We start from the raw sequence: 53,284 nt of genomic DNA on the forward strand, positions 1-53,284 counted from the left end.
GGATTGATGTCCTACATCCCATAAAAATTTATCTTGCGGGCTATCAAATAATTTGTGCAGAGCAATTGTGAGTTCTACTACACCTAAATTAGGTGCAATATGTCCACCTGTTTGAGAGAGCTCTTCAATTAAAAACTTACGAATATCCTCACTCAATCCCTCTAGTTCACTGATAGACATATCTTTCAAAAAACTAGGGTTTTGAATTTGCGTTAGATCCACATGGATCACTCACTTTCATTTCATAATCTGTCAACATGTCAAATATTATAAAAAACATTTACACAAAACAAGAAATTCTCTTTTCTATTTTTCGTCTTGTCCCGCTATTAACCAGTCTATTGCGCCTTAATCCTATTATAAACCATACTTCTTTAGGCGATGAAAAAAATAGCCGCTAACACGAAGTGATAACGGCAATGTAATCTACATATATTTTTGCCAATAACAAGAAAAGAAAAACCTTTTCCTACATTTATATCATAAAATGATGAATGACTCAACAAATGAAAACGCTGTTATATTAGTTATTACGTTTTGCAATCAAATCGCAAATAGATAGTAAATATTCATCTTGTAATTGCAAGGAGCTAATCGCACCTTTTGCTTCTGCAATTGTTTCTTCTAAAATAGCCTTTGCTCTATCTACAGTAAACAACGTCGTATATGTGCTCTTTTCATTAGAAAGATCACTACCAATCGGTTTTCCAATCTCTTCTTCAGTTCCTTCGACATCTAAAATATCATCTCGAATTTGGAAAGCTAGACCGATATATTTGGCAAACGTAAGCAACTTTTCTTCTTGCTCTTCTGTCGCATCAGAAAGTATCGCACCCGCAAGTACAGCAAATTCAAGTAGTTTTCCGGTCTTATGTTTATGGATGTACTCCAATTCATCAATCGTAAGGCGTTTCCCTTCCGCTTCCATATCTGCCACTTGTCCGCCAACCATTCCTTCTGGTCCTGCTGCTTTTGCGAGTTCAAGTACAAGTCTTACTTTTTTTTCAGCAGAAATTTCTTTTTGCTCATATGCCATAATAACTTGAAAAGCGTATGTCAATAAGCCATCTCCTGCTAAAACTGCCATCGCTTCACCAAATACTTTGTGATTTGTGGGCTTTCCTCTTCTTAAATCATCATCATCCATACAAGGTAAATCATCATGAACTAACGAATATGTATGAATCATTTCAAGAGCACAAGCTGCACCTACTCCAAGATTTCTTTCTTTCCCAAACGCTTGTAATGTTGCAAACAAAAGTAACGGGCGGAGACGTTTTCCACCCGCTTCCAAAGAATATGCCATCGCTTCACGAAGTACATTTGGACATTGTAATCCATTTGCATAGCTTACAAGTTTTTCTTCTACGAAAGTTTTACTTTCTTTCAAAAAAGTATCAAAAGCAATCGTCACTATGCTTCATCTCCTAAAGCAGTAAACGGTTCAAGCTCTCCATCTTCCCCAAGAATAACTGCCATTTGTTCTTGTACATTCTTCAACTTCTCATCACAAAGCTTAGATAATTCCATACCTTCTTTAAAATAAGAAATCGCTTCTTCTAAAGGTACGTCACCTTGTTCTAGCTTAGAAACAAGATGCTCAAGTTGCGAAATTGCCTCTTCAAAGCTTAATTTATTTTCCATTATTCAATTCACGCTCCTCTATGCCTGATACGCTACAATCTAGTATTCCATCTTGTAATTGAACTGAAACAGCATCTCCAAGGCTTACATCTTTCACACTTTTTAACACTTGCTTCTCTTCATCATATACAAGCCCGTACCCTCTCATCATTACTTTAAGCGGACTTAACGCTTCAAGTTTTTGAGCAGCTCTTACAAAGGCAAATTCTTTCGTTTGAAGTAACGTTTGCATTTCACGTTGTAATTGCTTTTGCAACGTTTCCACAGCTACCTTCGTTTGCATAATTTTTTGAGATGGGTGGTGCTTCTCTAAATAAAATGAAAGTTGCTTTAACTGATTCACCTTTTTATCAATATAGCGCTCTTTCGCTAAAACAAGCTGTTCTAGCGCTCTATCTAATTGCTCTTCCTTTTGCTCATATACTTGTCTTGGATAACGGAACGCATACGATTTTTGCAACACTTGTAGTTTTTCTTCTTTTTTATGTACTAACTCTCTCATTGCTCTTTGCAATCTCAGAGTTCTTTGTAATACCTTTTCTTGTAACTCTATAATGTTAGGTGCTGCCAACTCAGCTGCTGCGGTCGGTGTTGGCGCGCGTAAATCTGCAACAAAATCTGCAATTGTAAAATCTGTTTCATGGCCTACTGCCGAAATAATAGGAATTTCACTCTTAAAGATTGCTCTTGCAACCATTTCCTCATTGAAAGCCCATAATTCCTCAATAGAACCTCCACCACGACCAACGATTAGTACATCTATCTCTCCCATTTCATTCGCTGTACGAATCGCTTGTACAATCGAGGGAGCCGCTGACTCCCCTTGTACAAGTACCGGAAATACAATAACATTCCCAATTGGATAACGACGTTTAATCGTTGTTATAATATCACGAATCGCTGCTCCTGTTGGCGACGTAATCACACCTATTGTTTTAGCGTAAGGAGGAATCGCTTTTTTATAAACTTGAGAAAAAAGTCCTTCCTCTTCTAAACGAACTTTTAACTGTTCGTACGCTAAATGTAAATTTCCGACTCCGTCAGGCTGCATGTCTTGAATATAAATTTGATAAGAACCACTCGCCTCGTAAACAGAGATTTTTCCTTTCACGAGTACCTTCATCCCATTTTCAGGTTTGAATTTAATATTACGATTATGGCCCGCAAACATAACCGCTGCGATTCTTGCATTTTCATCTTTCAATGTAAAATACATGTGGCCACGGCTATGATTTTTAAAGTTGGAAATTTCACCTTTTAACCAAACAGACTGCAAATGCGGATCATATTCTATTTTTGTTTTTATATAGCGTGTTAACGCTGTAACGGTTAAATATTGCTTCTCCATTTCTCTCTCCTCATAGCCGACTCAAATTATTTACAAACGACACCTGCACGTTTGGCAGATTCAACAGTATTATGAAGAAGCATTGTGATTGTCATTGGACCAACACCCTTTGGCACAGGTGTAATGTAACCCGCAACATCTAACACGTTGTCAAAGTCAACATCACCACAAAGTTTTCCTGTTTCTAAACGGTTAACACCAACGTCAATTACAACCGCCCCTTCTTTAATATAATCCGCTGTTATCATTTTAGGTCGTCCAACAGCTACGATTAAAATATCAGCTAACTTCGATAACTCTTTCATATTTTGCGTCTTAGAATGACAATATGTGACAGTGGCATTTTCATTTAAAAACAATTGCCCCACTGGTTTACCGACAATATTACTTCTTCCAATTACTACTACATGTTTTCCAGAAATATCAAGATTTGTTTCTTTTACTAATTCTACAATACCATGCGGTGTACATGGAAGGAATGTATCTTGTCCCGTCATCATACGTCCCACGCTGATTGGGTGAAATCCGTCTACATCCTTTTCTGGTGAAATTCTTTCAATGATAGCTTTTTCTTCAATATGTTTTGGTAAAGGTAATTGCACTAATATGCCATTAATACGGTCATCGCCATTTAAGCGATCGATTTCAGCAAGCAAACGTTCCTCAGTAATTGTTTCAGGAAGTTCAATTAGCTCTGAGTAAATCCCTACTTGTTCACAGCCTTTTTCTTTTCCTTTCACATAAGAACGAGATGCTGGATCTTCTCCAACTAAAATAACTGCTAATCCTGGTACAATACCTTGCTCTTTCAACTTCACAACTTCTTCTGTTAATTGTGCTCGTTTTTTCTCCGCAACTTCATTTCCTTTGATGATTACTGCTACCATTTTAAGATTCCCCCTTAAAGAATTTACAGTGTATCTTTTATATTAGATAAAACGCCGTTAATAAAACGACGAGATTCCTCATCCCCAAATGTTTTAGCAATTTCAATTGCTTCGTTAATTGTTACGTTGTGTGGAATTTCTTCCATGTATTTCATTTCATACACAGCTACACGTAAAATACTGCGATCAACAATACTAATACGCTCAAGCTTCCACTTTTTTAAATTTTGACGAATCGCTTCATCGATTGCTTCTTTATTTTCTACAAAACCTACTACAAGTGACTCTAGAAACTCATTTGTTTCTTCGCCTTCATCTAGCGTGTTTTCCACTGCTACTTTCGGTTCTAATTCACCTGTAATATCCATTTGGTATAATGCTTGCATTGCTCTTTCTCTAGCCGTCCTACGTTTCATTGTAACTCTCCTTTATGCTTCAAGTCTTTCCTTATACTTTGTTATATTATTATAATTTATAAGCCGTCAATTCACTTACTCTTACAGTTTTCATTGATTTTCCAACCTTATAATACAATGATAATAACACAATTTATCGTTTCACACACGGGTTACAAGGCTGAAAAATAATAAAAAGATTAACTTCAAGTTCCATATCTTATCACAATGTACGTTTTTTGGAAAAACGACACATTTTCTTGTTTATTTCTTATTTTTTGAAATAGTATAATAATTAGAGGGTTGTAATTTGTGAAGAAATGAAACGATAAAAAAGATGCCTATGTTACTAGGCACCTTTTCATTCTTACACTGGTTCGATTTCTGTTTTTTGTGTTTCGAATGTTACGCCAACGATGTGAACATTCACTTCTTTTGGCTCAAGTCCTGTCATTGTAAAGAGTGCTTGGCGAATATTGTCTTGAATCTTTTGTGCAACAACTGGAATTGCTACACCAAAATACATTACAACATAAAGGTCAACGATAATATCTTCGTTTGCTAATTCAACCTTTACACCTTTACCATGATTTTTCTTACCTAACTTCTCAACAACATCTGTAGCAAAATTACCGCGCATTGCCGCTACACCTTCTACTTCAGCAGCTGCAATACCTGCAATTACTTCAATTACTTCTGGTGCAATTTCTACTTTACCAAGAGTTGTATCTTGACCCATATCTAACATATGTTCAGCCATGAAAAAAACCTCCTTTAATGTATCACTGCGTCACAAGTTCATGCTCTTCCAAAAATTTCGTATTAAACTCACCTTTTACAAAATCAGGATGATCTAGCAATTGCAAATGGAACGGGATTGTTGTATGTACGCCTTCAATGACAAATTCACTAAGTGCGCGCTTCATTTTTGCAATTGCCTCTTCACGTGTTTTTCCGTGAACAATTAATTTAGCAACCATCGAATCATAGAAAGGTGGGATTGAATATCCCGGATATACAGCTGAATCGACGCGAATACCAAATCCTCCTGGTGGTAAGTACATTTCTACTTTACCTGGAGATGGCATAAATTTTTTGGCAGGGTTTTCCGCATTAATTCGACATTCAATTGCCCAACCATTAAATTGTACTTCTTCTTGCTGTAACGATAACTTTTCTCCTGAAGCAACAAGAATTTGTTCTTTAATTAAGTCCATTCCTGTTACCATTTCAGTAACCGGATGCTCAACCTGAATTCTCGTATTCATCTCCATGAAGTAAAAGGTTTTCGTTTTATATTCATAAATAAACTCAACCGTACCAGCACCTGTATAATCAACCGCTACCGCCGCTTTAACTGCCGCTTCACCCATCTGCTTGCGAATCTCTTCATCAAGTGCAGGTGATGGACTTTCTTCTAATAGTTTTTGCAAACGGCGCTGAATTGTACAATCACGCTCTCCTAAATGAATGGCATTTCCGTGTGTATCTGCCATTATTTGAATCTCAACATGGCGGAAATCTTCAACGTACTTTTCTAAGTATACACCAGGGTTCCCAAAAGCGGTACTAGCTTCTTGCTGTGTAATTTGAATTCCTTTTATAAGCTCTTCTTCATGGCGTGCAACACGAATACCTTTTCCACCGCCACCTGCAGTCGCTTTAATAATAACTGGATATCCAATTTGATTAGCAAGCTCAATCGCTTCTTCGGTATTTTTAATAATCCCTTGTGAACCTGGTACAATCGGAACCCCTGCTTCTTTCATTGTATCACGAGCAACGTCTTTTGTGCCCATCTTTGAAATAGCTTCTGGACTTGGACCGATAAAAATCAAGTTACATTCACGGCATAACTCTGCGAAATCTGCATTCTCTGCTAAAAATCCGTATCCCGGATGAATAGCATCGCAGCCTGTTAACTTCGCAACGCTAATAATGTTTGTCAAATTTAAATAGCTTTCTTTCGAAATCGTTGGTCCTACACAATACGCCTCGTCTGCAATCTGTACGTGAAGTGACTCTTTATCTGCTTCTGAATAAATTGCAACTGTTTCAATATCCATTTCTTTACAAGCACGAATAATTCGTACAGCAATTTCCCCACGATTGGCTATTAATACTTTTTTTATCATCACAAAGACTCCCTTATTACGCTTTTACAAGAAATAGCGGTTGTCCATATTCAACAAGCTGTCCGTTATTAACAAGAATTTCAACAATTTCGCCCTCTACATCAGCATCAATTTCGTTAAATAACTTCATAGCCTCGACAATACATACGATAGAATCTTTCGATACTCTATCCCCAACACTTACATATGGAGGTGTATCAGGCGAAGAAGAAGAATAGAATGTACCTACCATCGGTGATGTGATTTTATGTAGGTTTTCATTTTGAACAACCTTCTTCTCTTCTTGTTTTGGCACTTCTGCTTGCGCTGCTGCTACTGTCGTTTCAACTTCAACAGGCGCTACTGGTTGCATAGCTTGTTTTGATGCAGGTGCTTGCACAGCAACAACTTCATTACCACGCTTTTTCATTTTGATTGTTGTACCGTCTTTTTTGTATTCAAATTCATCAATATTAGAGCTATCAATTAATTTAATTAATTCACGAACTTCTTGAATTTTAAACATGTAAAATCCACTCCCATACTCTTGTTTGTCCCGTTTTTACAGATTCTCGTCACGAAAACTAGATTGACTGTAAAAATACGATGTACTCTATTAGAAAATATATTTCATTAACTAATAGAAATATTTACTATTTCCATCTTACGATAAATTTTTTAAACATTCCAATTTATATTTCTTTATAATAAATCGAAATTCCTGTAAAAATATTATTCCAATAAAAATTTAATACCTAGTAATAATACCAAGTTTCACATGAAATTGGCAAGACCACTTCTTAAAAAACATTCACTACTTTTGCAAAATGTTACAAAGCAAACATGCCATTCCCTCCTCACTCTTCACCACAACTATAGTCAATAACATATTTTTACCAAATATTATTTTTTTGTTTACACGCCGTTCATCATTCCTTCATATAAGAATAGTATGTTCAAAGTGTAGAAAATATATTGTGTTGAGGTGTGGAAATATGATATGGCTCATTCTCTTTTTACCTGCCGTAATCGTTTGGGCATGCGTTCTTTTCATCCACGTCAAATCCGGAAAAAGTAATCATCAGTACCATGAACCATTAATCTTTTACTCACAACGTGTTTCTCCATTCCGAGTTGAACATAGTAAAAATAATTACAAAGACGACATAGAAAAAAGCTATCGAAAATGATAGCTTTTTTCTATTCACACATTTACTTGCTTGCATACTCTATTTTACTATTTGCATACCCTTTGCTTAGTAAAAGATAATAATCCGCAGGGAAATCCCTACGGATTAAAGTTTCACTTATTTCGCTGGTGGATCAAATTTCACACCTACATCTTTTGATCCGCCTTCACTTCTTACAAGTTGAATAATTTTATTTGCTTCTTTCTGTGAATGTTTTGCCGCTTTAACCGTTACTCTAATATCAGTGCCATCAGCTCTTACAAGAGCATCTGGATATCCTCCTTGAGATTTAATTACTGTCTCAAGTAATTCTTGCTTCGTTTCCATTGTCGTAATGGCATCAAAATTTTCTTTCGCTTTATTCTTTTCTGTTGCTGAAGCTTTTGTTGAACTCATCACTTCTTGTAATTTTGCTTTTTGTTCACTACGCTGATCTTCCATTTGCATACGTAAAGCTGTGAAATTCTCATCACTTGATTGAACTGATACATTGCCCTCTTTTTTACTTGTTTCTTTTTTTGCATTTTCTTTTTTGTCTGTTTCTTTATTTGTTGTTTCCTTGCTTGTATTTTCTTTTTTCGGAGTTTCTTTAGGCGCTTCGTTTGTTACTGCTTTATCAGTACCTTGTTTTTCTTGTCCAATCTTTTCACCTGTTGCCGGCGATGCTGTATTCATTTTGTCAGGAGTTGTCACGTAATACACAGATAGTACAACAACTAAACTTAACATCGTTAATAACCAAACTGTTTGTTTTTTTAACACTTTATTTCCTCCCTATCAATTTTTCGGTGAAACTGAAACGCGATGGGCCGGTACATCTAGCAGCCTTATCACAGCTTCTTTTACCATTGCTTTAACTTGTATATTATCCACTCCCTTTGCTACGACAAGAACACCACGTACTTTCGGCTTCTCTGTTCGTAAAACAACAGGAGTTTCTTTATCCCCTTCACGTATAATGACAGTCTTTTCATCAAGAGACTCGTCCTCTACTTCTCTCTTACCGCCTGTTTTATCTGTTTCACCTGTTGTTTGTGAGCGTTTCACTGTATTTTTTTCTAAAATTTTTTCTTCAGATGAATCTAAATTCACTTTAATCGTTACGTCTTTTACTCCTGCTATTTCTTCTAAAGCAGTTTTTAATTCTTGTTCATACGCTTTTTCATATTTTTCTACATTTGACATATTATCATTATTTTTTTGTCCAAAAGTTGGTACATCTTTTTCCTGGTTTTGAGTTTTTTGTTCTTTAAATACAGGTACTTCTTCTTTTTTACTTGAAAAAAAACTACTAGAAAACATAAGCAAAATTCCAAGTATGAGTAGGACAAGTAAGAACTTAGGTGTTACCTTTCTTCCCTTCTCATTACTTTCTTTTTCATCTCCATTCAATAAGTTTCGAAAAAATGAGAACTTCGAATTTTTATCTTTATTGTCCATTTACTCTACCTGTCCTCCCTTCCATTTGAACTTGGATTTGTTTATTCTCTAGTTGCCACCTGCTTGAAAAGAAGTCTTTCATTTCTACATTCGTTTCCTCTACTTTTTTCGGTGGTTCTTTCGTGTTAATTTCAACTGGTTTTACTGTTTCGATTGCATCATTTTTACTACGTTCTTTTTCTTTTAACGTCACAACAACAGATTGAATATCTTTCGCTGACTTTACTTCCGCTGTGCTTTCCGCTGCGACTATTTGTATTTCAGAGACTGACATACCATACTGTTTCTCAAACTCTTTTCCTACTTCTTTTTTCATTTTGGTAGCCATCTCTTCTAAACTATATGCACGTGTTAGAGCTTGTATTTCTTTTTTCTTCGAATCTATTGAATTTTTTACAGATCCTTCTGCTACGTACTTTTCTTCATTAAAATTTGCAATTACTTCATTTACATCTGTCTGCAATAGTTTAAAAAGGGGTGTTAAAATTAATACGACTAACAAAAGACTTACAACGAATTTAACGTATTTTTGCAAATTCGAATTTGGAAGAATAAGATGAAGCATTGTCGCTAAGAGCAAAAAAACGATAATATTTCTGATCCACTCTGTAACAAATTGCATACTCTTCACCTCCTACCGCATCATAAGTGTAATATTCCCCGCAGCAATAATAATTGTAATACTTAAAAAGAACATAAATGATACGATAGCTAAGCAAGCAAATACGTAAATGATGCTTCGTCCAATAATGTCTAAGCATTGAATAATTGCTCCGCCGCCAACCGGTTGCAATACTGCTGCTGCGAATTTATAAATAAATGCGATACAGAAAATTTGAATCGCTGGAAAAGCAACAATTAAACATAAAATGACGAGCCCAATAATTCCGACTGTGTTTTTCAATAATCCTGATGCGCTAATAACAGTATCTGCCGCTTCTGTAAACATCCTTCCGACTACTGGAATGAAGTTCCCTGTTACAAATTTAGCAGTTTTCACAGCTATTCCATCAGCAACGGCTGTTGCTGTTCCTTGTACAGATAATACTCCTAAAAAAATCGTTAAGAAAATACCGATAATCCCAACGCTAACGTTTTGCAGAAGCTTGGACAATTTCGTCACTTTATATTGATCACTCATTGTACTTACAATACTTAATATCGTTGCCAGTAATAAAAGCGGTAGAACGATATAATTCATAAGAAGCCCGCTTGTATTCATTAAGAAAATGATAATCGGATGAAAGAAAGATACAGATACAACCCCGCCACCAGTCGCTATAAGCGCCAATAAAATTGGCAATAGCGCTAATATGAAATCTACCATTGTTTGTATCGTTTCTCTTGCATATGTCATAACGACATAAAAACTATTTAAAGCAAAAATAATAAGTACCATATATACAACAGCATCAGCAATTTTACTTACACTACTTTTTGAAAAAGCGGATTGCAGTGATTGCAACAATGCACTAAAGATTGTGAGCATAATGAGTGTGCCAAGCAGTTTTCCATTAGCTGCAAGCTCATGAAATAAATATTTTAATAACCCTATCATCCACTCTTTTAGAGAGAATTCTTTTTCTCCCTTTACAAACTCCATAAAACTCCCTTTTTGACTCTCTGGCAAATAGCCTCCATATTTTGTAACAAGCCCGTCCCAAAATTGCTTCACATCTTCAATTCCGAGCTTATCCAATTGTTGATCAACGACGTTTGTTTCTACAGGAGAAGCTTGTACAACAACCGGTAAAGAAAAGAAAAGGAAGCAAGCAAATAGCAGCTTAGCTCCAAACCTCCTCAACATTCACTCCCCCTTATCCCGTCGGTAAAAATCCGAGAATAGTTTCAATTACAACCGTCAAAATAGGAATTGCCATAACGAGAATTAAGATTTTCCCAGCAAGTTCAATTTTCGAAGCGATGGCACCTTGACCAGCATCTTTTGTAATTTGAGCTCCAAACTCGGCAATATAAGCAATTCCAATAATCTTTAGTAACGTTTCCACGTAGACGTTACTAACTTTCGCTTCACTCGCTACTCTCTCAATCATTTGTAAAATAGAATGAATTTGATCGATTAAAATTAGAAACATCACGCTACCTACGAACACAATAAATAAAGATGTAATACTAGATTTATGCTGGTTCAAAACAGCAGCTAAAAACGTAGCAACGAGGCCTAATCCGACAATTTGTATAATTTCGATTCGAACCGCCTCCTTTACTGGAAGAGAAAGACACTTTTAATCTTGTCGAATAGCGTATTAATTAAAAATGCAACATGAAATAAAATGACGACAAAACCGACAAGGATAACCCAATTTGCAATATCCTCACGCTTCAATTCTTTTAGTACAGTATGAATGAAAGCTAAAACAATGCCGATTCCGGCGATTTGAAATATTAATCCAACATCAATGGACATCGCCTTTCTCCCCCCTATAGCAGTAAAATTACAATTAGTAGCCCTGCTAGTACCCCTAAGCTCTTAATCATTTTTTCGTATTGCAGTTGTAAAGCTTTCGCTTCCTCTTCTTCTCTCTCCAAATGTGTAATACATAAGCGAATATGTTTTTGTTGTGATTCACGATCATGTTGCCCGAGCGTTTCACCAAATTGCTGCAGTATTTCATACTCGGTTTGTTGAAAAGCCGTCAACTTCCAATTCTCTTTCAAACTATCTATCCAAGCTTCCCTTACCGTTTGTTCTCCACTTTCTAGTTTTTTAGCGAAACTTTGAAATATCCAATTTAATGGCTTTGGCATTTGTTTAACTAATCGCTCGGCAGCCTCAGATAAAGGTGTGTGTCCATACATAATTTCTGCCTCTAATGATTGAAGTGCTGATTTTAATAACCTAAGTTGCCTCGGCCTCTCACTGTATCTTTTAGCGTACGAAAACCCGAAAAAGGTGCTGACCGCAACGATTAACACTGCACCAAATATTTTCACCATACGCCCTCAGCCTTTCTATTTGATAACACTGGTTTTCCATATTTATCTTTCACCTGCATAACCGTTCCTGGACCCCTCGCTTTTGACAACTCCACAAACCTATCAAATATACCAAGCTCTAGCACTGCCTTGAGCGATGGACGTCTCACAACATCCTCATAGGAAAATCCGTGTGCGCTTATAAAAAGCTGAACACCTGCATGCACTGCCTCCATAATTGCTTCACTATCTTCTTTACGGCCAATTTCATCTACGATCAAAATATCAGGACTCATAGAACGAATCATCATCATCATTCCTTCTGCCTTTGGACATGCGTCTAACACATCGACTCGGGTACCAAAATCATATTGCGGGATTCCTTTCACACAGCCAGCAATTTCTGAACGTTCATCAACGATCCCCACTTTACAGGAAGGAATTTCCGAAGCACTTACCCCTTGACTCATGCAACGTGCTACATCTCTTAAAAGTGTCGTTTTTCCCGTTTGGGGAGGGCCAATTACCATCGTGTTTAACCACCTTTTTTCATACAAATATGGCAAAAGCGGTTCAGCAATCCCTATTTTTTGACGAGCAATACGAATATTAAAGGAAGAGACATCACGAATCATTTTCACTGCGCTTTTTTCTGTAATGACTTTTCCTGCTAACCCGATTCTATGCCCCCCGCGAAGCGTCACATACCCACGTTTTAATTCCTCTTCCATCGTATAAATTGAGAATTGACTTAATTTATTCAATAAGTAAATAGCATCCTCTGCAGTAGTGATATAGTCATAAAAAAACACCTTTCCGTGTGCAATACACTCTAGCGGCCTTCCAATTCGAACACGAATTTCCTCTAAAGCATCGTATTGCTTACATTCTTCAATTAAGTACTTCATCGTTTTTGGTAAAACTTCTAATACCTCTTTCATCGGCTTCTCCCCACTATACTCGACTTACTATTTCAGTAATGCGATAAAAATACAGCAAATTCCAAGCGCTAGAAAAAAGAGCTTCAAGAAAGAAATTTCACTTGCTACACTCGCTATCCCAATTGTCATTGTTAAAATTAATACGGTAGGTCCGACAAACGCCAACATACCATTTATAAACAACGCTTTCTTCGCATCATTCACATAAAGCATAAGCAAAGCAGCAAATATCTCCGCACTACCTGAAAATAATCGAAGTGCCCCCATAACAAGCACGGATGTTTCCATTGCCGCTAGCCACTGTTTCATTCTTCCACCTTCTCCCGTAACAGTTACTAACTTCGTATTCTAAAAAAGAATATATTTGTACAACCATATGCAGAGGTTGTCTATTTCAGAAGTAAAAACATAATTTTTCTCTAAAGTCTGAATTAGAATCTGAATATTCATATTATTTTATGGTATATTTAGTTTGAAAGGGGTTTAAACCATGCAGCACATCACTTTATTACCACTAGATTTATGCTATACAAATGTGATTTTCGAGCTATCAAGTGATCCACATATAAAAAATGCATTGGGGATAACGGTAGAAAACATCGAAGACACGAAAACATTTCTTCTTTTCGCAATAGAAGAAGAGCGTCAAAAGAAATCCTTATCGAGAATGATTGTGAATGAAGAAAATGAAATAATTGGCCTCACCACACTTAAACATATTAATAATGAAAAAAAGCAATCTCACATTGGTAGTTGGATTGGCTATCCATACTGGGGAAAAGGCTATAACGAGGCTACTAAAAAAGAAATCTTTAAAATCGCCTTTTTAGACTTACAACTTTCCTACGTATTTGCTGGTGCTAAAACGAATAATATCCGCTCACTAAAAGCACAAGAAAAACTACCCTATATTTCATTGCATGTGGAAAACAAGTTCCCAGACGAACACGCTGCACTAGAGAAAGAAGTAAGGTCACCTTGCTCTCTGCATGTCGTGTCACGTGAAAATTTTTTAAACTGGTTGAAATTACAGAATGAGGAGGAAAAATATGAAGGCATTGAAAATTAGTTTAACCGTTGTAGTAGAATTAGCTCTTATTTATCTTTTTTCATTATTAGTCGGTTGGTCATTTATAGAGACCTTTTTCCTTGGTAGTTTAGCAATATTTGCAATTATGTGGTTAATTATTATGAGTAACCATAGAAATAACATTACAGATCACGCAATAAGCAAAACATTAACTGGCGTTGAGACTGGCGAAATAAAACCATTTCAAATTGTTTTGACTCCATCTATTATGGGTACTCTTTCACTTGTTTTAGTCAGTTTTATAGTAACAGCTATTTACTATCTACCCTATTTCCTATAAAAAAAACACTCGTGAATTATCACGAGTGTTTTTTTACTATGCACGAGAAACGTATTTACCTTCACCAGTGTTGATGATAAGCATTTCGCCTTCGTTAATGAAGATTGGTACTTGTACAACAAGACCAGTTTCTAATGTAGCTGGTTTTGTTACGTTAGAAGCAGTATCACCTTTAATACCAGGCTCTGTTTCTGTAACTTGTAATTCAACTGTGTTTGGAAGTTCAACACCAAGTACTTCGCCTTGGTAAGTCATAATTGCTACTTCCATGTTTTCTTTTAGGAATTTAAGCTCGCGCTCGATTTGTTTTTCACCAAGTTCGATTTGCTCATAAGTTCCGTTATCCATAAATACGTGAGCCTCACCGCTTGCGTATAAGTATTGCATACGACGGTTTTCGATGTGTGCTTTTTCTACTTTCTCACCTGCACGGAATGTTTTCTCTTGAACAGAACCTGTGCGAAGATTACGTAGTTTAGAACGAACGAATGCAGCACCTTTACCTGGCTTTACGTGTTGGAAATCAAGTACTTGCCAAAGGGCATTGTCCACTGAAATTGTTAAACCTGTACGAAAATCGTTTACTGAAATCATGTAAAAAAATCCTCCTGTGTATTACAAAATAATAAGTTCTTTTGGTGATTTCGTAATTACTTCATTACCTTCACTTGTCACAATGATATCATCTTCAATACGTACGCCGCCAATACCTGGAATATAAATACCTGGCTCTACTGTTACAGCCATACCTGGTTCAAGTACTGTATCAGAACGGAACGCTAAACCTGGTGCTTCATGGATTTCAAGACCTATTCCATGACCAGTAGAGTGTCCAAAGTATTCACCATATCCTTTTTCCGTTATGTAGTCACGCGTTAGCGCATCAGCCTCGCGACCTGTTAAACCAGCTTTAATACCGTTCACACCACGTAGTTGTGCTTCTAAAACGATATTATAAATTTCTTTTAATTTATCAGATGGTTCACCGACTGCAATCGTACGAGTAATATCAGAACAATATCCTTTGTAATAAGCGCCGAAGTCTAATGTAACGAAATCTCCTGTTTCTATCACTTTTTCAGATGCCACGCCGTGCGGTAATGCCGAACGAAGACCTGAAGCAACGATAATATCAAACGAAGAAGATGTTGCTCCTTGTTTTCTCATGAAAAATTCAAGTTCATTTGACACTTCAATTTCAGATACTCCCGGGCGAATGAATGATAGAATATGCTCAAAGGCAGCATCTGCAATCTGTGCAGCTTCCTTTAATATCTTAATCTCTGAATCAGTCTTTATCAAGCGTAACTTTTCTACAAGTCCAGAAGTCGGGATAAATTCAGCATCAATCGCTTCCTTATGCACTGAATAAGAACTATATGTAAGAGTATCTTGCTCAAAACCAAGTTTTTGAATTCCAAGCTCTTTCACTTGCTTTGCCACTTCATCAATGATCAATCCTGCGTGCTGTACAACCTCATATCCAACCGCTTGTTTACTTGCCTGCTCGACGTAACGGAAATCTGTAATAAATTGAGCACGATCTTTTGAAATAAGAACAACGCCTGCTGTTCCTGTGAAGTTAGCCATATATCTACGACTATGTTCATTTGTTAACAAAATACCGTCAATGCCAGCCTCATCAAATGCACTTCGTAATCTTTCAATTTTCTCCATTACTTTATGCCTCCCTCAATTTCTCCATTAATGCAAATAACGCTAACTTATAGCCATAAAAACCAAATCCTACAATTTGACCTGCACAAACAGCTGCCGTCACAGATTCATGACGGAACGATTCACGCTGATGAATGTTAGAAATATGTACTTCAATAACAGGAATCGAAATGCTCGCAATGGCATCACGAATCGCATAGCTATAATGCGTAAATGCTCCCGGATTTAAAATGATCCCTTCATATATATCTTCCGCTTCATGAATAATGTCGATAATGGCACCTTCATGATTCGATTGGAAACATTCTAACTCCACTCCCATTGTTTCTGCTTCTTGCTTCATATCTGCTTCAAGTGTCGCTAGCGTGCCCTTTCCATATACATTTACCTCACGAACACCGAGGCGATTTAGGTTAGGACCGTTTACGAGGAGTAACTTTTTCATATTCTTAAAACTCCTTAATATTAAATATCTATACAATATTTTAACATAGGAGTTACTTATTTGAATAGTTCGTCTTCTCTTGCCCTTCTTGTTCTGCTTTATTGCTATTCACTGCGTAAGAAACAGAATATGCTATAAACACACCATACAATATAAAAATACATATTGTCGTCACAATTGTCTCTTTTGGTAAATGGAGCGCACTTTTAATAACAGGAGCCATTAAACCCATCCCCAAAAACAGTAGTGCCCACCAAAATAGCCCATAAATAATTCCCGCTATAATCCCTTCAAACTTCGCAAAAAATGCTTTATACAAAAAGGCGATCAAAATTGAAAGAAGTCCCATACACACTATTCCGAACACATTGCCCCATACCCCCTCTTTCCAACTTCCAAACGCAAATGGTAAAAGGAAATAATTCGGTCCCGCCTCCGTGAATGAAAATATATGAAGGAAATACCAGATCCCGCCCCAAAAGATTCCACCAAACAAACCAATCTGCACAAAATTCCTTGTTCCTAATTGTTCTTGACTCACATCGACACCTCCGCTCAATAGTATGCCCGAAACTATTTTGAAGCATGTTTAAATCCTGCGAAATTTGTCTATAAAAAGAATAAGAAATGTCCGACTCTCATAACATTTTCCCTTGTCATCTACTTGTATTTGCCGATAAAATAAAGGAAACTCGGTGATTGTCTTATTTCAAAACGACAGAACCCAGTATGACAATTGCCTCTTTTTCTACATAAGAGAGAAACAAATACAGGTTGGTGTTAACATGGCAGAAGAGTCAAAACAAATATATGGCGGGCAAGCGGTCATAGAAGGAGTTATGTTTGGCGGTAGAGAATATACTGTTACAGCGGTTCGTCGTAAAGATAAATCGATTGAATTTTATCGATTACCACGCGTTCGTAATAAAGTACTATCTACCCTAAAAAAAATTCCATTTTTACGAGGGATTGCCGCTATTGTGGATGCAAGTGCGAATGGAGCAAAGCATTTAAACTTCGCTTCAGAACGATTTGACGTCCACCCAGAAGATGATGAACAAATTGCAAATAAAAAAGAAGAACAATCAAAATTAACGATGGTATTAGGAGTTGCAGCTGTTGGCGTTTTATCTTTTATATTCGGTAAAGTCATTTTCACAGCAGTTCCTGCACTATTAGCTGAATTAACGAGACCGATTTTCCCATCTCATACTGGGCAAATCATTGTCGAAAGTGTCATTAAGCTCATGCTATTATTGAGCTATATATACTTTATTTCTTTAACCCCACTTATTAAGCGGGTATTTCAGTATCACGGTGCAGAGCATAAGGTAATCAATGCTTACGAGAATAACCTTCCTCTGACTGTAGAAAACGTTCAAAAGCAAACTCGTCTCCATTATAGATGCGGCAGTAGCTTTATTATATTTACAGTCATTATTGGAATGTTCGTTTATTTCCTAGTCCCTACAGATCCTCTTTGGGCACGAGTTATAAACAGAATTTTATTAATTCCAGTTGTACTTGGTATTTCTTTTGAAGTATTGCAATTTACAAATCGATTACGAGACATTCCCGTATTACGCGTACTTGGATATCCTGGATTATGGCTACAACTATTAACAACGAAAGAACCAACAGATGATCAAGTGGAAGTAGCAATTGCATCGTTTGAAGAATTATTACGTTTAGAGAACAAACAATAATTATTTAAAAATGGTGTTCAACTCCTTTCCTCATCGTTAATATACTAATTTCAATATATGTTTTTAGGAGGTGTCCCTTATGAACGGTCGTTCGTTTACTTTCGCTATATTTGTGCTTATTATCGGATTGGCAATATTCGGCCTTGTTTCATCTGTTATTACAAATCCCATGGGTGTATTAAGAAATATCGGGTACATGTTACTTGTTGTCGGTATCTTTTACTTGCTATACAAGATGTTTACAAATTCCAGTGGTTCCGCAAATTCGCAAAGCTCATATAAGCGTGCGGCAAAACAATCGAACCGCAAACATGGGAAACAAAATGTAGCACCCCTAGGCAATTCTTTCTTTAAGTCAAATACTTCTAATGACAAAAGTAAAAAAGGGAATTCTTCCACTTTGAAACGAAAAAGAAAACAGTCTCATTTAACTGTCATTGAAGGCAAAAAAAGCAAAAAGAAAGACCGTGCTTCCTTTTAGGAAATACGGTCTTTTTTTATACTTTGAAGCACTTCTTTTAAACTTTTCTCTCTCATACTTTCAATTCGAAGATGATGATTTTCAAACGGTAAATTCCGTGTCACATCATTAGGTACCACAACGCACGTTAATCCCGCTGCAACTGCTGCTCTCAATCCATTTAATGAGTCTTCAAATACAACAGCTTCAGATGGCTTAATTCCTAATTCTTCTATTGCAACTCGATAAAGAGCTGGATCTGGTTTTACCTTCTCAACATCTTCTCTCGTTTTAATTACTTCAAAATATTCTCGAATTTGTAGCTCTTCTAAAAAATGAATAACCCATTCTCTAGAAGAACTAGAAGCTAGTGCGATTTTTAATCCCATTTCTTTCGCTTCTTCTAAATATTCTTTTACCCCGTCACGAGCTTCTGGTATTCTCATTTTCTCTTTATGTAAAGTTGCCACTTTTTCTTTTAATACACTTTTGTTAAACTTCTCTTTTAATTGATCATTTAGATATGTATAAAGTACCTCATCTGTTGTTCCAATGCATTTCGCAAATTCCTCTAAAGGTAGTTCCCCGCCGTATTCACGAACAGCATCTCTGAAAGAGTGAAACCATATCGTTTCTGTGTCCACAATTAATCCATCAAAATCAAAAATAATTGCTTTCATAATTCTCCCATCCTTTTCGAATTGAAATAAAAAAGGAAACGCCATACGTTCCCCTTAATTACTTTTCTCTTCATTTGCTCTTTGAACACCGCGAAGTGTTTCCACTCGGACTGTATCTTGTTCAAAGTATTGCACTAAATCACCAATGCGATCAATCGCTTCCCAACTTAAATGATGTTCAATTCCTTCTACATCATTGTAAATTTTACTTTCATCCACACCGATAATACGCATAAATTGCTCTAGCAAGTCATGACGATATACGAGACGTTCTCCGATTTTTTTACCTTTTGTTGTTAATACAAGCCCTCTATATTTTTCATAAATTAGATATTCATCTTTGTCTAATTTTTGCACCATTTTTGTTACAGAGGATGGATGTACACTAAGCGCTTCAGCAATATCAGATACGCGGGCGTAACCCTTTTCATCAATCAACAAATAAATTTGTTCAATATAATCTTCCATACTAGGGGTAGGCATCGGTTTCCTCCATCCAAGTTCATTTTGCTTATTCCGTACGAAGCAATCAATAAAATGATACACCAGAAAGAATAACGTGACAAGTTGAAAACGAGCCTAAATATATAAAACAAAAAAGAATCTGTATTTGCATACAGACCCCCCTTAAGTAAAATATTGTATTTCTGCATTAGGAAAAAATTCATTTATATAACCTCTTATCGTTTCTTCCAATACTGCTGCATCATCCTTTTTATATACATATTTTCCGATGCCATATCGTCCCCATTTATACTTCCGCTTCTCTTCATCCATTTCAAGCTTCGTATTTGGATAACGCTCTTGAATAACCTTTTTCGCTGGTTTCGTAAAACGATGCTGAATTAATTCAAACGTTAAATTTGGTATCGTCATATCTTTCAGCGCATTGTACAGTCGCTCAAATAGTTCACGATATCCTTCTTCCCATCCTTCATGCATATAAAGTGGCGCGACTATAAAACCAAGTGGATAACCTGCACCTGCTACTTTACGTGCCGCCTCAATTCGCTCCTCAAATGGCGATGTCCCTGGTTCAAAATTTTTAATTACATATCGTGAATTTATACTAAATCTGAAACGAGTTTTCCCATTATGCTTTGCATCTAATAAATGATCAACGTGCGAATATTTCGTGACGAAACGTAAGCGCCCATATTCACTTTCTCCAATGAATTCAATCGCCCGCTTTAATGCATGTGTTAAATGATCAATCCCAACAATGTCTGATGTACACGCTGCTTCAAATCTTGTTATTTCAGGTGCCCTTTCATCCATATATTGCTTTGCCTTCTCAAATATTTCATCAAGATTGACATACACACGAACGTAAGGCTTACTCCCAAGTGTTGTTTGCAAATAGCAATAATGACAATGTCCCATACACCCTGTTGCGAGCGGAATTGCATATTCAGCTGACGGTTTTGACGTATCAAACTTTAGCGTCTTCCTTACTCCAACGACAAGTGTAGCCTTTGCATTACGATACTTTTGCAAATCATTTTCTCCTGGCAAATTTCTAATTTGATTATGTGATGTCGTTTCACGAATTTCTAATCCCATCTTCGTAAACTTCTCATAAAGCTCTTTTCCAAGCGGATATTCAAGTGCCTTTGGTTCAAAGTAAACGAGTTTTGGCATAAATGGTTTCATGTGCTTCCCTCCCTCTCGTTAGTATGGGAAACGTTGAAAAATTAACACGCATTAAAGTTTTCCACTTCAGTAACTTGCGTTGCAAGTTACTGAATGTTATAATTTGGATAACAACTACCTTGCAACGCAAGTTACCTGAGTAAAAGGTGGTGAAATCATGCACAGCCAAATGTTAAAAGGTGTATTAGAAGGTTGCATCCTATACATCATTTCACAAGAAGAAGTGTACGGATATGAACTGAGCACAAAATTAAATAAACACGGATTTACATTCGTAAGCGAAGGAAGCATCTATCCGTTATTATTACGTATGCAAAAAGAAAAATTGATCGAAGGCACATTAAAAGCTTCCTCACTCGGTCCAAAGCGAAAATATTATCACATAACCGATAAAGGATTAGAGCAGCTTGAAGAATTTAAACAAAGCTGGGGAATGGTTTCAACTACGGTAAATAACTTATTACAGGGGGAGTGATAGGGATGAATGCACAAGACATGATTGAATTGAATAATAAAAAACGTGAGCTTCTAACACCTGAAAATGAAGTTGCTTATAGCGATATGTTAGTTTATCTTCGTTTATCTAACGTGCCAGAGCAACAAATGGAAGAACTGTTACTAGAAATATTAAATCACCTCATCGAAGCACAAGCAGAAAATAAAAACGCTTATGACATCTTTGGAGATAATTTACAATCTTATTGCGATGAACTTATATCAGCTTTACCAACTCAAACAAAGTTAGAAAAAGCCTCTTTAATTGGATTTTCTATTAGCTTACTTCTTGCTATACAGTTTGGCATAAATGCAATTATTTCATTTTTTATGTTTTTCTTTGAAAAAAACAATACATTATCAAGTCCGCCTTTTAGCATCCTTGGAACTACTTTGTCTGTTTCAATAATTATACTAGGTATACTATTTATTTTATATTTATTAAAGCGTTACTCCTTTAATCAGAAAATGAATTGGAAAAGAAGAATTCTATTTGGATTCGCATTTGCTACTCCATTTTGTTCCGCTGTATTCTTAAATATTTATTTCCAAAAGCAACCTTATCTCATTTATCATCTAAACTTTTGGCAAAATGCTTTAATTGCTATCTTATTTTTTATTTTATATAAATTACTATATAAAAAATCAAATTTTTAACAGCCCTTCAAAAGGCTGTTTTTTCTTCTGTCTAATTTTACAAATTGAAAAATTTCATAAAGAAAATAAGAAAAATGCAAAATAATTAAAGTTAATTGTTGACGTGATGCTTTTATTATCGGTATCATAAATCTTCGTGAGCAATTATTTTTCGTTATACGATTTTTTTATTATTACTGAATTTTTGAGAGGAGAAATTAGATGTCAGTTAAGAAGAAAACGCAAGTACGCACCGGCAAAATGGTACGTGAACTAATGTTAGCAGACGAAGATGTAAATGCTTCGCTAATTATGGTATATAGTGAAAACGGTGTAAACGCAGAAATTAAAATCGAGGGCTTAACGCCGAAATGTAACGAAGAATTATTTTTGAGCGGAAACGTGGATTGGAACAAGAGTGTTATTTATAAAATTGTTGATTTCACTGGAAACGCTGAAGTTGGTAAAGTTACATTAACAGCGATGAACAAAAACAATGTTTCTCTAGAAATTGAACGCGTTATGTGGAGTAAAGAAAATAAAGAAGCTGCCGAGCAAGAAGAAACACAGGTAAAAGCAGCACCGAAAAAGGAAGTAGTTGTAGAAGCTCCAAAAGCAATTACGCCTGCTCCTAAGCCTGTTACGCGTGTGGAAACACCTGCTATGGCACCTAAGCCTACTCCGGTACCGACACCGAAGCCAGTAAGCGTAGAAGCAGCTGTAGAACTAGTTACTCCAGCGCCTGTGAAAAAAGCGGTCCCTACTCCAGTTACAAAGCAAGAGACAGCACCGGTTGCTCCTGCAAAACCGAAGCAGCCTGCTTTGACTGAAACAAATTCAAAACTACAAGAAAATTATGTTAAACTCGTGAAAAAGACAATTGAAGTTTGTCAAGATTACGAGCTTGGCATCGACATAGATGATTCTATTGAAAGCTTAAAAGAAGAACTACAAAGCCAAGGTATTAGCGTTACATTTGACAAAGAAATTATGGACGTTGTAAATCGCCTTCGTTCTTTACAAGATAAAGGAATCAAAGTAGAAAAAGTACTTAATTTACTATAAAAAAATAAGAGGTGGCAATTGCCATCTCTTATTTTTTATAATTCCACTCATTACTTTCATACTTTTCTTTCGCTAACGTTTGAACTTCATGTAACTGTTCTTCTGTTAATTCATATGGAACAAGTTCTACATCCAATCCTTTTTCAAAGCCAACTTCAAACGCTTTAATTAACTGTTCTATCGTAAATGTACGGTCTGTTAATTCATTAATTGCTACTGCTTTAGAAGAGAACATACTCTTCATGCGTTCCTTCACACGTTCATTTGGGAATAAAAATAGATCATATAGTTCATCTAAATCAATTTCTAATGGAATCGATCCATGCTGTAGAATAACACCTTTTTGACGCGTTTGAGCACTACCAGCAATTTTTCGTCCTTCCACTACAATTTCATACCAAGATGGTGCATCAAAACATACGCCGGAACGTGGATTTTTTAAATTTTCACGATCTGCTTCTGTTTTTGGAACTGCATAATATGCTTCTAACCCTAATGCCTTAAAACCATCTAATAAACCTTGCGAAATAACACGATACGCTTCTGTAACTGTTTTCGGCATATTCGGATGATCTTCAGACACAATAACACTATACGTTAACTCTTTGTCATGTAGTACACCCCTGCCGCCTGTTTGACGACGAACGAATCCATATTTCTTTTCGTTAACTACATCCATATTAATATCTTTTTCAACACGTTGAAAATACCCAACTGTTAATGTTGGTACTTCCCATTCATAAAAACGAATTGTTGGTGGCATTTTCTTTTCACTTTGCCAATTTAATAAACATTCATCTAACGCCATATTAAATGCCGGTGAACATTGACCAGAGTTAATATAACACCATTTTTCTTTTCCCATCCTGCACCTCATATAACCAATTATTTTTCACATTCTCTAGTCTACCAAATTCGACAAAATTTGTGAAAGAATACGAAATTTCTTCTTATATGCAAATGAATCTGTTGCATAAATACATAAGGGCATTATAATATTGAAAGTAGGATAAGAAAAAAGGGAGCGATAGAATCGTGTCAACAACTTGGATTATTTTATTAGCCGTAATCGTAGCATTTATCGGCTACACTGTATGGATGTACTTCTATCAGAAAAAATTAATTAAAACTCTTACAGAAGAAGAATTTCGCGCTGGCTACCGTAAAGCACAGCTTATCGATATTCGTGAAGCAGACGAATATAACGCAGGGCATATTTTAGGTGCACGTAACATTCCGTTATCACAAATTCGCCTTCGCCATAAAGAACTTCGTCAAGATCAACCTGTTTACTTATATTGCCAAAGCGGATTCCGTACAGGTCGTGCAGCGCAATACTTAAAAAAACAAGGCTACAAAGATTTCTACCAATTACAAGGTGGATTTAAATCTTGGACAGGCAAAATTAAAAAGAAATAATAACATACAAAAAACTAGCTGAATAAATCAGCTAGTTTTTTCATTTCATCTTATTCGCAATGTATAATAAATTCTGCTTGATTACCTTTTCATCGTTCTCTTCTACATTCCGATACAGCAGTTGATATTCAATTCCTTTCTCTTTCCATATAAGCGTAGCAAATTCGTCACCACGTTCATAATCATCTTTATTTTTAAAATAAGCAGACGTTCCATTATTCAGTTTCATTTGTTCTTGAAATCGCTTCTCTTCCACAAGATCCGGAAAACTATAAGGAAAGTTCGCGACATTTAACTCAATATACTCATTTCTACCTGGTTCTTTCTGTTTATATTTAATCGTTAAGACAGTGTTCTTTTTCCCAAGCGTTCTTACTTCCCCCTTCACATCACTTGTAATATCGTACGGTAAAAACGTTGGAACTTTAAACTTCACCGGAAAATATTTTGGAAGTTCCTTTAGCGGAATAGGATCCGTAACACGATCCATAGCTCCTCCCGTTGTTCCCACAAAGTGTTTTTCTTCTTGCATCGTTTGCTGAAACGAACACGAACTAAGCACGAAACTAGAAAACACGAAACAAATGATTCTTTTTTTCAATTTGTTTCCGCCCTTTCATATCGCTCTCTTAACGAACGAAGCGTTGATATTCTCTTCATATTCGCTTTGTCACCAAACTCCACCTTTGAAAACTTTCCACGTTATTCTCACACATTTTGACAACACTTTTTGCAAACAAAAAAGACCCCTATCATTCTTACGCCCAAGTGAAAAGGTTACGCGAATAAAAAGAAGTCTTATTAATACCATAGTTTGTGAAAAGCTTTTCAGGTCAAGATTTTTTCTTTCTTATTATTTTCCCTTTATAATAAGGGAAAGAGGTGATACATATGGCCAATATAAAACAAATTGCTAAAACTGCTGGTGTATCGATATCAACTGTTTCTCGTGTCCTGAATAATCACCCTTACGTAAAAGAAGAAAAGCGTAAGCGTGTTCTAGATGCTGTTGAAGAATTAAACTACGCAAAAAATATAAATGCTGTCCATTTAATAAGAGGGAAAACATATACAATTGGCGTTATGCTTCCTTTCATTAACCTCCCCTACTTCAGTACGATTATTGAAGGAATCGGAAACGAAGCGTTATTAGCTGGGTATCATATTAATTTATGTCAAACGAATTACGATAGCATTGAAGAAATTCGTGTTCTTGAAATGATGAAAATGAAACAATTTGATGGGATGATTATTTGCTCCCGAACGAGCTCTTGGGAACAAATCGAACCTTTTGCAAAATTTGCCCCTATTATTTCATGTGAAAAAATGAAGCATCCCCTCATTTCATCCATCTACGTAGATCATTATGAAGGTTTCCGTCTTGGTACTGCCTATTTACTAAGTAGAGGCCATGAAAAAATCGGAATTTGTTTAGCAAGAAAAACAAGTGTAAATTCCATGGAGCGCGAAAAAGCGTTCGCCGATACACTTCGTAACGAAGGGAAAACGTTGCATCCTGAATGGATTTTCCACCAATGCTATACAATGCAGGACGGAGCACAAATACTCCATCGTATTTTAAATATGAAAAATCGTCCAACTGCTATTTTCACAGCGAACGATCAAGTTGCAGCTGGTTTATTAACAGAGGCTCGAAAACATGGTATTCGAGTACCTGAAGACCTTGCTATCCTTGGATTTGATAATCATGAAATTTCAAAGGCATTAGAAATTTCCACAATTGAACATCCCGGTCTCGCAATGGGCTCACATGCTTTTTCTTTATTCCATAAGCAGATCCAAAGCGAGCAAATTGTCGGCAGTGCAAAAGAACTTTCATTCCATTTAATTGAGCGAGAGACTGTCTAAAAAGAGCGTTACTTATAACGCTCTTTCTCAGCTCTTCACCTATTGACTTTATATTTCCCATCTCATATAATGAAACTAACGAACGGTAGGTAGGGGATGAAAATGACAGCAAACCGCATTAAAGCTGTAGCACTTTCTCATTTCGCACGCTACGGCTATGAAGGAACTTCATTGGCAAATATTGCTCAAGAAGTTGGGATTAAAAAACCATCGATTTACGCACACTTTAAAGGAAAAGAAGAGCTATATTTCATATGCTTAGAATCTGCTCTTCAAAAAGATTTGCAGAGCTTCACAGGCGATATCGAAAGCTTTTCCAATTCGTCCACTGAAGAATTGCTTTTAAAATTATTAAAAGGGTATGCAAAACGATTTGGTGAAAGTGAAGAATCAATGTTTTGGTTACGAACTTCTTATTTTCCGCCTGATGCATTTCGCGAACAAATTATTAATAAAGCAAATGTACACATTGAAAACGTCGGAAAACTTTTATTCCCTGTATTTAAAAGAGCAAGCGAACAAGATGAGCTGCATAACATTGAAGTAAAAGACGCCTTAGAGGCTTTTCTATGCTTACTCGACGGTCTTATGGTTGAACTATTATACGCAGGTTTAAATCGTTTTGAGACACGTTTAGACGCTTCTTGGAAAGTATTTTGGCGCGGACTTTCAAACTGACGGATTGCTCCTTTGCAATGCGTCGTTTTTAAGCCCTTTACCTAACGACTGGTAGGAAGGAGAAATGACATATGGCATGGATTTATGTAATCATCGCTGGTATTATTGAAATATTTTGGGTGATTGGACTAAAAAAAGCAGAGGCACCACTTGAATGGGCTGGTGTTGCTCTATTAATTACAATTAGTTTCGTCTTATTATTTAGAGCTTATAAAGATTTACCTGTCGGCACTGTATACGCAGTCTTTACAGGAATCGGAGCTGGTGGAATCGTTCTTACAGAGATTTTCATCTTCGGAGAACCTTTCTCTATCGTAAAAGTTTTATTAATCGGTTTAATCTTCTTCGGAGTAATTGGTTTAAAACGAGTAACAGAAGAAAAAGAAGCGAAGGAGGCCGCATAAAATGGCTTGGGTATTTTTAATTCTAGCTGGTATTTGTGAAATTATTGGTGTACTCTTTATGAAAGTAGCCACTGAAAAGAAAGGCTGGGCACCAAAAGTTATTTTAATCGCTAACTTCGGCGTAAGCTTCTTCTTCTTATCTCTTGCGATGAACACATTACCGATGGGAACTGCTTACGCAATTTGGACTGGAATCGGAACTGCCGGAAGTGCACTTCTAGGCATTCTCATTTTCCGAGAATCAGCGGATTGGCGTCGTCTTGCTTTCTTAAGCTGTATTCTATGCGGCGCTGTTGGCTTAAAACTATTAAGCTAACGAGAGGTGAATGTCATGTGGAAAGAACAAGGAAAGAAAATATTAGCATGGATCACACTTGGTATCGTCATTCTATTACAAATAAGTTTTCATATAATAGAATCATTGTTTCATAAAGTATTATCCATTCTCACATTCCTTCCTAACATGACAATTGAAATGATATCAATTGTTTGGTCCATTATCGCCTCCATTGCAATCGTCATTATATGGAGTATCGCCAAACTATGGAATAAGTTATTAAAAAAGGACAGTACTTCTGAAAAAGAGTAACTGTCCTTTTTTATATTCATTCAGACTTTCTGTAGAAGTTAGATGTGATAAGACAAAACAGACCAACTATGGCAATACTTATACCAACCCTTTTATGTAAACTTGGAAATAACGGTGGTATATCCGAGTAAACATTTGCTAATATGAGACCGATTGAAAATAAAAATATTCCTATTCTATATAACCATTTTCTTTTGTTCATCATTCTCCCCTCCTAACATTTTTCATACACTCCTTTCTTTTGGACATACTACCTAAAAAAGGAGTGGATAATATGCAAAATTCTATACATAAGCAAATTCTATTTTTATTTTTCCTCTTTCTTATTCTCGTTATCGTTTTCAGCTTTATATTACATACTCCAAAAGATGTACCAAATAGCGTTTCTTTTTATAAACTACTGCTCTCGTATTGTCGTTATTGAAGAAGGTGCCTTTTTTAAGGCACCTTTTAAAATTCTCTTTTTTCATATATTTTTACTGAAACAAAGGTAGATGCTATGAACATGCACATGGAACTAATGAATAACAAGCTGTTGTATAGTTGAATTTGTTCTAAGTTAATTTGAAACAAAGCTTCTAAAACAACTATCGGTGCCATGAATATTACTATCGTAATGAAAATGGTTTTCTTATACCCTAGCCAAAAGGATATTGGTAAAACAAAACTTAAATACAATAAAATAAAGCTAATACTAGCAACCATTGTCGTTTCAATAAATTCAAATAAGTTAACCCCACTCTTCATTCCCATCGTGAAACAACCGACCGTTACACTTATAAAAAGAATAATAATTGCTACTATATATTTCGCATACACAATTTGTTTTCTCAATATTGGTAAACTATTTACTATAACTTCACTCTCATTTTTACTATCTGCTTCAAATGTTTTTACTGTTGCCCCAATTGTAATAATTAGTGACATAATTATGAACAGATTTTCCGTATCTGTTAAGGCCATATAAAAGAAAACAGGATACAGTATGTACCAAATTAAAAATTTCCATTGAATGATGAAATCTTTTAAAATTAGTTGCTTGATCATGTATTACCCCTCCTAATATGAAAATGCCCCTTCTATAACTCTGCCTCCTGAAACATTTTCATTGAGAGAAACATTGATATGACTATACTTACTAACACTCCAATACCAAGAACACCCATTGCTAGTGTAGCCTCTTGAGAGTGGAGTACTTTTAGCATAATTGTTTTATCACCAAAAATATTGCACATAAGACCAATCATACCCATTAAAGGAAAAAGCATACTCAAATTTAAGACAGTAATAACTTTATATCCCCCAATGTAATTAGTCGGTATCGTTACTGCACAATAAATCAAAGTTGCTACTATTGCTGAAAATATTGCATACCCAGGCATAACTATATCTCTGTTCAATAAAATATTTCCTAATATTACGACTATAAAAGTTACACTCAAACCAGCCATAATAAATAATGAACTTGCAATATATTTAGCTATAACTATCTCTGTTCTCGTTATAGGCAAACTCACTAACACTTTTTCTGCTTTACTTTTCTCGTCATAATAAAAAGAAATATATATAATCGTACTACATGTTATAAATACTCCTATTGCAATCCCCATTGGTTCGACGGAATCCTTAAAAATAGATAAAATGGGTATTAAAAAATAGAAAGGAAACATCTTCTTCTGTAAGAAAAACTCCTTCAAAATCAATTGTTGCATATAAATTCTCCTCTCTATAAATCACGCGTTTCATAAATTTTAATTGTAAGAAACATAGAAACGATATAGACACTAGCTAATATCATTCCTCCAACTATAAATACACCAATATGTACTGGATTCATAATCCACTCACTGAATGAAGATGTTGTTTCATACAGCCCATCACTAATAAATATCCAAAGAATTACACCCACTCCTATTGATGCTGCTGATCCTATACTTCTTACTACCTTCGATTTTGTACCATAATAACTAGGGAAAAACGTGACAACAAAAAATGTGGCATAAACAGCTCCATTTATGACTTCATACCATGGAATTTCAATGTATAGATTAGGATGATATACACCGATATCACTAATAACCACAATACCCCTTATAAGAAAAACAACTAACATCGTAGAGAGAATGGCACCAACAATGAATATTGCACAGGAAATATATCTAGCAATTATGATATCCTTTCGACTTACCGGTAAACTATTTATAACAATGTCACTTTTATTTCTTTCATCCATAACGGTTAACGTCATAACCGATGAAAAGGTTATAAATAGACAACTCATTGGAAATAACAATTCACCACTTGCATCTAACATAAAGAACAAAAGGGGCATAACAAGATTCACTAACCAAATTACCCGAAAAAAGAACAAATCTTTATATACGAGCTGACGCATAGGCACCTCTCCCTTTCGCAGTGTAAACGATAATGTCATCTAATGTAGGCTTTTCTAGTACAACCTCATTTCCAAACCAATCGATAATTGTTTGTTTATCCTTCGCTAAACCTTCAAAACCAAATTTATTTTTTCGTAATCCAACAAATAGTTCTTTTCCTTCTCGGTCTAATAAATCATTACTTCCTTTTACGATTACGTAGTTCTCCATTAAGTCTTCTTTTTCACCAGTAAATATAATTTCTCCATCGTTGATAAACGTAATATAATCTGCAATGCGCTCTAAATCTGTTGTAATGTGCGTTGAGAATAATACGGATACTTCATCTTCCATTACAATTTCTTGCAACATATCAAGTAATTCACTTCGAACAACTGGATCTAACCCTGCTGTCGGTTCGTCCATAATAATAAACTCTGCGTGGTGCGAAAGTGCGATGGCAATCGCAAACTTCATTTTCATCCCTTTAGATAGCTCTTTAATTTTTTTATACTTTGGAACTTGCAATCTATGCATATACGATTGATACTGCTCTTCGTCCCACTTTTTATATAACGGTGCAATAATACGCTTCATTTGTTCACACGTTAAATCTTCGTAATAATGATTTTCATCATATACAAAACCAATATTTTGTTTTATGTCCTTTTCGGCTTTCTTATTGTCTTTGCCAAAAATTTTTATATCGCCGCTATCTTTTCTAATTAAATTCATAATCATTTTGATCGTTGTACTTTTCCCAGCACCATTGGGTCCGACAAACCCCATAATATATCCTCGTGGTAATGCAAAACTTATATTTTTCACTGCAAAATCTTGATAACTTTTACAAACATTTTTTAGCTCTAACATCTCTTATTCCCCCTTATATAAACACGCAATCATCTGCTGCAATTCTTCAAGTGAAAGCTGCAACACTTTACTTTCTTTTACGATTTCTTCAGCTTTACTTTCCAATAGGCGAAGCCTTTGTTCTTTTAATAGTTCATTATTTTTACGTGAAACATAAGTCCCCTTCCCAGCAACAGTTTCTATATATCCTTCTTTTTCAAGCTCCTCGTATGCACGCTTCGTTGTAATGACACTAATTTGTAATTCCTTCGCTAAGCTACGAATAGACGGTAATTGATCTCCACCCTTTAAACCGCCATTTAAAATAAGCTGGCTTAATTGTTTTCTTATTTGCACATAAATAGGGTCTTGGGAAGAATTCGAAATAATAATATTCATGTTTTCCTCCAGTGTGTGTATATACTGTGTATACCTTATATATACAGTATATACACACCATCCTATTTTTGGCAAGAAAAAAAGACCAACATTTTCCTGTTGGTCTTTCGTATATGTATCACTTTTCAAAGCGATCTAACATCTCGTCTCTCATTCCGAAACTTACTACTGCAATTCCTATATACATAAACAGAAGGAATGCCGGATGAACCGTGTTGTACCAGCTGCTGTCAACAATTAAGTAAATCGTTAATGCCACAACAAGAACAAACGCTAAGATAAACATATAAAAGTGTCTTGTACTACCCATGATAAACTCCTCTCTTCTCACTTCACCATTCAACAGTTTATTTTATCGAATAATTCGATATGACTCAAGGTTAACTTTCTGTTATGTAATCAAGTTCCACCTTTACAATGTCCTCACATGCTATTGAAATGATTGTTCCTTGTTTATCAATCGCCGTCACTTCTCTATTATCCATTACACGATTTGCTACTCTTTCTAACACTTTCCCTTGGTCTCGATAGCAAAATTCTTTTACATCTTTAATTGTTTCTCCATTTTCTAAATGGTATACCATTCTATAACATCGATATCCCACACTTTCACCCCCGTCTTGTTCGTTTTTTCACATATACATAAAAATGAGTAATCTTTGCCTCATCACATCTTCTTAATTTCAATAAAATTCTAACAAAAATAAATACTTTTATCAAACCGACTTTTTCAACAAAACTACCTATAAAACTACACCTTTACACCATTAGGAAACAAAAAATATATTTTTTTAACATTTTCTTCACTATTTCTGCATAAAGTGAAACTTTAATCAGTGGGGATTTTTGTTCATCCCCACTGATTATTAGTTGAACCAATCGGGCATTTACGGACAGTTTATCTCCCACCTGGCTTCTTTGCACCAGCTAAGTTTTGAGTTGGAAGTTTACTGTCCGTTAATGCGGGACAAATTATCCATACAAAAAAAGAACCCGCCTCAGCGAGTTCTTCTTTTGTTATTCTAATCAAACTTGTACAGGAGCTGGCTTTGCATAACGTAAAACTGGTTTACGTGCAGCCATCGTTTCGTCTAAACGTTTAATGACTGTCGTATGCGGTGCTTCTTGTACAACTTCTGGATTTTCTTCTACTTCTTTAGCGATTTGAATCATCTTATCAATGAAACCATCTAATGTTTCTTTTGATTCTGTTTCTGTCGGCTCAATCATAATACATTCTTCCACATTTAATGGGAAGTAAATTGTTGGTGGATGGTAACCAAAATCAAGCAGACGTTTTGCAATATCTAATGTACGTACACCAAGTTTCTTTTGACGACGACCTGATAATACAAATTCATGCTTACAATGTCTATCGAATGGAAGATCATAGAATGGCGCTAATCTTCTCATCATATAGTTCGCATTTAATACAGCATACTCCGTTACTGCACGCAAACCATCTGGACCCATAGAGCGAATATACGTGTATGCACGAACGTTAATTCCGAAGTTACCATAGAATGGTTTCACACGACCAATTGCTTCTGGGCGGTCGTAGTTGAAGTGATAACCACTTTCCGTTTTCTCTAAAATCGGTTTTGGTAAGTACGGAATTAAATCAGCTTTCACACCTACTGGACCAGAACCTGGGCCACCACCGCCGTGAGGACCTGTAAATGTTTTATGAAGGTTTAAATGCACAACGTCAAATCCCATATCTCCTGGGCGTGCTTGGCTTAATACCGCATTTAAGTTTGCACCATCATAGTATAATTTACCGCCTGCATTATGGACGATTTCTGCCATTTCTAAAATATTTTCTTCGAATAGACCTAATGTATTAGGATTTGTTAACATAAGTGCTGCTGTTTCTTCGTTTACAACACGTTTTAAGTCTTCTAAGTCAACAAGGCCATTTTCATTTGATTTTACTGTAATTGTTTCAAAACCAGCTACAGTTGCAGATGCTGGGTTCGTTCCGTGAGCAGAGTCAGGTACAATTACTTTCGTACGGTTAAAGTCACCATTCGCTTCATGGTATGCACGAATTAACATTAAACCTGTCCATTCTCCGTGTGCACCAGCTGCTGGTTGTAAAGTAACAGTATCCATACCTGTAATTTCAATTAAATGCTCTTGTAAGTCGTACATTAATTCCATTGCACCTTGTACTGTCTTTTCATCTTGCAGTGGATGAATATTTGCAAATCCTGCGAAACGAGCTACACTCTCATTAATTTTCGGATTATATTTCATCGTACAAGATCCAAGTGGATAGAATCCAGAATCAACACCGTGGTTACGGTTTGAAAGTGCTGTATAGTGGCGCATAATATCAAGTTCAGATACTTCTGGTAGCTCTGCATCTTCTACTCGAATATAATCGCTCTCAAACACATCTTCTAGTTTCACTTCTTCTACATCTAATTTGGGTAAGCTATATCCTATGCGTCCTTCTTTACTCACTTCAAAGATAAGTGCTTGGTCTTGATTCTTCATTGGATAGCCCCCATTTCGTTTACAAGTGTGTCAATTTCCTCTTTTGTACGAAGCTCAGTTACTGCTACAAGCATATGGTTTTCATGCTCTTTATAATCACGGCCTAGATCGTAACCACCGATAATATTCTTTTGTAATAATGCATCGTTTACTTCTTTCACTGGACGTTTGCAATCTACAACAAACTCATTGAAGAATGGTCCAGCAAATGTTACTGTGAAGCCTTTCGCTTCAAATTGACGTTTTGCATACTGTGCTTTAGAAATGTTTTGACGTGCCATTTCTTTCACACCCTGTTTGCCAAGTGCCGTCATTGCAACAGAAGCTGCTAATGCATTTAACGCTTGGTTTGAACAAATGTTAGATGTCGCTTTATCACGACGAATATGCTGTTCACGTGCTTGTAACGTTAATACAAATCCACGTTTACCATCTGAATCTACAGTTTGTCCAACAAGACGTCCTGGAATTTTACGCATAAATGCTTTCGTTGTTGCAAAGTAACCACAGTGCGGTCCACCAAACTGCGTTGGAATACCGAATGGTTGTGCATCACCGATTACAATATCAGCACCAAATTTCCCTGGTGGTGTTAATGCGCCTAATGATAATGGATTTGAAGAAACGATAAATAATGATTTTTGTTGATGAACGATTTTTTCAATATCAGCTAATTTTTCAACTTGTCCGAAGAAGTTTGGATATTGAACGATTACACAAGCAACTGTATCATCTACTTCACTTTGTAATACATCTAAATCTGTTACACCATCTTTATGATTAATTTCAACAACTTCAAGATTTTGACCTTTTGCATACGTTTCAAGTACTGCTCTTGATTCTGGATGAACCGCGCTAGATACAAGAATTTTCTTTTTGCGAGTATGGCCAGCTGCTAACATTGCCGCTTCAGCTAAAGCTGTACCCCCGTCATACATAGAAGAGTTTGCTACATCCATTCCTGTTAATTCACAAATCATTGTTTGGAATTCAAAGATTGCTTGTAATTCCCCTTGTGAAATTTCCGGTTGGTATGGTGTATAAGCTGTATAAAATTCTGAGCGAGAAATAACATGATCTACAATTACTGGAGCATAATGATCGTATACACCTGCTCCTAAGAAAGAAGCGTATTCTTTTAAGTTAGCATTTTTACTAGCCATTTGAGATAGCTCTTTTAAAAGCTCTGGCTCTGATTTTGCTTCTTTAATTTTTAAATCCCCTTTAAAACGAACACTCTCTGGAATATCAGAGAATAATTCATCGATCGTTTGAACGCCGATCGTTTGTAACATTTCTTTTTTGTCTTCTTCTGTCATTGGAAGATAACGATGCAACATGAAATCTACCCCTCTCCCCGTTACTTTGAACGTTTGTAAAATGGTGTTGGAACAACTACTGCTTTGACGCGTTTATTACGAATTTCAATTTCTACTTCTGTATCAACTGCTGCGTATTTTACATCAATTAGTGCTAAACCAATGCTTTTCTTTAACGTTGGAGATTGTGTACCACTTGTTACTTCCCCAATTTTTTCTTCACCAATAAATACAGGGTAATGCGTACGAGGAATTCCACGTTCGATTACTTCGATGCCGACTAATTTACGAGGCGCACCGTTTTCTTTTTGCTCTTTTAACGTTGCTTTTCCAAAGAAGTCTGCTTCTTTATTTGTTTTTACCGCAAAGCCAATTCCAGCCTCAATCGGTGTAATATCTTTTGATAATTCTTGTCCATAAAGTGGTAATGTTGCTTCGAATCGAAGTGTATCACGAGCACCTAAACCACATGCTTTTAAGCCCTCTTCTGCTCCAACTTCAAGAAGTTTCTCCCAAAGTTTTGCAGCATCTTCACTCTTACAGTAAATTTCGAATCCATCTTCACCTGTGTAACCTGTACGAGATACAAGTGCTGGAATTCCATCTACAAGAATATCGTTTTTAAATTTAAAGAACTTAATTTCTTTCAAATCTTCTGACACAACTTTTTGTAAAATGCCTTCTGCTTTTGGTCCTTGAATTGCAAGCTGTGCAACTTCACTAGAAACATTGACTACTGTCGCATCGCCAATTACATGACTTGCTAACCATTCGTAATCTTTCTCGATATTTGATGCATTGATTACTAATAAATAGTCTTCTTCACCACGTTTGTAGATTAATAAATCATCTACTGTACCACCATTTTCGTAGCACATAGCTGTATATTGTGCGCCCCCTACCTTTAAGGTAGATACGTCATTTGTAACAACACGTTGTAAAAATGCTAAACTATCTACACCTTTTACTTCAACTTCTCCCATATGAGACACATCGAACAAACCTGCAGCTGTACGTACAGCTTCGTGTTCTTCTTTAATGCTTGAAAATTGAACTGGTAATTCCCAACCACCGAAGTCGATTGTTTTCCCACCATACTTCGCGTATACATCAAATAACGGTGTACGTTGTAATGTAATCATGCTCTCTCCCCCTTATGCTTTGACAAATCAATAAAAGTTGCTTCCCTTTTCTAAACATTTTCATTCTGAAAAGATAGGATATACGGAATCTCATTATATTTTTTTATGAAAGCGTAAATAAAAAATCACTTTCTTGGATAAAATACGAAAGATTCCACACATTTCACACCATTATCCTAACATCATTCGCTATATTTCATCAATATTCTAGCATAAAAAATAATTTAGAATTTTTTATGTTAAAACACAATAAATACAGCTTTTGAGATTTAATACTTTATTATTGTCTATCATATAGCCTTTAATAACGATAATTATGCCTTCTTTTAAGGCAAATCATCATACATTAAAAAATAATTACTTTAGTTTATAAAAGGTGGGAGAGTCGTAATGAATGTCGATATTTCCGTAGATCGGACGTGGCAAAACAATTTTTTAAATAGAATTGATGAAGATGGTCCTTGGACAAACTGGGATTTATATCACTTAGCTTATGAAACAGAAAAATCGTTACTTGTTCCTACTTTTGATGGACTACAAGCACCGAAACATTTATCCCATTTCACACCGCTTCCGCATCAATTAGAAGTCGCTCAAAATGTAATTGAACAAATGAATGGTAAAGCGATTCTAGCAGATGAAGTAGGTCTTGGAAAAACAATCGAAGCTGGACTTATTTTGAAAGAATACATGGTCCGCGGGCTTGTGAAAAAGGTACTTATACTTGTCCCAGCTTCTCTCGTATCACAATGGGCATACGAGCTGAATACAAAGTTTTTCATTCCCGCTGTAGCACAAAAGAAAAGCTACTCGTGGGAACAAGCTGACGTAATCGTATCATCAATTGATACTGCGAAACGTTCACCACATCGCGATATCGTGTTGAACTTAGAATATGACCTTATTATTATCGATGAAGCACATAAACTGAAAAATAATAAAACAAAAAACTATGAATTTGCACAACGATTAAAAAAGAAGTTTTGTTTATTACTAACCGCTACTCCTGTTCAAAATAAGATTGATGAAATTTTTAACCTTGTTTCTTTATTAAAACCAGGACATTTAGGCAATCAATCCAACTTTGAAGAATATTACGCTTCCAAAAATCGTTCAGCCGAATCAGATGAAGACTTAAAAGCTCTCATTAATAAAGTAATGGTGCGAAATAGACGACATAATACCGGTATCGATTGGCCGAAGAGACATGTACGTACAATTTTTGTTGAGTTTAATGAACAAGAACAAGCTCTATATAATGATATCGAAAATTGGCGAGGACAAGACGCCTTCACATCTGCTTTCTCATCGTTAACGTTAAAACGGGAAGCGTGTAGTAGTCGTGAGGCTGTTTACTATTCATTGAAAAAGCATGTAGAAAAAAGACAGAAAGAAAATGAACATTATATAAAAGATCCACATATCGATGTGCTAATGGACAAAATTAATCATATTCCTTTCAACTCGAAAGCAACTAAAGCTCTAGAGCTTATAAAAGAAATTGACGATAAAGTCGTCATTTTCACGGAATACCGAGCATCACAGATGTACTTACAATGGTTTTTACAACAACACGGTATTTCTTCTGTCCCATTCCGCGGCGGATTTAAACGCGGGAAGAAAGATTGGATGAAGGAACTTTTCCAAAATCGTGCCCAAGTGTTAATTGCAACGGAAGCTGGCGGAGAAGGCATTAACTTACAGTTTTGTAGCCATATGATCAATTATGATTTGCCATGGAATCCAATGCGTCTTGAGCAAAGAATCGGACGTATTCACCGTCTCGGTCAAAAGAATGATGTTCATATTTATAACTTAGCTACAAAGCATACTGTTGAAGAACATATTCTGAAACTGTTATATGAAAAAATCAACTTATTCGAGCGTGTTATCGGTGAACTCGATGAAATTTTAACGAGAATTAATATGAAAAACATCGACGCGCACATTCAAGAAATTTTCGCGCAATCAAAAAGCGAAGGTGAAATTAGAATTAAGATGGAAAACTTAACATCTATAATCGACTTTGCGAAACGAAATGAAGCTGAGGTGCAAGGCTATGCAGCAACATGAAATTCATAATTACTTATACAATTTCTTTGAGGCGAATAACTGTGAAATTTTAGAACGTTCTCCTCATTTATTAGATGTACAGTTAACAATTGAGATGGATAAATTATTAATGAATCGCCCTTTTTATTGGCACTATCTTGAGAAAACAGGAGGCGTACCGAATCCGATGCGCCTTACTCTTATTACAAATCCAGAAAATGAAGAAAATGATGGTGAGCTTATTCACTACGGTTCACCACGTCTACATCAAATTTTCCAAACGACAAAAGAATTAGGCTCTTACATACGTTTATATGAGGATGTAAGACATAATGGGGCAACACATACACCGCTCCACCCTTGGCTCGGTATTAATATAAAAGTTTCCTATCAATGTGATCGAAAAAAAGACATCCTTCACTCGATTGGTATTCATCTCATTTCTGGAACAATGATGGCAAACTTTCATGAAACATTAACAAACATTAAACTTACACCAAAAATACCTGATTTTTGTTTTACGCTCTCGCCCATCATTAAACCTCAAAGTGGTTTACAACGCATAGAAGACGCTTTAAAAAATATAATTGCAGAAGATGACCATACGTGGGCAAAAGAAGCAAGAGTGCGTTGGAATCATGATTTAGACCTTTTAAACCGTTTTTATGAAGAAAGTGACGAACTTCCTGAGAGCTATGAAATTGAAAAACAAGCTCTGCAAGAACAGTATGAACCACGTATTACAGTGCAAATTATTAACGGTGGACTCTTTTATGTTACCGCGAATCATTTTCTATCAAAATAAAGCTCCTTCTGCTTTAGAAGGAGCTTTATTTCGAGTTACTCTCTATCCTCATTACGCTCTTGTTGTTTTTGCTTTGCCATGCGTTTTTGATACGCACGATCCTTCGCGCTCACATGATTTGCATCAGTTGGAAGATTTTCTTTCGAACGTCCAATTCCATTGCTCATCTTTCCCACTCCTTTTTACGTTTTTCAGAATACATGTTTATTTTCAGCTAGAGTTACAATCCTTATACAAAAAAATAAGAGCAGCCATTGGCCACTCTTACTCGCTCACATATTTTTGAAACATATCATGGATGCCTTTATTTACTAGGTTCGAGATCTGCTCGTCAGATTTATTCGGATAACGATCACGCAATCTGATAGATGCCTTCACCATTAAATTTTCTAATACAGAACGGCCACCTTCTCCATAAATAATTTCAGCATATTTAACAAGCCTTCCATCCTCTACTGTTGCTGGATTATGATTGAAGAAAAATTTACTCATTGTCTCCACCTCTCTCTTTTGATAACGTTTACATTTATATAGATTATTTATGTTATTTATTTCACAATATTGTATGCATGTATATTTAATTAGTTTCATTATAAAGCAACATATCGATAGTAAATATGTGATTTTCCGTCCATTTTGTGAACAAATTAAAAATGAAAGCGTTTCCTTTATTATATACTAAAAAAACTTACTACGCTAGGGGCAATTTTTTTCAATCTACTACCCCCCTCGAAAATTGATATATTTTTTCTTTTCCCATTAAACCTTATACAATTTTCAGAAATTATATTATAAAATATATGTATGACTTAAGGAGGCTTTGTATGAATCAAAATAAAAAAGCTATATTAGATCTTGTCTTTTATCTCGTAATCCCATTCCTCATTTGGAAATTTGCAAAACCTTATATCGATCCTTATTACGCGATGTTACTTTCCTCTGTTCCGGGGATTATTTATACACTGTATACCTTTAAAAAAGAAAAACAGTTTAACGTAACAGGGTTCTTTATTTTAATTACACTCATTTCTAATACAACGGTAGATCTATTATCTGGATCAGCTGAACGAATGTTATGGAACGATGCGTATTATCACATCGTACTCGGCATTATTGTTATATGTACAATTTTTATAAAAAAACCACTTATGTTATATTTCGCAGCAGATATTGCCGCACTTCAAGGTCATGACCGTGATAAAAGTCGTGAGCTGTATCGTGATAGTCGTATATATCCAGCACTGCAATATTTAACGTTATTTTTCGGGCTACAATTTATATTAAAAAGCTTTTTAAAAATTTATTTCATCTCTGTTTTTGGTGTAGATGGCTACGGTGAAATGAGAGCGATTATGACCGCTGTCGGATGGGGCATTTCTATTTGTATCGGAATAGGATTTGTATGGGTGAACAATAAAATACATGCCGTTACGGAAGAACAAGAATCCGTGCGGTAAACAAAGATGCCCTAGTGTATTACGACACTAGGGCATCTTTATTTTGCTAGACATATGACTAAAATTTAACTTGATTTTTTTCTTTTACTTTTTACATTTCGATAAAACAAAGCAGCACTCAGCGGCATAACACCAAACCACTTATTCATAAATGGCTCTTTTTCAGCACGGCGTTGTTCTTTCTTTTGTTTTCGATCTTCTTTTGGAGCATCCATATACGACACAAACTGCTGCGTCACAAAGCGAACATAATCATTAGTAGACATATTATCATCACCTCTACTTGATTAGTATGTCCACTTTTTTATACATTAATCTTTTCCTTTAATTCATTCATAATTTGCTTTACAGACTTATTTGTCGTATCGATATGAATATGAGCCTCTTCATAATAAGCTCGGCGTAATTCAAATTTCGTTACAAATGCATCTATATCTTTCTTTTGAAATAGTGGACGTGTCGTATCTTCACGAAGCCTTTCTGCAATTACATGCGGATCACAATATAAATACACGACAGTTCCGTTCTCTTTCATCCACTTGCGATTTTCTGCTCGTTCAATAATTCCCCCACCAGTTGTAATAATGACATTATGGACTGGTAGCGAACGTAACATTTCGCTTTCATATTCCCGAAAAGCCGTTTCGCCTTCTTCGGCAAAAATATCACGAATTGCCTTCTCTTGCTTCTCTTCGATTTTTTGATCAGTATCTACAACATCCATTTGAAGTTCTTGACTTAATGCTTTTCCAATTGTTGTTTTCCCTGCTCCCATATAGCCGGTTATGTATATAGATTTCATTTTCTGTCCTCTCAATCGTCATTTATTAATTGTTATTATAACGAAAGATGCTACTTTGTTTAATAAAAAAACGTTTTGTTCTTATACTATGAAGAACAAAACGTAACATTCGCTTTTACTTATAAGTACCTCTTCTCACCCACTGCGTTGCAATCCATTTCTCGCCTTTCGTTACAGGTGCCCCTCCGTGTAACGTAAGCTCGTTTAATGATTGATCTTGATAAAAATACTCAAAGTATACTGCCATTCCCTTTCTAGGGTGTACAGAAAGATTTAATTTTGGGAAGTACGTTTCGCCGCCTTCTTCTACATCATTTAAGTACATTACAAGCGTACTAATACGATTGTTAGCAGCTGATCTACTATGTTCCGCAAAATAATCATAGTGTGCTTTATATTGTTGATCCACTTCATAATTTAAAATGTGCAATCCTTCACCATGCGACGCAGGAACATTCATGATAGATGAAATTCGTTTTTCAATCTTTGAAGTAAATTCATTATCTTCCAAAAATGCACCGCTACTTGTTCGAATATCATTTACATCACGTGATGAACCAATTTTAGAACGCTCCATTTTATTTTTAGACATTTCAATCAATTCATCACATTCTTCATCACTTAGTACATTTGCTAATACGACAATAAGAGGTTCTTCAAATTTTGAAATAATGTGTATTTCTCTATCTTCTGTCATAATCGTATTTCCTTTATGATCAAAAATAGTTTGTTCCTTATTTTCACCTATTTGATTGTTGTTTGTCATTTCCCTATTCTCCCTAAAAATAATGATTGGATAGCATGAATATATCATATTCTTTCTACCTTTCTCTTTTTTGAGAAAATTTAAACTTTTAATCATTATATTTATCCATTTCTTCTAAAAAATCAATTTAATTTACAATAGGAAACCTTGGTTTATTTACATATATTTTATACATTATCCTTCTATCCAATCGACTATTTTCCCATCCTTTTTTCTATACCGAAAACCTACCGTATAGAAAGCTTCCTGTTTGAGTGTGCACTGCAACGTAACGAGAATTAAATCATTTTCAAAGACATAATTTCCACTCGCTTCTCCCTTTTCATACTGAAAGAAAAATGTACCTTCTTTTTCTTTTTGCTGTAAATCTTTTTTTATATCTGTAATAGATCGGTTAAGTAATTCATCCAATAAAAACTTTTGTTCTATTTCTATATAAAAATTTTTATCTGTAAACAACATATTTGTTTCGTATATAAAAAAAGAAGTTAATAAAATAAGAAAGATAATCGTTCCAGGCATTGTAAATCCATTTTGCTTTCTCATACGTTTATTCCTATTTCGCTATATCGCATAACTACACCTTCATATATTTTCCCACTAGTATCTTTCACATTTATAATGAGTACATGAGGTGTTAGTTTGTAAGAAACCGTTCCAATATTTTGTAAAACAACTTCCCTCCCGCGCCTATTTACCTTTCTTATAAGACGACTATTCTCTTTTTCATACGATACTTCACTCCCATTACGCGATCGGAATCGTAAAATACTTTCTCCATTTTCAAATGCTAGCTGTTCTCCAGATGATACTTCACGAAACTCCAATTGCATTTGCCCTAAATACACATCCCACTCCCAATCATTTAACCCTTTCGACTGTTTATTTTCCATTTCAATGAAATGTAGGCGGGGAAAGAGCAAAAAAAATATTGATAATAGAAACAGACATACAATCATTTCTATTAATGAAAAACCAAATTCTAATTTATTTTTTCTCCTACATAAAAGCATTGTTCCATCATTCTGTCTTTCACATCTCTCCACACAGTACAAACTTCATTGCCTCCCCAATATGTGTAATACACAATTCCATTTATATTCTTTTCTATTATTCGCTTGTCTTCATTTCCATACATATATATAGCTGCTTCTTTTTTTAATAATCCAGTTGCCTTATAACGAATTTGTATATTTTTTCTTTCTTGCATAACTAATACTGTTTGCGGTAGTAGTAACGATACAGCCATCATTAAAACACTTAACGATACAATCATTTCAGCCATTATGGATCCTTTTTGACATTTCACGATACGTAAATCTCCCTCTTCCAAGCTGAAATACAATTTCATATTTATAATTTCGATACGAAATTATAATCGTACCACCTCTATTAATATTTCCACTTGGATTATATGTCATCGGATTTGGAAACGTATGCAAATCAATTTGTATATCTTCTTCATACTCTCGCTTGACGATATAATACTTTGTACCTGACTCTTTTATAGCATACATATTTCTATCTTTATGCCAACGTAATGTATAGTGCTTTTGACGGTTTATCGCTAATTGCTGCATATACAAAATATCATTTGAAAACTGTCTCAAAAATTGTTCAACTTTTTGTCGCTCGTATAAGGAATGAACACTAAAATACGTAACTATACTTAATACAGAAATAGCAAATAAAACGAGTAACATTTCTAAAAAAGTAAACCCCTGTTGTTTCACAATGCCCTAATTGATACTGCGCCATCATCTGAAATATGAATAGATTCGCCATTCGGGCACTTATCAGTTGTAATATACTTTTCATCTGTCAGTTCTTTTAACGATGGAATTTTATTATGTTGTAATTGATATACTTGTATTTGCGCTTCTATAGATTTCACGTAAGCTGCACAACCTTTTCCTTGGACCGATGAGCGCTGTGTAACTACATTCGGAATAATTAATAGTAATAATATAGTTATGACAACCATTACTAATAGCATCTCTAACAGAGTAAACCCTTCCTCATTCTGCATACAAATGCCCCCTAAATAGAATTCATCATTTGAAACATCGGCATAATCATCGCTAAGTACATAAGGACAACGATTCCTCCAATACATGTAAATAAAATAGGCTGAATGATAACTAACATATGTTTAATTTTCCGTTCCATCTTTTCCATAATAAGATCGCTATAGTCACCTAATTCAATCCCTAAATTGCCGTTTGCTTGTCCATGCGTAATAACATAAGAAAGTTCTTTCTCGTAATACCCACTTTTAGCAATGATAGATTGTAACTGTTCTCCTCCAATTAATTGTCTTTCAATCCGGCTCGCTTCATATTTAAAGAACGGATGATATCTTTGCTCCATCATTATTGTTAAAGCTTCACATACTGATAGTCCACCATTTAATAAACCACTCAACTGAGTAGCAAAATAATGTGAATGCTTTAAAATAAGAAATGTTTTGATGAGGGGAATACGAAGCATAATTTTTACCTGTCTAATATGTGGAAGTTTCCTAAAATACAACATGTATAAAATACCTCCAATAATAACAGTTAAAATAGCGGTTAAAATAATGTAAGGTAGCAGTTTTATTGCACTTAAAATTTGTTCTGTAAGTAGTGGTGTATTAGAACCGAACGAACTATAAACCATTTCAACCTGAGGTAATAAAATGAGTTTAAAAATAAAGAGCATGATTAGTAGAAAAAACATCAAAAACATAGGATACTGCATTATTTTCATCATGTCTCTCCTATACTTATCTTTCTTATAAAGAAGTGCACTTCCTTGTTGCAAAGCAAAAGAAATATCACCATGTTGCTCGGCATAAAATAAATAACTTAACATGTCCTGATGAAACTTTAACTGATGAAAAGAATCGTGTAGACTTTTCCCATCTTTTAACCCCTCAATCATGCGCTGCAATTGTACTTTCTTTTCTACAGGTAATTGAAACTGTAAAAATTCTAATGCTTGTAAAAGAGAGTAGCCTTTTTCTAATAATTCTCCTAAACGTTTCAACAATACTACTTGATCACTTAAACTCCATGTTTTCTTAAACATAAACATCTTCTTCTAAAAAACCTAAAGCATATCCTTTTCGTATTGACGATTCTAAAGTCTCATGTTTGTAAGTAACACATTCTCCACCAGCTTCTTTAAGCGCTTGTTTTAACTCATATCCATATAGTAGCTCATATATGCTAGCCTGCCTTACTTGCCTCATTGATTTACATAAAGTTGAGCACTTTCCTCTGCAAAACGGACACTTCAATTCGACAAGTCGCTGTGCAGCTACAGCCAATAAAGACTGTTCAATCTCTTGCCTCGTTATACCATAATCCATGAAGCGAATGATTGCTCCTTTCGCATCATTCGTATGCAGTGTTGTCATTACTAAATGTCCTGTCAAACTTGCTCTTATAGCTATTTTTGCTGTTTCTTCATCGCGGATTTCACCGACTAAAATAATATCTGGATCATGACGTAAAATAGCCTTTAATCCTGTTTCATATGTGAGACCCGCTTTTTCATTTATTTGAATTTGTAATACATCGTCACTTCTTTTTTCAACCGGATCTTCAAGTGTAATGATGCGACGTGTTTTCTTTTTTCTAATTACCTCTAATAATGCATACATTGTCGTCGTCTTCCCAGATCCAGTCGGTCCAGTAAACACAAGTAGCCCCTGTGAATAGCGTAAAAACGAGAGTAGTTTTGCTGCCGTACTTGGAAATAACGAAAGATGTGATAAGGGCTGAACAGATGCTTGTAAATGAAGGCGAATAACGAGACTTTCTTGATATACTGTTGGAAGTGTTGAAAGGCGTAAATACACTTCTTGTCCATCAATTTGCAAATACAACGAACCATTCTGTGGCTTCCGTTTCTCGCCTATGTCCATAGATGCTAAAAATTTGAAATGTGAGACAAGTTTTTCTCCAAACTCCTTTTCAATACACTGTCTCGTCATTAAATCTTTTCCTATACGTAGTTGCACCGCTACATCCTTCTGCCGGGGCACAATATGTAAATCTGACGCTTGTACCCTACACGCTTCTTTTAAAATTGCATTCGCAAAAATTTCAATCCCATTCATCACTTTTCCCTCCTCACTATGTATATAGCATGAAAACATGCGCAATAAAAATTTGGACTTTTGTATTTTCAATAGAGGAAAAAGGAAAAATATGTTTGTGAAATTATGAACAATTTCCGAATTATTGTCTGAAATTACCTATACTCATGTTTATCTGTATTATAATGTTATTATCTTGGATAAAGTGATAAAGGTGGAGATCCTCATGGAACAAGCTTTAAAAATTACAGGTGTATTATCTGACCCAACTCGTTATTACATTTATAAATATATTTCGCAAAAACATAGTTACGTAACGGTACAAGAAATTGCAGATGAGTTTGACATTCATCCAAACGTAGCGCGTTTACATTTATCTAAATTAGAAGATGTTCATATGCTAAAATCGGAAACGAAGAAAACTGGAAAAGGCGGACGACCGAGCAGATTGTATGTCTTATCTGAAGATGTTATCCAATTACAATTTCCATTCCGTGATTATCAATTGTTAGCAAGAATCGCATTTAATTCTTTACTTAGTCTTGGTGCTGCTGGTGAGAAAGCGCTATACGAAACAGGAAAACAATTCGGAGCTGAATTAATGCAACAACATATGCAACGTTTAAATGTGAGTGAAGATGCTTTAACAGTGGAACAAAAAGTTCAAATTGCAAAAGAAGCTTTCTCAACAGCTGGCTTATCACCTGCATTTGAATTAAGTGCAGATGGAACAAAAATTTTCTATGATGTACACAATTGTCCATTTAAAGAAGTTGCTGTTCATCATCCAACTGAAATTTGTAACATGCACGGAGATATGATGAAAGGGATTTTTGAAATCCTATTCCCTAACATGGAATTAACTCGAAATGATAGTCTATTAGATGGATGTAAATCTTGTAATTATAAACTAACAATTTAATTTTTCATATAAAAAGAAGCCAATAATAATTGGCTTCTTTTTATATGAACGAATATTTACAATAGTAAGAAAAATAAACTATAATGAGGTGAGGTTTACTTTTTTTAGAAAAGGAGGGAGATGGCATGGAGCGCATGTTTCGCGTTCTCGGCTTTTGGACTGGAATTTTCTCGGTTATGTTTTACGTAGGGGATATGCAACCGGCCGCACTACTATTTTTAGGACAAACAGGTTTCTTCGTACTTTTAAGCTATTTAAAATTAACAGAGCGTATGTATATATACGTATTTGGGGCATATTTAACTGTTTTCTTCATAGGATTTACATACTACACGACATTCTTACTTGTGCCTGGGGCTGGACATTAAAAGATGGCATTTTGCCATCTTTTTTTTAATTCCGGAATTTCCTAGTTGACTTATAGGTTTTATTACCTTATATTCTATATAACAGATTGGAATTAGGGGGAATCAACATGAATACACTGCTTGTCGGAATTAACGTTGCAGTCATGCTCATCTTAGTTGGCGTATTATATTATATGCAACGTAAGCATGTATCTTTTAATAAACGTGTATTTACCGCTTTAGGAGTCGGAATTTTATTCGGTCTTATATTACAATTTATTTATGAGCCAACTTCTAAAGTAATTATTGAATCAAATACTTGGTTTGGCTTAATCGGTAACGGTTATGTAAAATTACTTCAAATGATCGTTATGCCACTTATTTTAGTATCTATTATTTCAGCATTTACAAAATTACAGTTAACGAAAAACCTTGGTAAAATTAGTGGCCTTATTATCGGTATTTTAATTCTTACTACAGGAATCGCTGCAGCTGTCGGTATCGCTGCAAGTGCAGGATTTGATGTATCTGCAACCGGCCTACAACAAGGTGATGCAGAATCTGCTCGACTGAAACTAGTTGAAGAAAGATTTACTTCTATTGAAAAGACAACAATTCCAGATAAATTATTAGAGCTATTACCTACAAATCCGTTTCTTGATTTAACAGGCGCTCGTCCAACATCAACAATTTCTGTCGTAATATTTGCAGCCTTTATCGGCATTGCCTTTATAGGTGTAAAACGAAAATATCCAGAACAAGCAGAGCTATTTAAGAAGATGCTTGATGCTGTATATGCAATCGTAATGCGTATGGTAACATTAATTTTACGCCTTACTCCATACGGCGTATTAGCTCTTATGGCAAAAACAGTTGCTGGTAGCGACATAAATGCTATTTTAAAACTTGGCAACTTCGTGTTAGCGTCTTACGTAGCACTTATCGTAATGTTCGTTATCCACTTATTATTAATTGCGCTATCTGGTTTAAATCCAATTCAATATTTAAAAAAGGTGTTCCCTGTATTAACATTTGCATTCACATCTCGCTCTAGTGCTGGTGCGATGCCATTAAATATTGAAGCGCAAAAAGAAAAGCTTGGTATTTCCGAAGGAATTGCAAACTTCGCAGCTTCATTTGGGGTATCTATCGGACAAAACGGTTGCGCAGGTATTTATCCAGCAATGCTTGCAATGATGGTCGCTCCAACTGTAGGAATTGATCCATTACAACCACAATTTATTTTAACTTTAATCGCTGTTGTTGCTATTAGCTCATTCGGTGTTGCCGGAGTTGGTGGCGGCGCAACATTCGCAGCTTTAATCGTACTATCTACAATGAACTTACCAATCGGTATTGTTGCTCTAGTTATCTCGGTTGAGCCATTAATCGATATGGGGCGTACAGCTCTTAACGTAAGTGGCTCTATGACAGCAGGTCTTATTTCAAGTAAATGGCTTGGTGAATTAGATCAAGATACGTACAATCAAGATGATACAAAAACTGGTGAAATTGCTTCATAATGAAAAAAGACGCTAACATACAATTGTTAGCGTCTTTTTTATTCCGTCCCCTCTTTATAGATTTTATCTTGAGAATTATCACTCTAAGTATTCTTCTAGTTGCTCTTTTAACTCTTCCCCAATCTCATAACAAGATTCATCAGCGAGTTCCCCTACTTTCTTACTCCCCAAAATGTTTGATTGAATTGGCATTCCTAAAAAGATTCTTTCACATTTCCAAATTGGAATATTATGAAATCCAATCAGCTCTTTTTCTTCATCTAATATAGCTATAGCAACTGATGAATAATAACCCACCTCAAAGGGATTCTCTTTTTCTCTTGCAAATCCCATATCTAATTCCATGTGTTTTTCTATGTATAAATGTGAATACTCTTTATGCAGTTTAAGTGATATTCGCTCTATTTCCTTCTCCATACATTGAATGTTCTCTTTTAACTCCAACGTAAACTCCTGTTCTTTATATTTCATTTTCGCCTCCTTAAACATAGAAAAAGAGAATACAATAACATATCCTCTTTCCTCAAATATATTTCATTATCTCACAGCCCGTCCTTTTCACAAATAACCATTTTGTTCGCACCATTTATGAAATTGTCCTACGTCTACTCCAACTAACACGATATCCTTTAGCTCTACATCAATGACTTGTTCTCCAATTACAATAGCAAACTGCGATGCTAATTTTGTCTCATTTTTCTTTACAATTCCAATTCGGTTCCGATGCGGTCCATCTTTTATATATGCTTTTTGTCCTACAATATCAAAGTTCAAAATTCTCACCTCTTTTACTGCGCTCAAATTGGAAATACGATCTCCACCTCGGAAAATTTCCTTTCATTGCACTATTTCTCTATATATATGACGAAACAATAAAAGAGTCCTTCCTTCTTTACAATTATTTTTTCTTTGTTTCATTTTTGTGATTGAAACGTAAAGTTTATAATAAAATACACTTGGAAGCGCTTTCTATGTAATTTTTTATGTTATAATATATAAGTAGAACTTCGTAAAGAGGGTTAAAAAATGAATACAAAAATGATTAAAAAAGTAATTGAAGCATTAAAAGTATATGGCTTTCAGGATGTATCATTCTGTGACAAAACGAGGCAATTTTTATTTCATAACGAAACCGATATTATGAGCGGCTATGCAGAAATAACATATAGTAGTCAATTTGAAAAATTCAACGTACAAATTCATCCAATTGAAACACATCACCAAGCAGAGTTACAAGAGATTGAAAGACATATACAAGCTTGTATAAGAAAAGTGGAATATTTAAACGCACTTCTTACCGGGCAGACAAAACTAGATGATAAAATTATTATTATGTAAAAAAAGAACGTGATCCAATCACGTTCTTTTTTCATTATACGTTCATCTTTTCCTTTAGTTGTAATCCTGTAACAGATTCTAATACATCCATCGATTCTCCAAATGTCATATCAAAAATTGTCTTGTCCTCTATGTATGGAAACTGTCTGAAACGCTTTTCTAACACCTTCACAGCATCTGATGTAAAGTTTGCACTATCAATGCCAAATTCTGTTTCAAGAAGAACGATCCAATCTAACACATGAAAACCTAATCCATTGACGAATGAAATCAATTTTTCTTCTGGGTTTGAAGATAAGAATACTTGGCGTTCCATCTCACTAAAAAGTTCTTCTCCTAAGATTTCAGCTAACTCATCATCATGTTCACGTTCAACAAGTTCTTCGTAGCCGTAATCATCCACAAGCTCTTCTACTTCTTCACTATCCTGACAAAGCAATTGACTAAGAAGTGCCTCTTTCTTAAATTCACTATTTTGTACGACTTCTAAAAAGCTCGTTTCCCATCCATTTTCTAATTTCATATTATGTACTCCTTTATATACGTTTCTTATCATCACTGTACCCAAAAGATCACTTTTATAACCTTTTAGGTAGTTACTATTATTTCATATGATTCATAACATAAGATGCAAACTCAGCTACATCTCCTTCAAAAATATTTATTTCTGGCAAGTGATAGAACGTTGTTTGGAGCGGGCTTCCTGCATGATATACATATATCGTTTTCTCTAGTGCAATCGCCATTCCAAACTCTGTATGGCTCCCATTTCCGCCATCTAATATAAGTAAAAATACATCCGCTTCTTTTACAGCATTTTGTTCTGCCTGACCAATTTCTCTTAATTGTTCTTCATTTGCTGCTTTTTCGTTTTTGGTCCAATCATATGTATGGTGCCATCCTGCATGTTTCAGTTCATTTGCTACGGAACGTACAAGATGTTTATTTTGGAAACCTGAGGCGATATAAAAATTCATTTATATACACTCCTTCATTATGTATAGGGAAACTCCTTTTTAGCGTTATTTGTTATAGCTACAATAAAGAACAACTTCAAAAAAAATCCCCATCTTTAAAACTTATTTGCGTTTAAATGATGGGATGCTTCATGGTCTTCTTTTATTTTTTGTTTTTTATAACTTTCATCAGCTAACATTTCTAGTTCAGCTGTTATCTCCGACTTTTCAAGCTCTCTTTCTTGCGAAAATTTCCTTGAAATATAAACAATAACACTACCAACGTACAACACAAAGCATATAATAAGTGCAGTATTTTCATAGAGACTTAGCTCCAACACAGTCACTCCTAATCCATTCGTATTTTCACGCCTCATTAATTGGAATTTCCCTATTAACCCATTTGTTATCCCGCTATTTGAGGGCAGTAAGACTCCCTCCTCAAAATTCAGTAACAGTAAAGAAGTTAGATGTGGGATGCACCCAACTGATTAAAGTTTCACTTTATTGTAACATAAAAATATCAATTCTTGGAATCTTTCACCCTACTAAAAGAGGCATGATTATTTCATCATGCCTCTGAAATATTTTGAATGATTGTTTTAATTGCTTCTTTTCCATTATATTTTTTTAGTGCTGTTTTATACTTCTCATTATTTTGATTTAATTCTTCGACATACTTTATAAGAGATTTTACATTTACATCTTCTTCATATAATACGGAGGCATATCCTTGTCTTTCAAAGGACTCTGCATTTAATATTTGATCTCCACGGCTTGCAAATTTCGATAATGGAATTAAAACCATCGGCTTTTGTAATGTTAAAAATTCAAAAATTGCGTTGGAGCCCGCGCGTGAAATAACAAAATCTGTTACCGCTAATATATCTGGCAGCTCTCCATGTACATATTCAAATTGTCTATATCCTTCTTTATTTTGTAAACTTTCATCAAGGTTACCTTTTCCGCAAAGGTGAACAATTTGATACTTTTTAAGAAGTTCTGGTAATGCTTCTCGAGCCGTATCATTAATTTTTTTCGCGCCCAAGCTGCCTCCCATAATCGTAATAACTGGCTTTTTACGTGAAAAACCTAAAAACGCTAAACCTTTTTCACGATTTCCCTTCAGCACTTCTTCACGTACAGGAGACCCCGTATATATTACTTTTTCTTTCGGTAAATGTTTCGCTGCTTCTTCAAATGTAACAAATATTTTCGAAGCAAAACGAAGCGCAATTTTATTTGCTAGTCCTGGCGTCATATCAGATTCATGTAATAAAACTGGTACTCTATTTAGCCATCCGCCAATTACGACTGGTACAGATACGAAACCGCCTTTTGAAAAAATCACATCTGGTTTTAGTTTTCGAATTCTTACATACGCATCCATAACACCCTTCATTACAAGAAAAGGATCTTTTATATTTTTTAAATCAAAATAACGACGTAGCTTTCCACTCGAAATACTATAGTAGGGAATGCCTTCCTTTTCTATAATCGTTTTCTCAATACCTTGGTGAGAACCAATATAAGAGATATCCCAGTTGTCTTCCTGTAAATATGGGATAATGGCTAAATTAGGTGTTACATGTCCTGCC

78 protein-coding genes (2 of these 78 cut by a window edge) are annotated in these 53,284 nt (G+C 35.4%); 22 read left to right on the forward strand and 56 right to left on the reverse strand.

Translation table 11 applies throughout. The annotated features are described in order from the left end of the window. The 9 genes from dxs to accB form a co-directional block, all read right to left on the reverse strand. On the reverse strand, positions 1-222 hold the beginning of the coding sequence (dxs, locus tag M1D73_RS21505; RefSeq protein WP_000366452.1) for a 1-deoxy-D-xylulose-5-phosphate synthase. 1,671 nt of this gene lie to the left of the window's left edge; the window shows 222 of its 1,893 coding nt (coding positions 1-222); its start codon is at positions 220-222; the stop codon falls past the left edge of the window. Between the two features lie 301 nt (positions 223-523). Next, positions 524-1,414 carry a (2E,6E)-farnesyl diphosphate synthase gene (gene ispA / locus M1D73_RS21510; RefSeq protein WP_000150379.1) on the reverse strand — a complete coding sequence of 297 codons (891 nt, stop codon included), beginning with the start codon at positions 1,412-1,414 and terminating at the stop codon, positions 524-526. Beyond that, positions 1,414-1,644, reverse strand: coding sequence for an exodeoxyribonuclease VII small subunit (gene xseB / locus M1D73_RS21515; protein ID WP_000428423.1), 231 nt, complete (start codon positions 1,642-1,644; stop codon positions 1,414-1,416). The genes ispA and xseB overlap by 1 nt, the downstream gene beginning before the upstream one ends. Continuing rightward, a complete protein-coding gene (xseA, locus tag M1D73_RS21520) occupies positions 1,634-2,992 on the reverse strand; it encodes an exodeoxyribonuclease VII large subunit (RefSeq protein ID WP_000415249.1) in 1,359 nt (452 codons plus the stop codon). Before xseA ends, xseB begins: the two co-directional genes overlap by 11 nt. A 26-nt stretch (positions 2,993-3,018) precedes the next feature. Next, positions 3,019-3,879, reverse strand: a complete 861-nt coding sequence (folD, locus tag M1D73_RS21525; protein ID WP_000226732.1) for a bifunctional methylenetetrahydrofolate dehydrogenase/methenyltetrahydrofolate cyclohydrolase FolD — start codon at positions 3,877-3,879, stop codon at positions 3,019-3,021. 23 nt (positions 3,880-3,902) lie between these two features. Beyond that, positions 3,903-4,295 (reverse strand): N utilization substance protein NusB, encoded by a 393-nt coding sequence (nusB, locus tag M1D73_RS21530; RefSeq protein ID WP_000830247.1) that lies wholly within the window; start codon positions 4,293-4,295, stop codon positions 3,903-3,905. Between the two features lie 346 nt (positions 4,296-4,641). Further along, the gene (locus tag M1D73_RS21535; RefSeq protein ID WP_000807630.1) at positions 4,642-5,034 is read right to left on the reverse strand and encodes an Asp23/Gls24 family envelope stress response protein; all 393 of its coding nucleotides are present in this window, start codon (positions 5,032-5,034) and stop codon (positions 4,642-4,644) included. Between the two features lie 22 nt (positions 5,035-5,056). Then, on the reverse strand, positions 5,057-6,409 hold the full coding sequence (gene accC, locus M1D73_RS21540; protein WP_000592871.1) for an acetyl-CoA carboxylase biotin carboxylase subunit: 1,353 nt from the start codon (positions 6,407-6,409) through the stop codon (positions 5,057-5,059). 16 nt (positions 6,410-6,425) lie between these two features. Then, positions 6,426-6,914: an acetyl-CoA carboxylase biotin carboxyl carrier protein gene (accB, locus tag M1D73_RS21545; RefSeq protein ID WP_121868071.1), complete on the reverse strand. Its 489-nt coding sequence runs from the start codon at positions 6,912-6,914 to the stop codon at positions 6,426-6,428. 469 nt (positions 6,915-7,383) lie between these two features. On the opposite strand from accB, the gene M1D73_RS21550 reads away from it, so the two are divergent. Continuing rightward, on the forward strand, positions 7,384-7,578 hold the full coding sequence (locus M1D73_RS21550; protein WP_002179810.1) for a hypothetical protein: 195 nt from the start codon (positions 7,384-7,386) through the stop codon (positions 7,576-7,578). Between the two features lie 117 nt (positions 7,579-7,695). On the opposite strand, the gene M1D73_RS21555 is transcribed toward M1D73_RS21550, so the two are convergent. Genes M1D73_RS21555 through M1D73_RS21595 form a run of 9 tightly spaced genes read right to left on the reverse strand, consistent with a single transcriptional unit; the run spans position 7,696 to position 13,205 of the window. Further along, positions 7,696-8,340, reverse strand: a complete 645-nt coding sequence (locus M1D73_RS21555; protein WP_000914710.1) for a SpoIIIAH-like family protein — start codon at positions 8,338-8,340, stop codon at positions 7,696-7,698. A 15-nt stretch (positions 8,341-8,355) separates the two neighbouring features. Further along, complete coding sequence (gene spoIIIAG, locus M1D73_RS21560) at positions 8,356-9,018, reverse strand: stage III sporulation protein AG (protein ID WP_000368880.1); 663 nt, start codon at positions 9,016-9,018, stop codon at positions 8,356-8,358. Then, entirely contained in the window at positions 9,008-9,640 is a 633-nt protein-coding gene (spoIIIAF, locus tag M1D73_RS21565; protein WP_001161052.1) for a stage III sporulation protein AF, read from the reverse strand. Before spoIIIAF ends, spoIIIAG begins: the two co-directional genes overlap by 11 nt. A gap of 12 nt (positions 9,641-9,652) precedes the next feature. Then, positions 9,653-10,825: a stage III sporulation protein AE gene (spoIIIAE, locus tag M1D73_RS21570; RefSeq protein ID WP_000946110.1), complete on the reverse strand. Its 1,173-nt coding sequence runs from the start codon at positions 10,823-10,825 to the stop codon at positions 9,653-9,655. Positions 10,826-10,835: 10 nt separating this feature from the next. Next, a complete protein-coding gene (gene spoIIIAD / locus M1D73_RS21575) occupies positions 10,836-11,219 on the reverse strand; it encodes a stage III sporulation protein AD (RefSeq protein ID WP_077393170.1) in 384 nt (127 codons plus the stop codon). A 23-nt stretch (positions 11,220-11,242) separates the two neighbouring features. Further along, the gene (gene spoIIIAC / locus M1D73_RS21580) at positions 11,243-11,446 is read right to left on the reverse strand and encodes a stage III sporulation protein AC (protein ID WP_000020914.1); all 204 of its coding nucleotides are present in this window, start codon (positions 11,444-11,446) and stop codon (positions 11,243-11,245) included. Positions 11,447-11,460: 14 nt separating this feature from the next. Continuing rightward, positions 11,461-11,976 carry a stage III sporulation protein SpoIIIAB gene (gene spoIIIAB, locus M1D73_RS21585; RefSeq protein ID WP_000238702.1) on the reverse strand — a complete coding sequence of 172 codons (516 nt, stop codon included), beginning with the start codon at positions 11,974-11,976 and terminating at the stop codon, positions 11,461-11,463. Beyond that, on the reverse strand, positions 11,970-12,896 hold the full coding sequence (gene spoIIIAA, locus M1D73_RS21590) for a stage III sporulation protein AA (RefSeq protein ID WP_000665905.1): 927 nt from the start codon (positions 12,894-12,896) through the stop codon (positions 11,970-11,972). The genes spoIIIAB and spoIIIAA overlap by 7 nt, the downstream gene beginning before the upstream one ends. A 27-nt stretch (positions 12,897-12,923) precedes the next feature. Further along, positions 12,924-13,205: a YqhV family protein gene (locus M1D73_RS21595; protein WP_000816050.1), complete on the reverse strand. Its 282-nt coding sequence runs from the start codon at positions 13,203-13,205 to the stop codon at positions 12,924-12,926. 181 nt (positions 13,206-13,386) lie between these two features. Between M1D73_RS21595 and M1D73_RS21600 the strand changes: the two genes are divergently transcribed. Beyond that, positions 13,387-13,965 carry a GNAT family N-acetyltransferase gene (locus tag M1D73_RS21600; protein WP_001163838.1) on the forward strand — a complete coding sequence of 193 codons (579 nt, stop codon included), beginning with the start codon at positions 13,387-13,389 and terminating at the stop codon, positions 13,963-13,965. After that, positions 13,946-14,266 carry a hypothetical protein gene (locus M1D73_RS21605; protein ID WP_000645572.1) on the forward strand — a complete coding sequence of 107 codons (321 nt, stop codon included), beginning with the start codon at positions 13,946-13,948 and terminating at the stop codon, positions 14,264-14,266. The genes M1D73_RS21600 and M1D73_RS21605 overlap by 20 nt, the downstream gene beginning before the upstream one ends. A 36-nt stretch (positions 14,267-14,302) precedes the next feature. On the opposite strand, the gene efp is transcribed toward M1D73_RS21605, so the two are convergent. The 4 genes from efp to M1D73_RS21625 are packed head-to-tail and all read right to left on the reverse strand — an operon-like array spanning position 14,303 to position 16,929. Continuing rightward, a complete protein-coding gene (efp, locus tag M1D73_RS21610) occupies positions 14,303-14,860 on the reverse strand; it encodes an elongation factor P (protein ID WP_000626516.1) in 558 nt (185 codons plus the stop codon). Between the two features lie 21 nt (positions 14,861-14,881). After that, positions 14,882-15,943, reverse strand: coding sequence for a Xaa-Pro dipeptidase (gene pepQ, locus M1D73_RS21615; RefSeq protein ID WP_000411040.1), 1,062 nt, complete (start codon positions 15,941-15,943; stop codon positions 14,882-14,884). A gap of 4 nt (positions 15,944-15,947) precedes the next feature. Next, entirely contained in the window at positions 15,948-16,388 is a 441-nt protein-coding gene (gene aroQ / locus M1D73_RS21620; protein WP_000735140.1) for a type II 3-dehydroquinate dehydratase, read from the reverse strand. Between the two features lie 52 nt (positions 16,389-16,440). Continuing rightward, positions 16,441-16,929 carry a YqhR family membrane protein gene (locus tag M1D73_RS21625; RefSeq protein WP_000076881.1) on the reverse strand — a complete coding sequence of 163 codons (489 nt, stop codon included), beginning with the start codon at positions 16,927-16,929 and terminating at the stop codon, positions 16,441-16,443. A 244-nt stretch (positions 16,930-17,173) separates the two neighbouring features. Between M1D73_RS21625 and M1D73_RS21630 the strand changes: the two genes are divergently transcribed. Together M1D73_RS21630 and M1D73_RS21635 are read left to right on the forward strand one after the other, a co-directional pair. Next, positions 17,174-18,094: a DUF1385 domain-containing protein gene (locus M1D73_RS21630; protein ID WP_000807121.1), complete on the forward strand. Its 921-nt coding sequence runs from the start codon at positions 17,174-17,176 to the stop codon at positions 18,092-18,094. A gap of 79 nt (positions 18,095-18,173) precedes the next feature. Next, positions 18,174-18,575 (forward strand): SA1362 family protein, encoded by a 402-nt coding sequence (locus M1D73_RS21635; protein ID WP_001014463.1) that lies wholly within the window; start codon positions 18,174-18,176, stop codon positions 18,573-18,575. Here the strand turns inward: M1D73_RS21635 and M1D73_RS21640 are convergent. The 3 genes from M1D73_RS21640 to splB form a co-directional block, all read right to left on the reverse strand. Beyond that, on the reverse strand, positions 18,572-19,234 hold the full coding sequence (locus M1D73_RS21640) for an HAD family hydrolase (protein ID WP_025687934.1): 663 nt from the start codon (positions 19,232-19,234) through the stop codon (positions 18,572-18,574). The genes M1D73_RS21635 and M1D73_RS21640 overlap by 4 nt on opposite strands. A 54-nt stretch (positions 19,235-19,288) precedes the next feature. After that, positions 19,289-19,717, reverse strand: a complete 429-nt coding sequence (gene mntR, locus M1D73_RS21645; protein ID WP_001143085.1) for a transcriptional regulator MntR — start codon at positions 19,715-19,717, stop codon at positions 19,289-19,291. Between the two features lie 144 nt (positions 19,718-19,861). After that, on the reverse strand, positions 19,862-20,887 hold the full coding sequence (splB, locus tag M1D73_RS21650; protein WP_000802107.1) for a spore photoproduct lyase: 1,026 nt from the start codon (positions 20,885-20,887) through the stop codon (positions 19,862-19,864). A 157-nt stretch (positions 20,888-21,044) separates the two neighbouring features. Here splB and M1D73_RS21655 point away from each other — a divergent pair, with 157 nt between their 5' ends. The 3 genes from M1D73_RS21655 to M1D73_RS21665 all read left to right on the forward strand — a co-directional run bounded on the left by M1D73_RS21655 (position 21,045) and on the right by M1D73_RS21665 (position 23,083). Further along, entirely contained in the window at positions 21,045-21,362 is a 318-nt protein-coding gene (locus M1D73_RS21655) for a PadR family transcriptional regulator (RefSeq protein WP_000556078.1), read from the forward strand. 5 nt (positions 21,363-21,367) lie between these two features. Then, positions 21,368-22,039 carry a DUF1129 family protein gene (locus M1D73_RS21660; protein WP_121868072.1) on the forward strand — a complete coding sequence of 224 codons (672 nt, stop codon included), beginning with the start codon at positions 21,368-21,370 and terminating at the stop codon, positions 22,037-22,039. Positions 22,040-22,240: 201 nt separating this feature from the next. Then, positions 22,241-23,083 carry a hypothetical protein gene (locus M1D73_RS21665; protein ID WP_000111902.1) on the forward strand — a complete coding sequence of 281 codons (843 nt, stop codon included), beginning with the start codon at positions 22,241-22,243 and terminating at the stop codon, positions 23,081-23,083. Between the two features lie 28 nt (positions 23,084-23,111). Here M1D73_RS21665 and M1D73_RS21670 read toward each other — a convergent pair whose 3' ends face one another. Continuing rightward, positions 23,112-23,948: a lipoate--protein ligase family protein gene (locus M1D73_RS21670; protein ID WP_000514081.1), complete on the reverse strand. Its 837-nt coding sequence runs from the start codon at positions 23,946-23,948 to the stop codon at positions 23,112-23,114. A 170-nt stretch (positions 23,949-24,118) separates the two neighbouring features. Between M1D73_RS21670 and M1D73_RS21675 the strand changes: the two genes are divergently transcribed. Then, a complete protein-coding gene (locus M1D73_RS21675; protein ID WP_000108653.1) occupies positions 24,119-24,502 on the forward strand; it encodes a rhodanese-like domain-containing protein in 384 nt (127 codons plus the stop codon). Between the two features lie 40 nt (positions 24,503-24,542). On the opposite strand, the gene M1D73_RS21680 is transcribed toward M1D73_RS21675, so the two are convergent. Continuing rightward, positions 24,543-25,079 carry a hypothetical protein gene (locus tag M1D73_RS21680; protein WP_033666640.1) on the reverse strand — a complete coding sequence of 179 codons (537 nt, stop codon included), beginning with the start codon at positions 25,077-25,079 and terminating at the stop codon, positions 24,543-24,545. 314 nt (positions 25,080-25,393) lie between these two features. Between M1D73_RS21680 and M1D73_RS21685 the strand changes: the two genes are divergently transcribed. The 5 genes from M1D73_RS21685 (at position 25,394) to M1D73_RS21705 (ending at position 28,042) form a co-directional block, all read left to right on the forward strand. Beyond that, the gene (locus M1D73_RS21685) at positions 25,394-26,371 is read left to right on the forward strand and encodes a LacI family DNA-binding transcriptional regulator (protein WP_001273985.1); all 978 of its coding nucleotides are present in this window, start codon (positions 25,394-25,396) and stop codon (positions 26,369-26,371) included. A 96-nt stretch (positions 26,372-26,467) separates the two neighbouring features. After that, positions 26,468-27,049: a TetR/AcrR family transcriptional regulator gene (locus M1D73_RS21690; RefSeq protein WP_002005730.1), complete on the forward strand. Its 582-nt coding sequence runs from the start codon at positions 26,468-26,470 to the stop codon at positions 27,047-27,049. 71 nt (positions 27,050-27,120) lie between these two features. Next, complete coding sequence (locus M1D73_RS21695; protein ID WP_000312339.1) at positions 27,121-27,453, forward strand: DMT family transporter; 333 nt, start codon at positions 27,121-27,123, stop codon at positions 27,451-27,453. A gap of 1 nt (position 27,454) precedes the next feature. Then, a complete protein-coding gene (locus M1D73_RS21700) occupies positions 27,455-27,769 on the forward strand; it encodes a DMT family transporter (protein WP_000312623.1) in 315 nt (104 codons plus the stop codon). A gap of 15 nt (positions 27,770-27,784) precedes the next feature. Then, on the forward strand, positions 27,785-28,042 hold the full coding sequence (locus tag M1D73_RS21705) for a DUF3975 family protein (RefSeq protein ID WP_000265429.1): 258 nt from the start codon (positions 27,785-27,787) through the stop codon (positions 28,040-28,042). A 16-nt stretch (positions 28,043-28,058) separates the two neighbouring features. Here M1D73_RS21705 and M1D73_RS21710 read toward each other — a convergent pair whose 3' ends face one another. From M1D73_RS21710 to gcvT, 11 genes are all read right to left on the reverse strand, one after another. Next, on the reverse strand, positions 28,059-28,247 hold the full coding sequence (locus M1D73_RS21710; RefSeq protein ID WP_002164431.1) for a hypothetical protein: 189 nt from the start codon (positions 28,245-28,247) through the stop codon (positions 28,059-28,061). A 245-nt stretch (positions 28,248-28,492) separates the two neighbouring features. After that, a complete protein-coding gene (locus M1D73_RS21715) occupies positions 28,493-29,086 on the reverse strand; it encodes an ABC-2 transporter permease (protein WP_079998907.1) in 594 nt (197 codons plus the stop codon). A 35-nt stretch (positions 29,087-29,121) separates the two neighbouring features. Further along, complete coding sequence (locus tag M1D73_RS21720) at positions 29,122-29,754, reverse strand: ABC-2 transporter permease (protein WP_001186551.1); 633 nt, start codon at positions 29,752-29,754, stop codon at positions 29,122-29,124. Between the two features lie 14 nt (positions 29,755-29,768). Continuing rightward, positions 29,769-30,437 carry an ABC-2 transporter permease gene (locus tag M1D73_RS21725; RefSeq protein ID WP_001249555.1) on the reverse strand — a complete coding sequence of 223 codons (669 nt, stop codon included), beginning with the start codon at positions 30,435-30,437 and terminating at the stop codon, positions 29,769-29,771. Next, on the reverse strand, positions 30,418-31,290 hold the full coding sequence (locus M1D73_RS21730) for an ABC transporter ATP-binding protein (RefSeq protein WP_000891311.1): 873 nt from the start codon (positions 31,288-31,290) through the stop codon (positions 30,418-30,420). Before M1D73_RS21730 ends, M1D73_RS21725 begins: the two co-directional genes overlap by 20 nt. A 3-nt stretch (positions 31,291-31,293) precedes the next feature. Further along, positions 31,294-31,668: a GntR family transcriptional regulator gene (locus M1D73_RS21735; protein ID WP_001021349.1), complete on the reverse strand. Its 375-nt coding sequence runs from the start codon at positions 31,666-31,668 to the stop codon at positions 31,294-31,296. A gap of 118 nt (positions 31,669-31,786) precedes the next feature. Further along, positions 31,787-31,978, reverse strand: coding sequence for a hypothetical protein (locus M1D73_RS21740; protein ID WP_000535933.1), 192 nt, complete (start codon positions 31,976-31,978; stop codon positions 31,787-31,789). A 70-nt stretch (positions 31,979-32,048) separates the two neighbouring features. Beyond that, positions 32,049-32,252 (reverse strand): DUF3929 family protein, encoded by a 204-nt coding sequence (locus tag M1D73_RS21745; protein WP_000262496.1) that lies wholly within the window; start codon positions 32,250-32,252, stop codon positions 32,049-32,051. 442 nt (positions 32,253-32,694) lie between these two features. Continuing rightward, positions 32,695-34,170 carry an aminomethyl-transferring glycine dehydrogenase subunit 2 gene (gcvPB, locus tag M1D73_RS21750; RefSeq protein WP_000795703.1) on the reverse strand — a complete coding sequence of 492 codons (1,476 nt, stop codon included), beginning with the start codon at positions 34,168-34,170 and terminating at the stop codon, positions 32,695-32,697. Then, on the reverse strand, positions 34,167-35,510 hold the full coding sequence (gene gcvPA / locus M1D73_RS21755) for an aminomethyl-transferring glycine dehydrogenase subunit 1 (protein WP_000903240.1): 1,344 nt from the start codon (positions 35,508-35,510) through the stop codon (positions 34,167-34,169). Before gcvPA ends, gcvPB begins: the two co-directional genes overlap by 4 nt. Before the next feature lie 20 nt (positions 35,511-35,530). Continuing rightward, positions 35,531-36,631, reverse strand: coding sequence for a glycine cleavage system aminomethyltransferase GcvT (gene gcvT, locus M1D73_RS21760; RefSeq protein ID WP_000631769.1), 1,101 nt, complete (start codon positions 36,629-36,631; stop codon positions 35,531-35,533). Between the two features lie 390 nt (positions 36,632-37,021). Between gcvT and M1D73_RS21765 the strand changes: the two genes are divergently transcribed. Continuing rightward, positions 37,022-38,704, forward strand: a complete 1,683-nt coding sequence (locus M1D73_RS21765) for a DEAD/DEAH box helicase (protein ID WP_001100040.1) — start codon at positions 37,022-37,024, stop codon at positions 38,702-38,704. Next, positions 38,691-39,488, forward strand: a complete 798-nt coding sequence (locus M1D73_RS21770; protein WP_001183964.1) for a YqhG family protein — start codon at positions 38,691-38,693, stop codon at positions 39,486-39,488. Before M1D73_RS21765 ends, M1D73_RS21770 begins: the two co-directional genes overlap by 14 nt. Positions 39,489-39,523: 35 nt before the next feature. Here M1D73_RS21770 and M1D73_RS21775 read toward each other — a convergent pair whose 3' ends face one another. Both M1D73_RS21775 and M1D73_RS21780 read right to left on the reverse strand, forming a co-directional pair. Next, complete coding sequence (locus M1D73_RS21775) at positions 39,524-39,655, reverse strand: hypothetical protein (RefSeq protein WP_000064668.1); 132 nt, start codon at positions 39,653-39,655, stop codon at positions 39,524-39,526. 97 nt (positions 39,656-39,752) lie between these two features. Beyond that, the gene (locus M1D73_RS21780; protein WP_000032702.1) at positions 39,753-39,980 is read right to left on the reverse strand and encodes a hypothetical protein; all 228 of its coding nucleotides are present in this window, start codon (positions 39,978-39,980) and stop codon (positions 39,753-39,755) included. A 73-nt stretch (positions 39,981-40,053) separates the two neighbouring features. On the opposite strand from M1D73_RS21780, the gene M1D73_RS21785 reads away from it, so the two are divergent. Both M1D73_RS21785 and M1D73_RS21790 read left to right on the forward strand, forming a co-directional pair. Next, positions 40,054-40,170 carry a hypothetical protein gene (locus M1D73_RS21785; RefSeq protein WP_001987222.1) on the forward strand — a complete coding sequence of 39 codons (117 nt, stop codon included), beginning with the start codon at positions 40,054-40,056 and terminating at the stop codon, positions 40,168-40,170. Between the two features lie 142 nt (positions 40,171-40,312). Further along, positions 40,313-40,945, forward strand: coding sequence for a VC0807 family protein (locus M1D73_RS21790; RefSeq protein ID WP_001075112.1), 633 nt, complete (start codon positions 40,313-40,315; stop codon positions 40,943-40,945). 65 nt (positions 40,946-41,010) lie between these two features. On the opposite strand, the gene M1D73_RS21795 is transcribed toward M1D73_RS21790, so the two are convergent. The 10 genes from M1D73_RS21795 to comGA form a co-directional block, all read right to left on the reverse strand. Then, positions 41,011-41,211, reverse strand: a complete 201-nt coding sequence (locus tag M1D73_RS21795) for a YqzE family protein (RefSeq protein ID WP_000106083.1) — start codon at positions 41,209-41,211, stop codon at positions 41,011-41,013. Between the two features lie 38 nt (positions 41,212-41,249). Next, positions 41,250-41,747 carry a shikimate kinase gene (locus tag M1D73_RS21800; protein ID WP_000836660.1) on the reverse strand — a complete coding sequence of 166 codons (498 nt, stop codon included), beginning with the start codon at positions 41,745-41,747 and terminating at the stop codon, positions 41,250-41,252. A gap of 115 nt (positions 41,748-41,862) precedes the next feature. After that, positions 41,863-42,513 carry a 2OG-Fe(II) oxygenase gene (locus M1D73_RS21805; protein WP_000183856.1) on the reverse strand — a complete coding sequence of 217 codons (651 nt, stop codon included), beginning with the start codon at positions 42,511-42,513 and terminating at the stop codon, positions 41,863-41,865. 174 nt (positions 42,514-42,687) lie between these two features. After that, the gene (gene comGG, locus M1D73_RS21810; protein WP_001231317.1) at positions 42,688-43,059 is read right to left on the reverse strand and encodes a competence type IV pilus minor pilin ComGG; all 372 of its coding nucleotides are present in this window, start codon (positions 43,057-43,059) and stop codon (positions 42,688-42,690) included. Beyond that, the gene (gene comGF / locus M1D73_RS21815; protein WP_000923101.1) at positions 43,056-43,526 is read right to left on the reverse strand and encodes a competence type IV pilus minor pilin ComGF; all 471 of its coding nucleotides are present in this window, start codon (positions 43,524-43,526) and stop codon (positions 43,056-43,058) included. The genes comGG and comGF overlap by 4 nt, the downstream gene beginning before the upstream one ends. Continuing rightward, on the reverse strand, positions 43,496-43,798 hold the full coding sequence (locus M1D73_RS21820) for a hypothetical protein (RefSeq protein WP_000829469.1): 303 nt from the start codon (positions 43,796-43,798) through the stop codon (positions 43,496-43,498). Before M1D73_RS21820 ends, comGF begins: the two co-directional genes overlap by 31 nt. Then, positions 43,791-44,246: a competence type IV pilus minor pilin ComGD gene (gene comGD, locus M1D73_RS21825; protein WP_000813141.1), complete on the reverse strand. Its 456-nt coding sequence runs from the start codon at positions 44,244-44,246 to the stop codon at positions 43,791-43,793. Before comGD ends, M1D73_RS21820 begins: the two co-directional genes overlap by 8 nt. Continuing rightward, positions 44,243-44,542 carry a competence type IV pilus major pilin ComGC gene (comGC, locus tag M1D73_RS21830; protein WP_001178687.1) on the reverse strand — a complete coding sequence of 100 codons (300 nt, stop codon included), beginning with the start codon at positions 44,540-44,542 and terminating at the stop codon, positions 44,243-44,245. Before comGC ends, comGD begins: the two co-directional genes overlap by 4 nt. Before the next feature lie 11 nt (positions 44,543-44,553). Then, positions 44,554-45,585 carry a competence type IV pilus assembly protein ComGB gene (comGB, locus tag M1D73_RS21835; RefSeq protein ID WP_000475187.1) on the reverse strand — a complete coding sequence of 344 codons (1,032 nt, stop codon included), beginning with the start codon at positions 45,583-45,585 and terminating at the stop codon, positions 44,554-44,556. After that, a complete protein-coding gene (gene comGA, locus M1D73_RS21840; protein WP_001013170.1) occupies positions 45,578-46,621 on the reverse strand; it encodes a competence type IV pilus ATPase ComGA in 1,044 nt (347 codons plus the stop codon). The genes comGB and comGA overlap by 8 nt, the downstream gene beginning before the upstream one ends. A gap of 205 nt (positions 46,622-46,826) precedes the next feature. Here comGA and M1D73_RS21845 point away from each other — a divergent pair, with 205 nt between their 5' ends. The 3 genes from M1D73_RS21845 (at position 46,827) to M1D73_RS21855 (ending at position 49,392) form a co-directional block, all read left to right on the forward strand. Further along, on the forward strand, positions 46,827-47,522 hold the full coding sequence (locus tag M1D73_RS21845) for a helix-turn-helix transcriptional regulator (protein WP_000434125.1): 696 nt from the start codon (positions 46,827-46,829) through the stop codon (positions 47,520-47,522). Positions 47,523-47,647: 125 nt separating this feature from the next. Then, on the forward strand, positions 47,648-47,890 hold the full coding sequence (locus tag M1D73_RS21850) for a DUF2626 domain-containing protein (RefSeq protein ID WP_000440716.1): 243 nt from the start codon (positions 47,648-47,650) through the stop codon (positions 47,888-47,890). Positions 47,891-47,997: 107 nt separating this feature from the next. Next, positions 47,998-49,392 carry an L-cystine transporter gene (locus tag M1D73_RS21855; RefSeq protein WP_001094345.1) on the forward strand — a complete coding sequence of 465 codons (1,395 nt, stop codon included), beginning with the start codon at positions 47,998-48,000 and terminating at the stop codon, positions 49,390-49,392. Positions 49,393-49,470: 78 nt separating this feature from the next. On the opposite strand, the gene M1D73_RS21860 is transcribed toward M1D73_RS21855, so the two are convergent. Both M1D73_RS21860 and M1D73_RS21865 read right to left on the reverse strand, forming a co-directional pair. After that, positions 49,471-49,863, reverse strand: a complete 393-nt coding sequence (locus M1D73_RS21860) for a hypothetical protein (RefSeq protein ID WP_000875395.1) — start codon at positions 49,861-49,863, stop codon at positions 49,471-49,473. Between the two features lie 87 nt (positions 49,864-49,950). Continuing rightward, a complete protein-coding gene (locus tag M1D73_RS21865; RefSeq protein WP_001008327.1) occupies positions 49,951-50,166 on the reverse strand; it encodes a DUF3912 family protein in 216 nt (71 codons plus the stop codon). 252 nt (positions 50,167-50,418) lie between these two features. Here M1D73_RS21865 and M1D73_RS21870 point away from each other — a divergent pair, with 252 nt between their 5' ends. After that, entirely contained in the window at positions 50,419-50,730 is a 312-nt protein-coding gene (locus tag M1D73_RS21870) for a hypothetical protein (protein WP_001093239.1), read from the forward strand. A gap of 34 nt (positions 50,731-50,764) precedes the next feature. Here the strand turns inward: M1D73_RS21870 and M1D73_RS21875 are convergent, their stop codons facing one another. The 4 genes from M1D73_RS21875 to murG form a co-directional block, all read right to left on the reverse strand. After that, complete coding sequence (locus M1D73_RS21875) at positions 50,765-51,253, reverse strand: hypothetical protein (protein ID WP_000764267.1); 489 nt, start codon at positions 51,251-51,253, stop codon at positions 50,765-50,767. Positions 51,254-51,332: 79 nt separating this feature from the next. Further along, the gene (locus M1D73_RS21880; RefSeq protein ID WP_001012342.1) at positions 51,333-51,707 is read right to left on the reverse strand and encodes a nucleoside 2-deoxyribosyltransferase; all 375 of its coding nucleotides are present in this window, start codon (positions 51,705-51,707) and stop codon (positions 51,333-51,335) included. Positions 51,708-51,802: 95 nt separating this feature from the next. Continuing rightward, complete coding sequence (locus M1D73_RS21885; RefSeq protein ID WP_001250699.1) at positions 51,803-52,063, reverse strand: DUF3966 domain-containing protein; 261 nt, start codon at positions 52,061-52,063, stop codon at positions 51,803-51,805. A gap of 194 nt (positions 52,064-52,257) precedes the next feature. Next, positions 52,258-53,284 carry the 3' portion of an undecaprenyldiphospho-muramoylpentapeptide beta-N-acetylglucosaminyltransferase gene (murG, locus tag M1D73_RS21890; protein ID WP_000724776.1) on the reverse strand. It continues 32 nt past the right edge of the window, so only the last 1,027 of its 1,059 coding nucleotides appear in the window; the start codon falls outside the window, past its right edge — the gene reads right to left on this strand; the stop codon is at positions 52,258-52,260.

Source organism: Bacillus sp. PK3-067 (assembly GCF_056738645.1).

What these genes read in the sequence shown, in the direction of transcription:
- nusB (WP_000830247.1), bottom strand. Translation starts at nt 4,295, where the DNA reads ATGAAACGTAGGACGGCTAGAGAAAGAGCAATGCAAGCATTATACCAA.
- M1D73_RS21745 (WP_000262496.1), bottom strand. Translation starts at nt 32,252, where the DNA reads ATGGTATACCATTTAGAAAATGGAGAAACAATTAAAGATGTAAAAGAA.
- comGA (WP_001013170.1), bottom strand. Translation starts at nt 46,621, where the DNA reads ATGAATGGGATTGAAATTTTTGCGAATGCAATTTTAAAAGAAGCGTGT.
- comGC (WP_001178687.1), bottom strand. Translation starts at nt 44,542, where the DNA reads ATGCAGAATGAGGAAGGGTTTACTCTGTTAGAGATGCTATTAGTAATG.
- aroQ (WP_000735140.1), bottom strand. Translation starts at nt 16,388, where the DNA reads ATGAAAAAGTTACTCCTCGTAAACGGTCCTAACCTAAATCGCCTCGGT.
- M1D73_RS21660 (WP_121868072.1), top strand. Translation starts at nt 21,368, where the DNA reads ATGAATGCACAAGACATGATTGAATTGAATAATAAAAAACGTGAGCTT.
- M1D73_RS21640 (WP_025687934.1), bottom strand. Translation starts at nt 19,234, where the DNA reads ATGAAAGCAATTATTTTTGATTTTGATGGATTAATTGTGGACACAGAA.
- M1D73_RS21535 (WP_000807630.1), bottom strand. Translation starts at nt 5,034, where the DNA reads ATGGCTGAACATATGTTAGATATGGGTCAAGATACAACTCTTGGTAAA.
- gcvPA (WP_000903240.1), bottom strand. Translation starts at nt 35,510, where the DNA reads ATGTTGCATCGTTATCTTCCAATGACAGAAGAAGACAAAAAAGAAATG.
- M1D73_RS21820 (WP_000829469.1), bottom strand. Translation starts at nt 43,798, where the DNA reads ATGGCTGAAATGATTGTATCGTTAAGTGTTTTAATGATGGCTGTATCG.
- M1D73_RS21730 (WP_000891311.1), bottom strand. Translation starts at nt 31,290, where the DNA reads ATGTTAGAGCTAAAAAATGTTTGTAAAAGTTATCAAGATTTTGCAGTG.
- M1D73_RS21845 (WP_000434125.1), top strand. Translation starts at nt 46,827, where the DNA reads ATGGAACAAGCTTTAAAAATTACAGGTGTATTATCTGACCCAACTCGT.
- M1D73_RS21670 (WP_000514081.1), bottom strand. Translation starts at nt 23,948, where the DNA reads ATGGGAAAAGAAAAATGGTGTTATATTAACTCTGGTCAATGTTCACCG.
- M1D73_RS21735 (WP_001021349.1), bottom strand. Translation starts at nt 31,668, where the DNA reads ATGAATATTATTATTTCGAATTCTTCCCAAGACCCTATTTATGTGCAA.
- M1D73_RS21630 (WP_000807121.1), top strand. Translation starts at nt 17,174, where the DNA reads ATGGCAGAAGAGTCAAAACAAATATATGGCGGGCAAGCGGTCATAGAA.
- comGG (WP_001231317.1), bottom strand. Translation starts at nt 43,059, where the DNA reads ATGAGAAAGCAAAATGGATTTACAATGCCTGGAACGATTATCTTTCTT.
- efp (WP_000626516.1), bottom strand. Translation starts at nt 14,860, where the DNA reads ATGATTTCAGTAAACGATTTTCGTACAGGTTTAACAATTTCAGTGGAC.
- accC (WP_000592871.1), bottom strand. Translation starts at nt 6,409, where the DNA reads ATGATAAAAAAAGTATTAATAGCCAATCGTGGGGAAATTGCTGTACGA.
- mntR (WP_001143085.1), bottom strand. Translation starts at nt 19,717, where the DNA reads ATGCCTACCCCTAGTATGGAAGATTATATTGAACAAATTTATTTGTTG.
- M1D73_RS21780 (WP_000032702.1), bottom strand. Translation starts at nt 39,980, where the DNA reads ATGAGTAAATTTTTCTTCAATCATAATCCAGCAACAGTAGAGGATGGA.
- M1D73_RS21595 (WP_000816050.1), bottom strand. Translation starts at nt 13,205, where the DNA reads ATGAAACAGTGGCTAGCGGCAATGGAAACATCCGTGCTTGTTATGGGG.
- M1D73_RS21880 (WP_001012342.1), bottom strand. Translation starts at nt 51,707, where the DNA reads ATGAATTTTTATATCGCCTCAGGTTTCCAAAATAAACATCTTGTACGT.
- splB (WP_000802107.1), bottom strand. Translation starts at nt 20,887, where the DNA reads ATGAAACCATTTATGCCAAAACTCGTTTACTTTGAACCAAAGGCACTT.
- M1D73_RS21690 (WP_002005730.1), top strand. Translation starts at nt 26,468, where the DNA reads ATGAAAATGACAGCAAACCGCATTAAAGCTGTAGCACTTTCTCATTTC.
- M1D73_RS21600 (WP_001163838.1), top strand. Translation starts at nt 13,387, where the DNA reads ATGCAGCACATCACTTTATTACCACTAGATTTATGCTATACAAATGTG.
- M1D73_RS21740 (WP_000535933.1), bottom strand. Translation starts at nt 31,978, where the DNA reads ATGGGTAGTACAAGACACTTTTATATGTTTATCTTAGCGTTTGTTCTT.
- M1D73_RS21605 (WP_000645572.1), top strand. Translation starts at nt 13,946, where the DNA reads ATGAAGGCATTGAAAATTAGTTTAACCGTTGTAGTAGAATTAGCTCTT.
- xseB (WP_000428423.1), bottom strand. Translation starts at nt 1,644, where the DNA reads ATGGAAAATAAATTAAGCTTTGAAGAGGCAATTTCGCAACTTGAGCAT.
- comGB (WP_000475187.1), bottom strand. Translation starts at nt 45,585, where the DNA reads ATGTTTAAGAAAACATGGAGTTTAAGTGATCAAGTAGTATTGTTGAAA.
- folD (WP_000226732.1), bottom strand. Translation starts at nt 3,879, where the DNA reads ATGGTAGCAGTAATCATCAAAGGAAATGAAGTTGCGGAGAAAAAACGA.
- M1D73_RS21550 (WP_002179810.1), top strand. Translation starts at nt 7,384, where the DNA reads ATGATATGGCTCATTCTCTTTTTACCTGCCGTAATCGTTTGGGCATGC.
- xseA (WP_000415249.1), bottom strand. Translation starts at nt 2,992, where the DNA reads ATGGAGAAGCAATATTTAACCGTTACAGCGTTAACACGCTATATAAAA.
- spoIIIAG (WP_000368880.1), bottom strand. Translation starts at nt 9,018, where the DNA reads ATGGACAATAAAGATAAAAATTCGAAGTTCTCATTTTTTCGAAACTTA.
- M1D73_RS21795 (WP_000106083.1), bottom strand. Translation starts at nt 41,211, where the DNA reads ATGTCTACTAATGATTATGTTCGCTTTGTGACGCAGCAGTTTGTGTCG.
- M1D73_RS21800 (WP_000836660.1), bottom strand. Translation starts at nt 41,747, where the DNA reads ATGAAATCTATATACATAACCGGCTATATGGGAGCAGGGAAAACAACA.
- spoIIIAC (WP_000020914.1), bottom strand. Translation starts at nt 11,446, where the DNA reads ATGTCCATTGATGTTGGATTAATATTTCAAATCGCCGGAATCGGCATT.
- gcvPB (WP_000795703.1), bottom strand. Translation starts at nt 34,170, where the DNA reads ATGAAGAATCAAGACCAAGCACTTATCTTTGAAGTGAGTAAAGAAGGA.
- spoIIIAA (WP_000665905.1), bottom strand. Translation starts at nt 12,896, where the DNA reads ATGAAAGAGGTATTAGAAGTTTTACCAAAAACGATGAAGTACTTAATT.
- M1D73_RS21765 (WP_001100040.1), top strand. Translation starts at nt 37,022, where the DNA reads ATGAATGTCGATATTTCCGTAGATCGGACGTGGCAAAACAATTTTTTA.
- M1D73_RS21775 (WP_000064668.1), bottom strand. Translation starts at nt 39,655, where the DNA reads ATGAGCAATGGAATTGGACGTTCGAAAGAAAATCTTCCAACTGATGCA.
- M1D73_RS21870 (WP_001093239.1), top strand. Translation starts at nt 50,419, where the DNA reads ATGAATACAAAAATGATTAAAAAAGTAATTGAAGCATTAAAAGTATAT.
- spoIIIAF (WP_001161052.1), bottom strand. Translation starts at nt 9,640, where the DNA reads ATGCAATTTGTTACAGAGTGGATCAGAAATATTATCGTTTTTTTGCTC.
- M1D73_RS21785 (WP_001987222.1), top strand. Translation starts at nt 40,054, where the DNA reads ATGCATGTATATTTAATTAGTTTCATTATAAAGCAACATATCGATAGT.
- M1D73_RS21705 (WP_000265429.1), top strand. Translation starts at nt 27,785, where the DNA reads ATGTGGAAAGAACAAGGAAAGAAAATATTAGCATGGATCACACTTGGT.
- M1D73_RS21710 (WP_002164431.1), bottom strand. Translation starts at nt 28,247, where the DNA reads ATGATGAACAAAAGAAAATGGTTATATAGAATAGGAATATTTTTATTT.
- M1D73_RS21665 (WP_000111902.1), top strand. Translation starts at nt 22,241, where the DNA reads ATGTCAGTTAAGAAGAAAACGCAAGTACGCACCGGCAAAATGGTACGT.
- M1D73_RS21720 (WP_001186551.1), bottom strand. Translation starts at nt 29,754, where the DNA reads ATGCAACAATTGATTTTGAAGGAGTTTTTCTTACAGAAGAAGATGTTT.
- M1D73_RS21805 (WP_000183856.1), bottom strand. Translation starts at nt 42,513, where the DNA reads ATGACAAACAACAATCAAATAGGTGAAAATAAGGAACAAACTATTTTT.
- M1D73_RS21860 (WP_000875395.1), bottom strand. Translation starts at nt 49,863, where the DNA reads ATGAAATATAAAGAACAGGAGTTTACGTTGGAGTTAAAAGAGAACATT.
- comGF (WP_000923101.1), bottom strand. Translation starts at nt 43,526, where the DNA reads ATGCTTTTATGTAGGAGAAAAAATAAATTAGAATTTGGTTTTTCATTA.
- M1D73_RS21635 (WP_001014463.1), top strand. Translation starts at nt 18,174, where the DNA reads ATGAACGGTCGTTCGTTTACTTTCGCTATATTTGTGCTTATTATCGGA.
- M1D73_RS21725 (WP_001249555.1), bottom strand. Translation starts at nt 30,437, where the DNA reads ATGCGTCAGCTCGTATATAAAGATTTGTTCTTTTTTCGGGTAATTTGG.
- M1D73_RS21695 (WP_000312339.1), top strand. Translation starts at nt 27,121, where the DNA reads ATGGCATGGATTTATGTAATCATCGCTGGTATTATTGAAATATTTTGG.
- M1D73_RS21855 (WP_001094345.1), top strand. Translation starts at nt 47,998, where the DNA reads ATGAATACACTGCTTGTCGGAATTAACGTTGCAGTCATGCTCATCTTA.
- pepQ (WP_000411040.1), bottom strand. Translation starts at nt 15,943, where the DNA reads ATGGAGAAAATTGAAAGATTACGAAGTGCATTTGATGAGGCTGGCATT.
- spoIIIAB (WP_000238702.1), bottom strand. Translation starts at nt 11,976, where the DNA reads ATGGTGAAAATATTTGGTGCAGTGTTAATCGTTGCGGTCAGCACCTTT.
- spoIIIAE (WP_000946110.1), bottom strand. Translation starts at nt 10,825, where the DNA reads ATGTTGAGGAGGTTTGGAGCTAAGCTGCTATTTGCTTGCTTCCTTTTC.
- M1D73_RS21770 (WP_001183964.1), top strand. Translation starts at nt 38,691, where the DNA reads ATGCAGCAACATGAAATTCATAATTACTTATACAATTTCTTTGAGGCG.
- M1D73_RS21850 (WP_000440716.1), top strand. Translation starts at nt 47,648, where the DNA reads ATGGAGCGCATGTTTCGCGTTCTCGGCTTTTGGACTGGAATTTTCTCG.
- M1D73_RS21790 (WP_001075112.1), top strand. Translation starts at nt 40,313, where the DNA reads ATGAATCAAAATAAAAAAGCTATATTAGATCTTGTCTTTTATCTCGTA.
- M1D73_RS21700 (WP_000312623.1), top strand. Translation starts at nt 27,455, where the DNA reads ATGGCTTGGGTATTTTTAATTCTAGCTGGTATTTGTGAAATTATTGGT.
- M1D73_RS21875 (WP_000764267.1), bottom strand. Translation starts at nt 51,253, where the DNA reads ATGAAATTAGAAAATGGATGGGAAACGAGCTTTTTAGAAGTCGTACAA.
- accB (WP_121868071.1), bottom strand. Translation starts at nt 6,914, where the DNA reads ATGTTTAAAATTCAAGAAGTTCGTGAATTAATTAAATTAATTGATAGC.
- M1D73_RS21885 (WP_001250699.1), bottom strand. Translation starts at nt 52,063, where the DNA reads ATGAGGCGTGAAAATACGAATGGATTAGGAGTGACTGTGTTGGAGCTA.
- M1D73_RS21685 (WP_001273985.1), top strand. Translation starts at nt 25,394, where the DNA reads ATGGCCAATATAAAACAAATTGCTAAAACTGCTGGTGTATCGATATCA.
- M1D73_RS21655 (WP_000556078.1), top strand. Translation starts at nt 21,045, where the DNA reads ATGCACAGCCAAATGTTAAAAGGTGTATTAGAAGGTTGCATCCTATAC.
- gcvT (WP_000631769.1), bottom strand. Translation starts at nt 36,631, where the DNA reads ATGATTACATTACAACGTACACCGTTATTTGATGTATACGCGAAGTAT.